The sequence below is a fragment of the Streptomyces sp. MBT65 genome (assembly GCF_016612545.1).
Classification (GTDB): domain Bacteria; phylum Actinomycetota; class Actinomycetes; order Streptomycetales; family Streptomycetaceae; genus Streptomyces.
The window spans coordinates 1-46,533 of record NZ_JAENRY010000103.1; the positions used below are offsets into that span (position 1 = coordinate 1).

The 46,533-nt window shown below is 69.7% G+C and carries 41 protein-coding genes and 1 pseudogene; 20 read left to right on the plus strand and 22 right to left on the minus strand.

The window, feature by feature from the left end; genetic code table 11:
- Positions 1–614 (plus strand): hypothetical protein (locus JHN63_RS23530; RefSeq protein WP_200683605.1); only part of this gene is annotated, 614 nt, incomplete at its 5' end.
- A 20-nt stretch (positions 615–634) separates the two neighbouring features.
- Here JHN63_RS23530 and JHN63_RS23535 read toward each other — a convergent pair.
- The 3 genes from JHN63_RS23535 to JHN63_RS23545 form a co-directional block, all read right to left on the minus strand.
- Entirely contained in the window at positions 635–1,432 is a 798-nt protein-coding gene (locus JHN63_RS23535; protein WP_200683720.1) for a TIGR03943 family protein, read from the minus strand.
- Positions 1,429–2,385, minus strand: coding sequence for a permease (locus tag JHN63_RS23540; protein ID WP_200683718.1), 957 nt, complete (start codon positions 2,383–2,385; stop codon positions 1,429–1,431). The genes JHN63_RS23535 and JHN63_RS23540 overlap by 4 nt, the downstream gene beginning before the upstream one ends.
- Positions 2,386–2,539: 154 nt before the next feature.
- Positions 2,540–3,883 (minus strand): helix-turn-helix transcriptional regulator, encoded by a 1,344-nt coding sequence (locus JHN63_RS23545; RefSeq protein WP_200683607.1) that lies wholly within the window; start codon positions 3,881–3,883, stop codon positions 2,540–2,542.
- Between the two features lie 180 nt (positions 3,884–4,063).
- Between JHN63_RS23545 and JHN63_RS23550 the strand changes: the two genes are divergently transcribed.
- Positions 4,064–4,381: a DUF6401 family natural product biosynthesis protein gene (locus JHN63_RS23550; RefSeq protein ID WP_200683609.1), complete on the plus strand. Its 318-nt coding sequence runs from the start codon at positions 4,064–4,066 to the stop codon at positions 4,379–4,381.
- Positions 4,382–4,625: 244 nt separating this feature from the next.
- On the opposite strand, the gene JHN63_RS23555 is transcribed toward JHN63_RS23550, so the two are convergent.
- Entirely contained in the window at positions 4,626–5,189 is a 564-nt protein-coding gene (locus tag JHN63_RS23555; RefSeq protein ID WP_200683611.1) for a Uma2 family endonuclease, read from the minus strand.
- 44 nt (positions 5,190–5,233) lie between these two features.
- Positions 5,234–6,031 carry a hypothetical protein gene (locus tag JHN63_RS23560; RefSeq protein ID WP_200683613.1) on the minus strand — a complete coding sequence of 266 codons (798 nt, stop codon included), beginning with the start codon at positions 6,029–6,031 and terminating at the stop codon, positions 5,234–5,236.
- Between JHN63_RS23560 and JHN63_RS54005 the strand changes: the two genes are divergently transcribed.
- The 3 genes from JHN63_RS54005 (at position 6,030) to JHN63_RS23570 (ending at position 8,450) form a co-directional block, all read left to right on the plus strand.
- Positions 6,030–6,158 carry a hypothetical protein gene (locus JHN63_RS54005; protein ID WP_267953798.1) on the plus strand — a complete coding sequence of 43 codons (129 nt, stop codon included), beginning with the start codon at positions 6,030–6,032 and terminating at the stop codon, positions 6,156–6,158. The two genes, JHN63_RS23560 and JHN63_RS54005, sit on opposite strands and share 2 nt — an antisense overlap.
- A gap of 148 nt (positions 6,159–6,306) precedes the next feature.
- Positions 6,307–7,071 (plus strand): NPP1 family protein, encoded by a 765-nt coding sequence (locus JHN63_RS23565; RefSeq protein WP_200683615.1) that lies wholly within the window; start codon positions 6,307–6,309, stop codon positions 7,069–7,071.
- A gap of 134 nt (positions 7,072–7,205) precedes the next feature.
- A complete protein-coding gene (locus tag JHN63_RS23570) occupies positions 7,206–8,450 on the plus strand; it encodes an amidohydrolase (RefSeq protein ID WP_200683617.1) in 1,245 nt (414 codons plus the stop codon).
- Here the strand turns inward: JHN63_RS23570 and JHN63_RS23575 are convergent, their stop codons facing one another.
- From JHN63_RS23575 to JHN63_RS23585, 3 genes are all read right to left on the minus strand, one after another.
- On the minus strand, positions 8,451–9,647 hold the full coding sequence (locus JHN63_RS23575) for a hypothetical protein (protein ID WP_200683619.1): 1,197 nt from the start codon (positions 9,645–9,647) through the stop codon (positions 8,451–8,453).
- An 85-nt stretch (positions 9,648–9,732) separates the two neighbouring features.
- A complete protein-coding gene (locus JHN63_RS23580) occupies positions 9,733–10,959 on the minus strand; it encodes a PP2C family protein-serine/threonine phosphatase (RefSeq protein WP_374222942.1) in 1,227 nt (408 codons plus the stop codon).
- 5 nt (positions 10,960–10,964) lie between these two features.
- A complete protein-coding gene (locus JHN63_RS23585) occupies positions 10,965–11,600 on the minus strand; it encodes an NAD(P)-dependent oxidoreductase (RefSeq protein WP_200683621.1) in 636 nt (211 codons plus the stop codon).
- Between the two features lie 133 nt (positions 11,601–11,733).
- On the opposite strand from JHN63_RS23585, the gene JHN63_RS23590 reads away from it, so the two are divergent.
- A complete protein-coding gene (locus tag JHN63_RS23590) occupies positions 11,734–12,180 on the plus strand; it encodes a hypothetical protein (protein ID WP_200683623.1) in 447 nt (148 codons plus the stop codon).
- A 74-nt stretch (positions 12,181–12,254) separates the two neighbouring features.
- On the opposite strand, the gene JHN63_RS23595 is transcribed toward JHN63_RS23590, so the two are convergent.
- Positions 12,255–12,830 carry an SH3 domain-containing protein gene (locus tag JHN63_RS23595; protein ID WP_200683625.1) on the minus strand — a complete coding sequence of 192 codons (576 nt, stop codon included), beginning with the start codon at positions 12,828–12,830 and terminating at the stop codon, positions 12,255–12,257.
- Between the two features lie 211 nt (positions 12,831–13,041).
- On the opposite strand from JHN63_RS23595, the gene JHN63_RS23600 reads away from it, so the two are divergent.
- The gene (locus JHN63_RS23600) at positions 13,042–13,992 is read left to right on the plus strand and encodes a hypothetical protein (protein ID WP_200683627.1); all 951 of its coding nucleotides are present in this window, start codon (positions 13,042–13,044) and stop codon (positions 13,990–13,992) included.
- Here the strand turns inward: JHN63_RS23600 and JHN63_RS52925 are convergent.
- Positions 13,874–15,432 (minus strand): annotated as a pseudogene (locus JHN63_RS52925) (PLP-dependent aminotransferase family protein); the annotation flags it as partial. The gene JHN63_RS23600 and the pseudogene JHN63_RS52925 overlap by 119 nt on opposite strands.
- A gap of 150 nt (positions 15,433–15,582) precedes the next feature.
- Here JHN63_RS52925 and JHN63_RS23615 point away from each other — a divergent pair.
- The 5 genes from JHN63_RS23615 (at position 15,583) to metG (ending at position 23,254) form a co-directional block, all read left to right on the plus strand.
- Complete coding sequence (locus JHN63_RS23615) at positions 15,583–16,335, plus strand: alpha/beta fold hydrolase (protein ID WP_200683635.1); 753 nt, start codon at positions 15,583–15,585, stop codon at positions 16,333–16,335.
- A gap of 36 nt (positions 16,336–16,371) precedes the next feature.
- Positions 16,372–17,370, plus strand: a complete 999-nt coding sequence (locus JHN63_RS23620) for an endonuclease/exonuclease/phosphatase family protein (RefSeq protein ID WP_200683637.1) — start codon at positions 16,372–16,374, stop codon at positions 17,368–17,370.
- Positions 17,371–17,418: 48 nt separating this feature from the next.
- The gene (locus tag JHN63_RS23625; protein WP_200683639.1) at positions 17,419–19,440 is read left to right on the plus strand and encodes an FUSC family protein; all 2,022 of its coding nucleotides are present in this window, start codon (positions 17,419–17,421) and stop codon (positions 19,438–19,440) included.
- 232 nt (positions 19,441–19,672) lie between these two features.
- On the plus strand, positions 19,673–21,409 hold the full coding sequence (locus JHN63_RS23630; RefSeq protein WP_200683647.1) for a VWA domain-containing protein: 1,737 nt from the start codon (positions 19,673–19,675) through the stop codon (positions 21,407–21,409).
- A 123-nt stretch (positions 21,410–21,532) separates the two neighbouring features.
- Positions 21,533–23,254 (plus strand): methionine--tRNA ligase, encoded by a 1,722-nt coding sequence (gene metG / locus JHN63_RS23635; RefSeq protein ID WP_200683649.1) that lies wholly within the window; start codon positions 21,533–21,535, stop codon positions 23,252–23,254.
- Between the two features lie 239 nt (positions 23,255–23,493).
- Here the strand turns inward: metG and JHN63_RS23640 are convergent, their stop codons facing one another.
- On the minus strand, positions 23,494–26,877 hold the full coding sequence (locus JHN63_RS23640) for a hypothetical protein (protein WP_200683651.1): 3,384 nt from the start codon (positions 26,875–26,877) through the stop codon (positions 23,494–23,496).
- Positions 26,878–26,885: 8 nt separating this feature from the next.
- Positions 26,886–27,602, minus strand: a complete 717-nt coding sequence (locus JHN63_RS23645; RefSeq protein ID WP_200683653.1) for a hypothetical protein — start codon at positions 27,600–27,602, stop codon at positions 26,886–26,888.
- 89 nt (positions 27,603–27,691) lie between these two features.
- Between JHN63_RS23645 and JHN63_RS54750 the strand changes: the two genes are divergently transcribed.
- The 3 genes from JHN63_RS54750 to JHN63_RS23660 all read left to right on the plus strand — a co-directional run bounded on the left by JHN63_RS54750 (position 27,692) and on the right by JHN63_RS23660 (position 30,152).
- Positions 27,692–28,090 carry a hypothetical protein gene (locus JHN63_RS54750; RefSeq protein WP_374222943.1) on the plus strand — a complete coding sequence of 133 codons (399 nt, stop codon included), beginning with the start codon at positions 27,692–27,694 and terminating at the stop codon, positions 28,088–28,090.
- 46 nt (positions 28,091–28,136) lie between these two features.
- The gene (locus tag JHN63_RS23655) at positions 28,137–28,613 is read left to right on the plus strand and encodes a hypothetical protein (protein WP_200683655.1); all 477 of its coding nucleotides are present in this window, start codon (positions 28,137–28,139) and stop codon (positions 28,611–28,613) included.
- 102 nt (positions 28,614–28,715) lie between these two features.
- Positions 28,716–30,152 carry an FG-GAP-like repeat-containing protein gene (locus tag JHN63_RS23660; protein WP_200683664.1) on the plus strand — a complete coding sequence of 479 codons (1,437 nt, stop codon included), beginning with the start codon at positions 28,716–28,718 and terminating at the stop codon, positions 30,150–30,152.
- Positions 30,153–30,174: 22 nt separating this feature from the next.
- Here JHN63_RS23660 and JHN63_RS23665 read toward each other — a convergent pair whose 3' ends face one another.
- From JHN63_RS23665 to JHN63_RS23675, 3 genes are all read right to left on the minus strand, one after another.
- Positions 30,175–31,530: a polysaccharide lyase family 1 protein gene (locus tag JHN63_RS23665; protein WP_200683666.1), complete on the minus strand. Its 1,356-nt coding sequence runs from the start codon at positions 31,528–31,530 to the stop codon at positions 30,175–30,177.
- 106 nt (positions 31,531–31,636) lie between these two features.
- The gene (locus tag JHN63_RS23670) at positions 31,637–32,647 is read right to left on the minus strand and encodes an intradiol ring-cleavage dioxygenase (RefSeq protein WP_200683670.1); all 1,011 of its coding nucleotides are present in this window, start codon (positions 32,645–32,647) and stop codon (positions 31,637–31,639) included.
- A 77-nt stretch (positions 32,648–32,724) separates the two neighbouring features.
- Positions 32,725–32,913: a DUF397 domain-containing protein gene (locus JHN63_RS23675; protein WP_200683672.1), complete on the minus strand. Its 189-nt coding sequence runs from the start codon at positions 32,911–32,913 to the stop codon at positions 32,725–32,727.
- Positions 32,914–33,205: 292 nt separating this feature from the next.
- Here JHN63_RS23675 and JHN63_RS23680 point away from each other — a divergent pair, with 292 nt between their 5' ends.
- The gene (locus tag JHN63_RS23680; RefSeq protein ID WP_200683674.1) at positions 33,206–33,673 is read left to right on the plus strand and encodes a hypothetical protein; all 468 of its coding nucleotides are present in this window, start codon (positions 33,206–33,208) and stop codon (positions 33,671–33,673) included.
- A 9-nt stretch (positions 33,674–33,682) separates the two neighbouring features.
- Positions 33,683–36,367, plus strand: coding sequence for an ATP-binding protein (locus tag JHN63_RS23685; RefSeq protein WP_200683683.1), 2,685 nt, complete (start codon positions 33,683–33,685; stop codon positions 36,365–36,367).
- Here the strand turns inward: JHN63_RS23685 and JHN63_RS23690 are convergent.
- Positions 36,340–36,528: a DUF397 domain-containing protein gene (locus JHN63_RS23690; RefSeq protein ID WP_200683685.1), complete on the minus strand. Its 189-nt coding sequence runs from the start codon at positions 36,526–36,528 to the stop codon at positions 36,340–36,342. The genes JHN63_RS23685 and JHN63_RS23690 overlap by 28 nt on opposite strands.
- 2 nt (positions 36,529–36,530) lie before the next feature.
- Positions 36,531–37,382, minus strand: a complete 852-nt coding sequence (locus tag JHN63_RS23695; protein ID WP_200683687.1) for a helix-turn-helix transcriptional regulator — start codon at positions 37,380–37,382, stop codon at positions 36,531–36,533.
- Positions 37,383–37,608: 226 nt separating this feature from the next.
- Between JHN63_RS23695 and JHN63_RS23700 the strand changes: the two genes are divergently transcribed.
- Together JHN63_RS23700 and JHN63_RS23705 are read left to right on the plus strand one after the other, a co-directional pair.
- The gene (locus JHN63_RS23700) at positions 37,609–38,031 is read left to right on the plus strand and encodes an ATP-binding protein (protein WP_200683689.1); all 423 of its coding nucleotides are present in this window, start codon (positions 37,609–37,611) and stop codon (positions 38,029–38,031) included.
- Between the two features lie 80 nt (positions 38,032–38,111).
- The gene (locus JHN63_RS23705; protein ID WP_200683691.1) at positions 38,112–39,023 is read left to right on the plus strand and encodes a hypothetical protein; all 912 of its coding nucleotides are present in this window, start codon (positions 38,112–38,114) and stop codon (positions 39,021–39,023) included.
- A 64-nt stretch (positions 39,024–39,087) separates the two neighbouring features.
- Here JHN63_RS23705 and JHN63_RS23710 read toward each other — a convergent pair whose 3' ends face one another.
- The 3 genes from JHN63_RS23710 to aspS all read right to left on the minus strand — a co-directional run bounded on the left by JHN63_RS23710 (position 39,088) and on the right by aspS (position 42,494).
- Positions 39,088–39,456, minus strand: a complete 369-nt coding sequence (locus tag JHN63_RS23710; protein ID WP_200683693.1) for a hypothetical protein — start codon at positions 39,454–39,456, stop codon at positions 39,088–39,090.
- Between the two features lie 162 nt (positions 39,457–39,618).
- The gene (locus JHN63_RS23715; protein ID WP_200683695.1) at positions 39,619–40,572 is read right to left on the minus strand and encodes an intradiol ring-cleavage dioxygenase; all 954 of its coding nucleotides are present in this window, start codon (positions 40,570–40,572) and stop codon (positions 39,619–39,621) included.
- 158 nt (positions 40,573–40,730) lie between these two features.
- Positions 40,731–42,494 carry an aspartate--tRNA ligase gene (gene aspS / locus JHN63_RS23720; protein WP_200683697.1) on the minus strand — a complete coding sequence of 588 codons (1,764 nt, stop codon included), beginning with the start codon at positions 42,492–42,494 and terminating at the stop codon, positions 40,731–40,733.
- 165 nt (positions 42,495–42,659) lie between these two features.
- Here aspS and JHN63_RS23725 point away from each other — a divergent pair, with 165 nt between their 5' ends.
- A complete protein-coding gene (locus tag JHN63_RS23725) occupies positions 42,660–44,828 on the plus strand; it encodes a SpoIIE family protein phosphatase (protein ID WP_200683705.1) in 2,169 nt (722 codons plus the stop codon).
- Here JHN63_RS23725 and JHN63_RS23730 read toward each other — a convergent pair.
- Together JHN63_RS23730 and JHN63_RS23735 are read right to left on the minus strand one after the other, a co-directional pair.
- The gene (locus JHN63_RS23730) at positions 44,756–45,844 is read right to left on the minus strand and encodes an AI-2E family transporter (RefSeq protein ID WP_200683714.1); all 1,089 of its coding nucleotides are present in this window, start codon (positions 45,842–45,844) and stop codon (positions 44,756–44,758) included. The two genes, JHN63_RS23725 and JHN63_RS23730, sit on opposite strands and share 73 nt — an antisense overlap.
- An 85-nt stretch (positions 45,845–45,929) precedes the next feature.
- A partial coding sequence (locus JHN63_RS23735) for a pirin family protein (RefSeq protein WP_200683716.1) occupies positions 45,930–46,533 on the minus strand: 604 nt, incomplete at its 5' end.

A 46,533-nucleotide genomic window follows, 5' to 3' on the forward strand; every position in this document is an offset into this window, starting at 1 on the left:
CCGTCCTCACCCCGGCCCAGGCACAGGCCGCGCTGATCACGGACGCGGACCTGGGCGCCCCCTGGACCCCGACCCAGGGCACGGCGACCTGGCGGGACGGCCTCCTCAAGGCGCAGACCGCCGTCCCCGACTGCCAACGTCTCCTGGACGCCCTCTACGCCGACGAACTCCTCGGCACCCCCGCCGCCACCCAGGCGGTGACCGCCCTCGACGACACCGACGACACGGCCCAACTCCGTTACCAGGTGGCCGCGTTCCCCCCGGCGGACGTGGACCGGACACTGTCCTGGCTGAAGACGCTCCCGGGGACCTGCGCGACCTTCACGGCGACGACGACCCGCTCCGGCCCCCAGACGGTGACCGTCACGGAGGCGACCCTCCCGAACGTCGGCGACGCCCGCGAGGGCCTCCACCTCACCTTCACCGGCACGACCCCCGAGGGCGACCCCTCAGTCCTCACCCTCGACACCGCCGCCGTCCGCATCGGCGACGACACCATCACCCTCACGAACGGCGGCCTGGCGACCGTCCCCCCGACGGCGACCGGCCAGGCACTGGAGGTCGGCGCGCAGCGGTTGACGGAGGTGCAGAAGCAGGGACGGGTGCAGATCTAGACACCCACAGGGGTCACCGCTCACCGCTTGTCGTACGGATCCGCCGGCTGCCTGACCTGTTTGACCGTGGTCGACTCCAGCACCGGGGGCCAGGCGGCGTCCGTGCCGAGCTTGCCCTTGGGGACCCAGGTGCCGGTGACCGTGACCCAGGTGTCGGTCTGGGGGGCGTCGTCGGACTCGGTGCCTCTGATCTCGACCTTGCTGATCGTCGCGTCGGCCGCGCAGCAGGTGACCAGGAGGCGGGTGAGGTACCAGGTGCCGTTGGAGCCGTGGGTCACGAAGCCGGTCATGCGCAGGGTGCGGCCCTTGAGGGAGTGACCGGTGTCGTAGATCGCGCGGGAGCTGTACTGGGCGACCGAGATGTCCAGCACCTTCCCGGCGGGCAGGGCGGGGAACGTGCCCACGCCCTGCGCCGCCCGCTGCGCCTCCTCGCGGGACGCGCTGTACGAGCCGAGCGCCGGGGGCGGGAAGAGGAGCAGGGCGAGGGCGGGGAGGGTCAGCAGCCAGGCGATGCGGGGGCCGCCGTGCGCGTGACCGTGCGAGTGATCGTGGCCGTGGGCGTGGGCGTGGGCGTGGGAGTGGCCGTCCTCCTCATCCTCCCCGTGTTCCTCGTTCCCCTCGGTCTGCCCGTGCTCCCCGTGCCGCGTGCCCCTGACCGCCGCCACGAGACCCAACACCACCAGCAGTGAACCGGAGATCACCAGATACGGCCGCAACGCCGCCTGTACATACCGCAGATACAGCTCGCTGAAGAGGGAGATCCGCAGGACCGCCCCGCCCGTCAGCAGGAGCAGGACCGCCGAGCCGTAGCGCCTCACAGGAGCCACCACCCGACCAGCGTGCTGCTCGCCACGGCCACCAGCCAGGTCGTCGAGGAGAAGCGGAAGGCGAAGGAACGGCCGAACGTGCCCGCCTGCAACGCGATCAGTTTCAGGTCGACCATCGGGCCCACCACCATGAACGCCAGCTTCGCCGCCGGGGAGAAGCCGCTCAGGGAGGCCGCGACGAACGCGTCCGCCTCGCTGCACACGCACAGCACCACGGCCAGGAGGGCCAGCAGGAGCAGGGACAGCCAGGACGAGCCGGTGAAGATGTCCAGGATCGAGCGCGGTACGGCGATGTTGAAGGTCGCCGCCGCTGCCGCGCCCAGGACCAGGAAGCCGCCCGCGTGCAGGAAGTCGTGTTGCAGGCCGGCCACGAAGGCCTTCACGCCCACCGGCGAGTGGACGGCCGAGGTGCGCTTCGGGAGTCGTAGCCACTCCTCCTTGCCGAAGCGCGCCCACAGCCAGCCCATCACCACCGCCGTCGCGAGGGAGGCGACCAGGCGGCCCAGCACCATCTTCGGCCGGCCGGGGAAGGCGATCGAAGTGGCCACCAGGACAACCGGGTTGATCGCCGGGGCCGAGAGCAGGAACGCGAGGGCCGCTGCCGGGGCGACTCCCCGTCTCATCAGGCTGCTCGCCACCGGTACCGACGCGCACTCACAACCCGGGAGTACGACTCCCGCCGCGCCCGCGATGGGGACGGCGAGGGCCTGGTTGCGGGGGAGGAGCTTGGTGAACACCCGCTCGGGGACGAACGCGCCGATCGCCGCCGACACGACCGTGCCCAGGAGGAGGAAGGGGACGCCCTGGACCGCGACCGCCGTGAAGACCGTCCACCAGGCCGCCACGGCGGGGGTGTAGAGGTCGAGCGCGAGCATGGGGCCGAGGACGGAGACGACCGTCGCGATGGCGATGAGGGCCGCGCCGCCGAGGACCGCGTAGACCATGGCGCGTACGGCCAGGCGCAGGCCGTCGACCACAGTCCGTTCGTTCTGCACGCGCCTGTCTCATCCCGGTTCGTACGACTACGCCTCGTAACTCATCACTCGTCACTCGTACGTCGCACGGTAACCGGCGGTGCTGTGCGCCATCCCCGATTTGTCAAAGAGGAGGCTGTGCGGGGGCCGGGCCGAGGGTGGTCGTGCCGGGAGCCGTACGGTGCCCGAGGCCCGTGCGGTAGGCGTCGAGGGCGGCCTCGACCCGGCCGGTACGGCGCAGCAGATCGCCGAGCATCCGGCACAGGTCGGCCAGGTCGCCGGCCGCGCCCGCCCGCTCCAGCAGGCTGAGGGCGCGGACGTAGTGCTCCTCGGCGGCGTCCGTGTCCCGGGCGTCCTCGGCGATGATGCCGAGCAGGCGGTGGGCGGCGGCGGAGTGCAGGGCGCCGCGTTCGGAGCTGAGGTCGCTGAGGACGTTGTGGAGGAGGGTGGCGGCCTCGTCGGACTGGCCGCGCTTGTGCAGGACGTCGGCGAGTTCGACGGCGACCTGACTGCTGTAGAGGGCCGCGCGCTTCGCCGTCAGCATGTCCAGCGCCTGCCTCAACTCGACCTCGGCGCGCTCCAGTTCGCCGTCCTGGGCGTAGACGTAGCCGCGCATCCAGTGGCAGTTGGCGAGTTCGGTACGGAACTGGAGCTGCCGGTACAGCTCGGCGGCCTTGGCGAGCGAGGCGTCGGCCTCCGCGACCCGGCCCTCCGCTATCAGCGTCCGCGCCACCGAGCGGTGCATGCGTGCCAGCAGCGCCGGGTCGGCGACCTGCGGCGCGAGGGCGAGCGCCAGCTCCGCGGCCTGGGCGGCCCGGGCGTGCGCGCCCATGTCCATGTACGGCCCGATCGCGCTCGCGTAGAGCAGCAGCAGCGCGTCGGGGTCGTGCAGGCCGCCGCGGTTCAGCTCGTCGAGGGTGGACTCCAACAGGTAGACGGCGTACCGGAGTTCACCGGTGAGGTAGTGCGCCACGGCACGGCCGCGCAGGGCGGGTACGCGGGCCGGGAGCGGTTCGTCGGCCAGCCGGCGTTCGGCGCGCTCGAAGTACAGGCGGGCGGCGGTGAGATCACCGGTGTCGAGCCCGCACTCGCCGAGCCCGAGCAGCGCGGTGGCCTCCTCGTCGACCAGCCCGTACGACTCCGCTTCCGCGAGGAGGTCGGCGTACTGCTCGGCGGCCTCCTCCGACTCCCCTGTGGCCAGGGTGCGTTGGGCCTCGGTCAGATGCAGGCGGAGTTCGGTGGCGAGGCGAGCGGGGCGGCCGGTCGCCAACTCGTCGTAGGCGACGCCGAGTCGGTCGGCGAGGTGGCGCAGCGCGTCGTCGGAGGGGCGGACCCGGCCGGCCTCCAGGGTGGAGATGTACGCGGGTGTGTAGGCTGGCTCGGCCAACTGCCGCTGGGTGAGCCCACGTTCGCGCCTCAGCTGCTGCACCCTGCGCCCGATGACTTCCGGGTCGTCCCGTCTCACCATGCGATTAATCATGCCAGTAAGCCGAGTTACGGACTGGTCGGTAACTCACTTACATGGGGGGCGAGTTGTTGAAGACTCCAGCGATCGGTTACGGCCTGTCGCCGAGCGTAATCACCGCGTGGTGTTCCGGTGACGGGTATCACGTGACTCCCGCGCGCCGGCCTGTCGTATGGTGAAGAAATGTCCCCTTTGGCCAAGATCAGCAGCGCGTACGAGCCCCGCTTCGCGGAGTTCGCCTTCGAGCCCGCCTTCACGGCCGCGGTGGACCAGCACGTCGCCGAGCTGCGGGAACGTCTCTCGGCGGGCGGCCCGGACCTGCTGCCCCCGCCGCCGGACCACGCCGATCTCACGGACTACGCGCTCGGTTTCCTGGACGCGCTCGCGGAGCTGGACTGGCGGGAGCCGGTCGGGCACGACTACGCGGTGTGCAGGCTGACCGCCATCAGCTGGCTGGTGCACCGCCACGGACTGCTGCCGGAGCAGCGCCGCGGTGACTGAAAAAGGGTTTCCGATGGCTCAACTCGCCCTGAAGCCCTTCCCGTTGCAGCCTCCAACCCCTTAAGTTAGGCACGCATTAAGCGTGCTTAACTCGTTGCTGTCGTTGCCGCTGTCACTGTCGTTGCGAGGTTGGTATGTCCGCGCGTTACGTCAGAGGATTCTGCGCCGCCGTCATCGCCGTAGCCGCCCTGATCGGAGCAGCAGCGGCAAGCCCGGCCAAGGCGGCGGACCGGCCGCCGGTGTCTCACTCGGGCGCAAGCGTCATGTCCGCGCGCGGGTAGAGCGGCAGTCCGCCGGTCTCGACCTTCCACCTTCCCGCGACGGTGAGGGTATTCCCGTAGGGCAGGCGCAACCGGTTCTCGTACTCCGGGCGCCCGTACCGCCCGCCCACCTGCCACTGGTACGTCCACGTGCCGTCGCGGGGGTCCAGGATCAGGTAGTGCGGGACGCCCATCGCCGGATAGTCGCGGCTCTTGACCTCGTAGTCCATGCCGGGGTTGGCCGGCGAGACGATCTCGACGGCCAGCAGGGGTGTGGCGGCCCCGCCCGTGGTGACCACCAGGTCGGGCACACGGAGCTTGCCGAGGACTTCGCTGCCGATGTCGACGGCCTCGAAGACACCGGCACCGTCCGAAACCTGCGGAGCGAGCTGTTCACGCACATCCGCAGCCGTGACCTGATGCCGGCGACAGGGGCTCCTCGTCATGAGGAACGTCCCGTCGCTGATCTCCGGGTGCGTGAAGCCCGGCGGCGGCGTGAAGCGCTCCCTCAGCTCACACAGCCGGTGGAAAAAGGCCCGCTCGGTCATACCGCTTCCCCCTCCAGGCAGTACGACCGAGCGTAGTCGCCCCGTCACATGTCCGACGGCCCCGGCGTCTCCCGGCCCATGTCCGTCCGCTCGCGCACCGGCTGGTTGGTCATCGCGTCCTCGCGGCCCGCCTGGTACGCGGTGAGGCTGCCCTTCGCGTTGGTGGTCTCGCGCTCCGCCGCCATCAGCACCCGTTCCATGCGCTGCCGCATCGGGGCGATCATGCCGCCGCCGACACCGACGATCAGGATGCCGGCCGCGGTCGCGAGGGCGGCGTAGAGCACCGGCTGGGTGACCGAGGTGGCGATGCCCGCCTGGCCGAGGGCGGCGATCACGCCCAGCGCGACGATGCAGGCCCAGACGATCGTCGCGAGCATCCGGCCGTACGACATCGACGACAGGGCGCTGCCGACGATCCCGCGGACCGCGTTCGCGATGGCCATCGCGACGACGACCAGGACCACCGCGACGATGCCGCGCGGCAGCCAGGCGACGATGCCGTTGATCATCGTGCTGACCGGGTTGGAGCCGAAGACGCCGAGCGCGAGCTGGAGGGTGATCAGCATCAGCGCGTAGTAGACGATCTTGCAGACGATGCCGGTCATGTCGTACTTGGAGTCCCGCAAGTACCGTTCCGTACCGGCCCGTTCGGAGAGCCTCTCCGAGCCGACCTTGCGCAGCACCCGGTCCAGGACCCGGGCGATCATCTTCGACACGAACCAGCCGATGGCCAGGATGACCAGGAACCCGACGAGCTTGGGCACGAACTGCGCGACCTTCGACCAGGCGTCGTTCAGCCCCTGGGTGAAGTTGATGGCGAGGGTGGATTCAGGGACAGCCATGAGCGGCACTTCCTTCGGTGGGTACTACCAGCCCCCTGTCACCACCAAGTGGAGCAGCGTCGCGAAGGCGTGGCCGCGTGAGCTGGGCCGTACGGGTGAGGGGCGTCCGGTCGGCCCCTCTCTGTGAGGACGCGTCCGCCCGTTCGGCGAAATGCCTCCCTCCGTTTGATAGAAAGCCCTTCCATCAGGCGCTCCCCTTCTGCCAATCTCTGTTCGCTCGCCCGGCTGTCATGTTCGGGGCGAGCGTGGACATGGACCGTCGACTGGAGCCCCCGATGTCCCGAACCAGCACCCGCCGCCTCGGCAGAGCCGCCGCCGTCGTCGGCAGCGCGTTCGCCCTCACCCTCACCCTGCCGTTCGTCGCCTCCGCGGGTGTGCTGCAGAACCTCCCCGAGAACGCGACCACGTACGAGAAGAACTTCGAGCCGCTGTACGACTACGACACGGACTCCTGCTACCCCGCCGCCGCCATCGACCCCGACGGCAACCTCAACGGCGGTCTGAAGCCGACCGGTTCCGTCACCGGCAGCTGCCGCACCGGTCACCTCGACCACGCCAACACCTACTCGCGCACCAAGTGCAACAACGGCTGGTGCGGGACCATCTACGCCAGCTACTTCGAGAAGGACGAGGCGTCCCCCGGCATCGGCCACCGCCACGACTGGGAGTGCATCGTCGTCTGGGTCAAGGAGGGCGACTCCACCCCGTCGTACCTGTCCGCCTCCCAGCACGGCGACTTCGAGACCGAGGCCGTCGCCGACGTCCCGATGAGCAGCCAGCGCGTCCAGGTCGTCTACCACAAGGACGGCCTGAGCACCCACGACTTCCGGTTCGCCAAGTGGGGCGAGACCCCGGAGAACGACGACGGCGCCTGGCACCAGGAGAGCCTGCTCACCTGGGAGAACATGGCGTCCAACCTCCGCGGCATCCTGAACGCCTCCGACTGGGGCGACGCCAACTTCCCGCTCCAGGACTCCCGTTTCGACGACCATCTCGACAAGGCCCTGCCGAGCGGCATCACGTTCGACCCGTACGCCTGACCGGTCGCCGGGCCGGACGGCGTTCGACCCCAACCTCGTGCTCCGGCACCGGAGTTGGCGGGACCAGGGCCCCGGCGGGAGGTTCCACCTCTCCCCCGGGGCCAGGGCACGTCCGGCCCGCATACGCTGCCCCCGTGACCCTTTCCCCCGCCGCGCGCACGGCACTCGACCTCACCGCAGACCTCCCGGTCCCCGACCTGGAGGACTTCTACCGGGACCTGCACCGTCACCCCGAGCTGTCCGGACGCGAACACCGCACGGCCGCGAAGCTCGCCGAACGGCTCACCGAGGCGGGATACGACACCGTCGAGGGCATCGGCGGCACCGGCGTCACCGGAGTGCTCCGCAACGGCGACGGCCCGACCGTGCTGCTGCGCGCCGACATGGACGCGCTCCCGGTGCCGGAGGAGACGGGCCTGTCCTACGCGTCCTCCGTCCCCGGTGTGATGCACGCCTGCGGGCACGACCTGCACGTGACCTGGCTGACCGGGGCCGCGCAGGCGCTGGCCGCCGGGCGGGACACCTGGTCGGGGACGCTGGTGCTGGTGGGCCAGCCCGCGGAGGAGACCGGCGAGGGCGCGTCCGCGATGGTGGCCGACGGCCTGTACGACCGCGTCCCGCGCCCGGACGCGCTGCTCGCCCAGCACGCGGCGCCCGGCCCGGCCGGCTTCTACCCGCACTCACCGGGCCTGATCATGTCGGCCACGACGGACATCGAGATCGTCATCCACGGCCGCGGCGGCCACGGCTCCCGCCCCGAGACGACGGTCGACCCGGTCGTCACCGCCGCCTACCTCGTCACCCGGCTGCAGACGGTCGTCTCCCGGGAGATCGCCGCGCGTGAGTCCGCCGTCCTCACCGTGGGCCGTATCGAGGCCGGCACCCGGCACAACATCATCCCGACCACCGCCCGCCTCCTGCTCAACCTGCGCACCCAGTCCACCGACGTACGGGACCGGATGATCGCCGCGATCCGCCGTATCGCGTCCGGCGAGTGCCTCGCCGCCGGCTGCCCGACCGAGCCCGAGGTCACGGTCGGCAACAGCTTCCCCATGACGGTCAACGACGCCGACACCGACCACCGGATCGCCGCCGTCCACACCGAGGTCCTCGGCCAGGGCACGGTCTTCGACCCCGGCCCCGCGATGGGCAGCGAGGACTTCCCTCACCTCGTCCCGGACGGGGTGCCGTACTCCTACTGGTTCGTGACGAGCACCCCGGCGGACGTGTGGGACGCGGCACCCGGCACCGAACTGATGGAGAAGTTCCTCGCCGTCCCCAGCAACCACAGCCCGCAGTTCGCCCCGGACCTGGTGACGGTGACGCCGGGTGTACGGACCCTGGTGTCAGGCGCGTTGGAGATCCTGACGGTGAACTGACTAGCCCAGCAACTGCAGTTGGACCAGGTGCTGCTGTACGTGATCCAGGGCGCCCGCGCGGCGCCCTGGCACCCGGCTCCTCAACTCGGCCAGTTCGGGACCGAGTTCACGAGCGCGGGCCGGTTCGGGGATCTGCCCCCACTGATGATGGGCACGGTCCACGGCCGCCTCGACAGCACCCGCGTCAGCCGCCTGCCCCGCCGCCAGCCGCGCCCCCGCCACCCCGAGCCAGGCCCGACAACTCCGCACCGGATCCCCGGCCAACATCGCGAGATCGGCCCGCACTTCGGCCCAGTGCAGCGCTTCTTCCGACCCCGGCCCGTGCGCCCGCACGGCAGCCTGCTCGTGCTCGGCGGCGAGCGCATCGGCGTCGACGTGACGTCCCGCTTGGACGGCCTCCGTGATGACACCGTGAGGGTCACCGGCTTTCTCACGCAGGTCGGCAATATCCAGCCCGTCTGGGGGTCCCCCCTCTGGGGGAGTTTGAGGACGAGGCCCCTTCAGGGCAGACGGGGGTCTGGGGGCGAAGCCCCCAGGGACGCCGGCACCAACACCGGCGCCCGCACCAACTCCCGGAGCGGACAAAACCACATCCGCATACCCCTCCGCCCCCAGCCTCTCCAACGCCAGCTCATGCAACTGCTCAACCGCCGGACGGCTCCCGCTGCGCAGGATCGTCGCCACCGCCTTCATATACGAAGGCACCCCCACCACCCGCCGCCCGGGCGGCGGCGCGATGCGACCGTAAACCGCGTTCGTACGCCCCGAGTCGAGCGGCCGGTCCCGCAACCACTGCCAGGTCTCCGCGTCGGTGTGCAGATCGAGCACCAACGTGGTCGTCCCCGGCACCCGCAACCGCAACTCCTCACGGACCCAGGCCCACGGAAACCCCGTGTACCGAACGGTCGCCGGCGTCGTACGCGCCAGCGCCAGGTGCGGAAGGCGCTGTTTCCGGTCGAGTTGGAGCTGCCCGGCGACGAACACGGTCAACGGCCCCGACGCCGTGGCGGCGGCCCGCAACCGGGTCAACACGGCCTGCGGCTCCAGCGGATCGGCGAGTTCGACAACGTTGGCGGTGTCGGTGCCGGACAGCACGGCGGGGTCGACGGCCGCGAGCACGGGAAGGACGGACGCCGCGTCCACCAGTCGCCCCTTGCCGACCGGCGAGGCCGCGAGCAGCAACACCGTTCCAGGCATGCGCCCTCCCCCGAACCATCGATCACTGACGTACGTACCCAGCACCGTAACCTCTGCCGAACCTCTGCTGGAGCAAAGGGTGATGTCAGGACCGCCGTACCGCGAAGATCGTGGTGTCGTCGGCGAGATGTCCGCCGCTGTGGCGCAGGGTGCCGTCCCGGACGTGGGCGACGAGCCGGTCCGGTGCGGCGAGGGACGGATCGGCCAGGAGCCCTTCGGCGACACGGGACTTGAGCGGGTAGAAGACGCCCGCCCCGTCCCGCGCCTCCGTCACCCCGTCGGTGACGACGAGGAGGGTCTCACCGGGGGCGAGGGTGATCCGGAGCGTCGGCGGCGGCCCGTCCATGTGCGCCAACTCGCCCAGCCCCAGCGGCAGTCCGTGCCCGGGCGGCAGCGACCGTACGCCAAGTGGGCCGACCACCAAGGGCGGTTCGTGACCGAAGTTGACGACCTCGACCGTGTCCGGCTCGGCGACCGGGAAGCTCAACAGGACGGCCGTGGCGAACCGGTCGATGCGGTCGTCGTCCTCCTCACGGTCGTCGTCCTCACGTTCGAGGGCGGCGAGATGCAGACCGTGCCGATGTATCCGGATCTCCAGCCGGGCCGCGACCGTCGCGAGTTCCCGCTCGTGGTACCCCGCCTCGCGAAACGTGCCGAGCAGCGCGGCCGCCGCCTCCACCGCGCCGAGCCCCTTGCCCTGGACGTCACCGACGAGGGCGCGGGTGCCGTGCGGGCCGGGCTGGATGTCGTAGAAGTCGCCGCCGACGCGGGCGACGGCGTCCGCGGCGAGATAGACGGCCGCGTGGTCGAGGCCGCCCCAGCCCGGCGGCAGCGGGCGCAGCAGGGTGCGGCGGGTGGTCTCGGCGACGTCCCGCATGTGCAGCATGCGGCGTTCGCCGCGGACCCGGACCGCGCAGGCCAGCACGGCGAGCGCGCCGCCGACGCCGACGAGGATGAAGTCGGGCAGGCCGGTCTGGTACAGGCGCGGCCAGGCGTGGTCGGCGAGGACGTAGGTGGCGAGGCCGAGCACCGCGAACACGGCGGTGCCCCGCACCCCGCAGATCGCCGCGGCGATCCCGGGCACCAGCACGATCCAGGAGACGGTCCGGAACTCCCCGCCGGTGTACCAGTCGACCAGCAGGATGGAGACGAGCACCAGCAGCGGCGGCACCCAGGCGACACTGCGCCCGCGCACCCGCAGCAGATGCTGGCGGCGCAGCGCGTCGGGGTCCCGGGCGCGGGGCAGCCCGTCGTCGAGCGGGCGGCGCCGGAAAGCGCCGTAGCGCACGGGTCTGTGTCCGCGGGCGCTCACGACCGTCAGTACGCGGCCGACATCCGGCCGCGCGGGTGGGCGTGCCGCTCCAGTTCGTCGACGAAGGCGACCGCGTAGTCCTCGGCGCTGATGAGGCTGCGGCCCTGGTCGTCGGTCAGGAGCTGGTCCCCGTCGACGCGGAAGCGGCCGGTGCGGGTGCCGGGCGCGATCTCGGCGGCGGGGGAGACATAGGTCCAGTCGAGGTCGTCGAGGGAGCGGTAGTAGGCGAGGACGGCGCGGTGGGCGCGGGCTTCGGGGAGGTAGGCCTCGGGGAAGCCGGGCTGGTCGCTGAGGGCCTGGCCGGGGGCGACCTCCAGACCGCCGGCGCCGCCGACGACGAGGAGCCGCTCGACACCGGCCGCGCGGACGCCCGCGACGAGCGCCTCGTTCAGCGCGAGGAAGGGACCGCTCGGATCGCTGCCGTCGCGGGGCGGCACGCACGCGGAGGCGACCGCGTCGGCGCCGCGCGCGACCTCGGCCACCTTCTCCGGGTCCGAGGCGTCGGCCGCCGTGGCGGTGACCCCGGGGACCGGTGACTGGCCGGAGCGGCTGACCGCGAGGACCTGGTGTCCGCGGGCCGAGGCCTCCGTGGCGATCCGGCTGCCGACCATGCCGGTGGCGCCGAAGAGTACGAGCTTCATGCGCCCCAGCGAAACATGGGGCAACCGAGGCCGCACCCCGACTTGCCACCGCCCGCACCGGGGTGTGCATTGGTAGACGGGGGCGGAAAAATCGGTAGATCGGTACACGGGGGCGAGAGAGAGGAGTGCTCTCATGGCTCACGCGGCACCCACGCCCGGCTCCGGCGGATTCACTGCCCCGAGCGGTCTTCCCGACATCTTCGACACCCGCGTCCACCGCGTCGCGAAGGTGGCGATCCCGGTCGTCCTGGGACTCGTCTACGGCTACTGGGCGGCCGCCAACCGCCGCAGCGGCGGTCCCGTCACCGGCTGGAACATCCTGTTCGGCTTTGTGACGGCGCTCGCGTTCGTCGTGCTGTGCCTGGCGGTCGCGCGGTTCGCGCCGCTGCTGAAGCGCGAACTGCACTCGCTGGTGAAGTCCGGCTTCGCGGGCGCCTCGCTCGGCTTCCTGTACAGCCAGACCGGCGAGAGCGTGCTGCGCTCGGTGGCCATCGGGCTCGCGACCACGGCGGGCGTCTTCCTGGTGTTCTTCTACCGCTACTACACGCGCGAGGACGGAGAGGGCAACCGCATCCGCTGACCCATCCGCCCAAGGGCGTGGGCCCCGGCACCGAGTCGGTGCCGGGGCCCACGCCCTTCCCTCCGATTCCCTTCCTACGGCGCCCAGTTCCAGATGCCGCCGCCGGTCGAGGACCCGGACGCGCTCCAGCTCCACGAGCCCGAGACGCTCCACGACCCGGAGGCCGAGGTGCTCCACGAGGACGAGTTGTCACCCCAGTTGGGGTCGTTGTTCCAACTGGAGTTGTTGTCACCCCGGTTGGAGTTGTCGCCGTCCTTCCAGCCCGGACACGGGTCCGAGCAGGACGGCACGCTCCGGCCGCCGGTGTCGACGAACGCGGCGCTGGCCCAGGCCTGCGCGCCGACGAGCCAGTACCAGTCGGGATTTCCGTTGACGGTCTGTCCCCTGACCACGCATTGGACGCGGTCCTGACTGCCCGGTGAGAGCGAGTCGACGACGGGGGACCGGGTGGTGGGCGACTGCCGCACGTTCAGATCCGTGCGGGAGACGATCGTGCCCCAGATCGGACTGCCGCCACCGCCGTGTCCTTCGGCGTACGTGGACGGTGCTGACGGTGCTGCCGCCGCCGTGGTGCCCGCCGCCGCGACGGCGAGGGTGCCACCGGTCAGCAGGGCCGCGGCGAGAGTCCGCAGGGCCGGAGTGGTGCGCATGTTCGGCCTCCTTCTCCCCAGCTCCAGGAAACACCCGTTCGGGTGAAGCCTCCACCCGAGAGCGGACTCCCCAGTTCCGCCAAGGGTTCCGGGGTTCCGCCGAGAGTCCCGGGCCCGTCCCCCACCCATCCGTGCTGGACCTTTAACCCATATGCAGTCAAAAACCCTCGACCCGCTCGCGTACGACGTCCCCCGGCCCTGTTCTGGAGAAGTGCCCCCACACCTCCGGAGCGCCCTGTCGGCCGTACTCGTCGCCCTCTCCTGCTTTCTGACGCCCTTCGGCGCGCTGGCGGCCTGGGCGGCCTACGACCTGACCGACTCCGGCCGCTACGTCACGGCCATGGCGCCCCTGGCCGCGGACCCGGCCGTACGGGACGTGATCGCGGACACGGTCGGCGCGGGCATCCTGCGCGAGGTCCGGGTGCGCCGGGTGCACGGTGTGACGGACCGGACGCCCGGCACCGCGCCGTTCGTGCACGAGGCGGTGCGCTCGTTCACCGAGACCCAGGCCTTCCGCGTGGCCTGGGACGAGGGCAACCGGGCCACCCACGACGCCGTACTGGCGGCCCTCCAGGACGAGGCACGGGACGGCACCGTCACCGTCGACCTCGCCCCGGTCACCGCCCAGGTCAAACACCAACTCGCCCTGGAACACGTGCCGTTGGCGAGCCGCATCCCGGTCCAGCACACCGAGGTCGCGGTTCTCCAGGCCGGTGAACTGGGCCCGCTCCGACAGGAGTTCCACGTGCTTGAGGTCGCCGGTTTCTGGCTCCCCGTGGCCGCCGCCGTCTTCGCCGTCACCGGCATCGCGGTCGCCGTGCGCCGCCGTCGCGCGATCACCGCGACCGCGCTCGGCACGGCCCTCGGCGGCGCGCTGCTCGGCCTCGCGCTCGCGATCGGCCGCCACTTCACCGTCGCCGACCTCCCGGCCGAGGTCTCGGAAGCGGCGGGCGGCGCGATCTACGACGCCCTGACCTCGACCCTGCGCCAGGTCGCCTGGCTGCTGCTGGGCGTGGGCCTCACGGTGGCCGCGACGGCCTGGCTCACCCGATACGCCCGCCCCGTACGGGAGTTCCTGCTGCTGCGCCTCGCGCGAGAGCGGCGAGCGTCCGCAACGCCCGCCGTAGATCCGGCACAGCAGCCGACGCGAGCCCAAGTCTGACCGCGTCCGGGGTCCGCTTCGGATCTACACCGAAGGCGGTCCCCGGCGTCACGGCGATCCCGTGCGCCGCCGCGGCGGCCGTGAAGGTGTCGGCCCGCCACGGCGCGGGCAACTCCCACCAGGCGTAATAGGCGAGCGGATCGGCCCGTACGGCGAACTCTCCCGACGCCCCCAACTCCTCGGCGACCAGCCGCTGTCGGGCCCCCGCGTCGGCCCGCTTGGCCTCGACCAGCCGCGCCACGGTCCCGTCCGCCATCCACCTCACGCCCGCCTCCAGCGCGAACCGCCCCGCACTCCACCCACCCGACCGGATCGCCGCGCCCACAGCCTCCACCCGCCCCTCCGGCACGACGAGAAAGCCGACGGTGAGCCCCGGCGCGACCCGCTTAGACAGCCCGTCGACAACGTGCACGAGACCGGGGGCGTGGGCGGCGAGCGGCGCGGGGGAGTCCCGGTGGTCCGGGTGATCCGGGCGGTCCGGGCGGTCCGGGCGGTCCGGGCGGTCCGGGTGGTCCGGGTGGTCCGGGTGCAGGAACGACCAGATGCGGTCCTCGACGACGGGCAGCCCCAACTCCCTCACGACTTCGGCGATTTCGTGCCGGCGCGCCTCACCGGTCGTCACCGAGGTCGGGTTGTGGAGCGTCGGCTGGAGATAGAGCGCGGAGAGGGGAGCGGTGCGATGCGCGGCCCGGACCGACTCCGGGCGCAGTCCGCCACCGTCCGCCTCCAACGCGACGAGCGTGACCCCGAGCCGCCCCGCGATCTCCTTGACCAGCGGATACGTCAACGGCTCGACCCCGACCCGACCACCGGGCCGGACCAGGGAGGCGAGGGCGGCGGCGATGGCCTGGCGCGCGTTGCCGGTGAACAGCACGCGGTCGGGGTCGAGCCGTTGACGTATCCGCTGGTCAAGGAGATCGCGGGGCGGCTCGGGGTCACGCTCGTCGCGTTGGAGGCGNGCGGATACGTCAACGGCTCGACCCCGACCCGACCACCGGGCCGGACCAGGGAGGCGAGGGCGGCGGCGATGGCCTGGCGCGCGTTGCCGGTGAACAGCACGCGGTCGGGGTCGGGCCGCCAGGTGGGCGTGGCCAGCAGGTCCGCGGTCGCCTCCCGCGCCGCCGCCGTCCCCGTCGCGGGCGCCGGACGCAGCGCCTCGGTCAGGACGTCGGGCCGGAGCAAGGGCGCGAGAGCCGGCGCCAGCAACTCCGACTGGCCCGGTGCGGAAGGGTAGTTGAGCTCCAGATTCACCGGCGCCGCGGTCGCCGCCTCGACGATCGCCTGCCCGTACGGCCCCGCCGCCGCGGCCCGCACGAAGGTGCCGCGGCCGACCTCCCCCACCACCAGCCCCCGGCGCACGAGTTCGGCGTACACCCGCCCGGCCGTCGACCCGGCGATCCCACGCCGCCGCGCGAACACCCGTTGCGGAGGCAGCCGTTGACCGGGCCGCAGCCGCCCGGAGGCGATGTCACCCGCGATGCGGTCGGCGATCAGCCGGTAGTCACTCATCAAACGCCTCCGTCGCCGGGATTGCACCGAGGGCAAAGATCTTATTGCACCGAGGAGTTGAGCCGACCTAGGGTCGAGGGCATGCCACCCCTTACGAACCCATACATCCCCCTTGTCCTCATCCACGGCCACCCCTTCGACCACACGATGTGGACCCCGCAGATCGAGGCGTTCTCCCCCGCCCGCCGGGTCCTCGCCCCCGACCTGCGCGGCTACGGCCGCTCCCCCTCGACCCCCGCCGTCACCCGTTTCTCGGACTTCGCCGCGGACCTGGAGGCGCTGCTGGACGAGGCGGGGGTGGAGACGTTCGTGCTGGCCGGGCTGTCCATGGGCGGCCAGATCGCGATGGAGTGCTACGGCCGGTTCCCGGGCCGCGTCCGGGGTCTGGTCCTCGCCGACACCTTCCCGGCGGCGGACACCCCGGAGGCGGCCCGCACCCGGAACACCACGGCGGACCGTCTCCTGCGGGAGGGCATGGGCGGTTACGCGGACGAGGTCCTGGAGCGGATGGTGGCGCCGTACGCGGACCCCGAGGTCAAGGCCCACGTCCACCGCATGATGACGACCACCGATCCCACGGGGGCCGCGGCCGCCCTGCGCGCCCGTGCCCAACGCCCCGACTACCGCGACCTGTTGACCCGGGTGTCCGTCCCGGCCCTGGTGGTCGTGGGCGCCGACGACACCTACACCCCGGTCGCCGACGCCGAGGCGATGCACGCCGTACTCCCCGACTCCACGCTCCGGGTCATCGAGGGCGCGGCGCATCTGCCGAATCTCGAACGCCCCGAGGAGTTCAACGGGATCCTGGGGGAGTTCCTGGCACACGTGGGATGATTCGGGCATCTGCGCCTACGAGCGGAAGGCTGTCACTTGGGTACCGCGACCTCCGAGTGGACCGCCGCCGACTTCGTGCCCGAACGCCATCGCGCGCGTCGCTTCACACGTTGGTGCGCGGGACTCCTCTTCGCCGTCGTGAGCGTGGTCGTCGGCTGTCGTACGGCCGACACGGACGCGATCACGCCCGTCCCCCAACTCCTCGCGTTCTTCCCGTGGTTGCTCGCCCCCACCGGCGTCGGGCTGTTCCTCTGCCTCTTCTCCCGCTGGCGGCTCGGGCTGGTGTGGGGTGTCGCGCTGCTGGGCCTGCTGGCGTGGTTCATCGAGCCGTACGGGAAGAGCAACGACCCGAGCGGGCCGCCGATCGCCGAGTTCCGGGTGCTGACCTCGAACGTCGAGTTCGGGCAGGGGACCGGCTCCCTGGTGCCGGTGATCCGGCGGGAGCGGCCGGACGTGGTGTTCGTGGAGGAGTGCGAGTACACCTGCCAGGCCACGCTGGAACAGGACTTCGGCACCGAGTTCCCGTATCGGCAGGCGGTGGCGGCGGCCGGTTCGCACGGCTCGGTGATCCTGAGCCGCTTCCCGCTCAAGGGCACGCGGGGCGTCACCGGCACGATGGGCATGCCCGGCGCGGTGGCCGACGTGGACGGTCATGCCGTACGGCTCCAACTGGCGCACCCCATGCCCCCGTTGCCGAACCAGGTCGCCCTGTGGCACCGCGAACTGGCCAGGCTGCGCGCCTTCGCGGCGGCCGACCCCACCACCCCCACCGTCCTGGCCGGCGACTTCAACTCCTCCCAGGACCATGCCGCGTTCCGCCGCATCCTGGACACGGGTCTCCGCGACGCGGCCCGCCTCGCCGGCCACCCCCGCACCCCGAGCTGGCCGGAGCGGCTGCTGCCCACCTTCGGCACCCAGATCGACCACGTCCTCCTCTCCCCGGACTTCTCCGCGAACAGCGCCCGCTTCCTCGACCTCGCCGACACCGACCACCGCGCCCTGCTGGTCGACATCACGCTCCACCAGCGCAAATAGCCCGGGCACGGTCCTTTCTCCGCCGGACGCGCCGCCCATAATGGGCGCATGTCCCGCGAGTTCCCCATCGGCCTCACACCCCCCGACTGGCTGGTGAGGAACCTCCAACCCCAGCAGGCCCCCCTCAACCGGCCGGCCATCGCCCGCGCCGCCGTCGCGATGACCCTCCCCCTCGCCGTCGGCCTGGCCACCGGACACACCGCCTACGGCGCGCTCGCCTCCATGGGCGCCCTCTCCGGCGTCATCGGCGACACCGCCGACGCCTACCGCATGCGCATCCTCAACATCGCGATCCCCCAGCTCTTCGGCGCGGTCGGCGTCACGCTGGGCGCAGCGGTCTACGACCAGGGCTGGCTCGCGGTCATCACCCTCACCGCCGTCGCGCTCGTCTCCGGGATGATCTCGACGATCGGCGCGGTGGCCTCCGTATCGGGCCTGCTGCTGCTCCTCAACTCGGTGATCGGCGCGGGACTTCCGCTCCCCGGCGCGTGGTGGCTGGCTCCCGTCCTGATGTCCGGCGGCGGCCTCCTGGTCCTCCTCCTCGCCCTGCTGGCCTGGCCGTTGCGCTCCGGCGTCCCGGAACGGGCGGCGGTCGCGAACACCTACCGCACCGTCGCCGACCTCCTGTCCACCTGCGGCGACGACCCGACGGCGGCCTACGACGCGGCCCGCCAGGCCGTCACCCAGTCCCTGAACCAGTCGTACGACCTCGTCCTCGCCCGGCGCGCCCGCCACCACGGCCGCAGCCCCGAACTGACCCGCCTGCTGGCCCAGTTGAACGCAATCACGCCGGTGGTCGAGGCGGCCCCGGCGGTCCACCAGTCCGGCAAGCCCCTCCCCCCACAGATCCGCGACACGGTCCGCCACCTCGCACACGCCGTGGAGACGGGCTACACCGGCCCGATAGGGCTCGACCTCCCCGCCCCCACCGGCGAGACGACCCGCGCGATCGACCACGCCCTGCGCCACGCGGCCGAGGTCGTCACCGCCCCGGACGTGGACCCTCCCCCACTCTCGGCTTCGCTCGAGCGGGGGGACCCCCATGGCATCGACGACCGCCTCGGCCGTCCGGCGGCCCTCGGCATCCGGGCGGCGCGGGCGGCCCGCAACGTCGTCCTGTCCGCCGGCTCCTGGCGCTACGGCCTGCGCCTGGCCCTCTGCATCGGCCTCGCGCAGGTGCTGGTGTCGACGGTCCCCGTACCGCGCTCGTACTGGATCGCCCTGACGATCACCTTCGTCCTGAAGCCCGACTTCGGCTCGGTCTTCTCCCGGGCACTGCTGCGCGCGCTGGGCACGGTGGCCGGGCTGGTGATCGCGGCGGCGGTGCTGTCGGCGGTGCCGAGGGGGTGGTGGGACGTACTGGTCCTACTCCTCCTGGCCCCTCTGATCCCGGCCCTCACCCCGCGCGGCTACGGCTACCAGACGATGGCGATCACCCCGGTGATCCTGCTCCTCTCCGACGTCCTGAACCACCAGGGCACGGCGCTGCTGCTGCCCCGCCTGGTGGACTCGCTGATCGGCTGCGGAATCGCGCTGGTGGCGGGGTATCTGCTGTGGCCGGAGAGCTGGCACACGAGGGTGGGGGACCGGTTGGCGGAGGCGGTGGCGGACACGGCGACGTATGTGGAGTCGGCGTTCGGTGCGGCTGCGGCTGCCGGGGCCAGGGCCGAGGGCGGTGCCGGGGTGGAGGTCGACCCGGCCGTCCGCGCCCGGATGCGGCGCCGTCTGTACCGCGACCTGTCCGTCATCCGTACGGAGTTCCAGCGCGCCCTCACCGAACCGCCGCCCACCGGTCGCCTCGCCGCGGGCTGGCTCCCGCTGGTCGTCGCCGTGGAACGGATCGTCGACGCGACGACGGCGGCGCGGGTGCGGGTGAAGCACGGGGCGCCGTCTCCGTCCTCCGCCGAGGTGTCCCAAGTGGTGCGTCAGCTACGGGAGTTGTCGGAGGGCGTACGGGAGTCGGAGGTCCTGGTGGAGGTCCGTACGGATCTGACGGGCCCGGCGGAGAGCGTCCTGGAGCCGCTGCGGCAGGAGGTCGCGGCGGCGCGGGCGATCGCTTCGCCGCACTGAGGACGCGATTTCATGTGAACGGCGGGTGAAACGGTCGGCGGGTGGGTCCGGGAGCCGGCCGGTGAGTCCGCAGGTGAACGGGCGAGCGAAGTGGTGGCTGAAACAGGGGGTGTTGACAGAACGCGTACCACGCGCGTTGCCCCTGCCTAAGATCGCCATCCGAGGCCGCTAACCTTACGTGTCCGTCCTGGCCAGGGATTGACGGCTTCAACTCACGCGAAGGGTTGCGCACATGGGCATTCTCACTCTCCTGCGGAATGCATTCGGCAGGTCACGCAAGGAGCGTGCCACCGAAGCAGAGGGTGCGGAACGCACTCCTTCGCAAGAGCAGCCGACCGCGGTGGAACCGGACGCGAAGGTCCCGTCCCCGTCCACCGAACCCGACCTCACCTCGACGCCGGCCCCGTCACCTGCGGCAACGACCCAGGTACCGGAACCGCGCCCGTCCTCGACCCTTGAGGAAGACGAGCACGATCTCGTGGCACTGGCCTTCGACAACGTGACGGTGCCCAAGCCGGCGACGTCGGAAGAGGGGTCGGAGGGTACCGGGGCGGTCGGCGGGTCGGCGGCTGCGGATGCGCCTTCGGCGGAGGTCGTTGCCGAGCCGGTGGCCGAGGTGGCGGCAGAGCCGGTGGCCGAGGTTGCCGTCGAGCCGACGACCGAGGTGGCCGCAGAGCCGGTCGCCGACGTCGTGGTCGAGCCGGTGGCTGAGACTGTCGCCGAGGCGGCGGTGGAGACGGAGCCGGTCGGTGAGGTGAAGGCGGACGCGGTCGTTGAGGCGGAAGCGGAAGCCGAGCCTTCAGCTGAGGTGACGCCGGAGGCTGAGGTCGAGCCGGTCGCTGCGGTTGAGGCGGAAACCGAGCCTGCGGCCGAGGTGACGCCGGAGGTCGAGGCCGAGCCGGTCGCCGAGCCCGCGGCCGAGGTGACGTCCGAGGCTGAAGCCGAGCCCGTCGCGGAAGCCGCGCCCGAGGCCGAGCAAGCCGTAGAGCCCGAGACTGAGCCCGAGGCAAAGGCGGAAGCCGAGCCGGTCGTCGAGCCCGAGTCCGTGGTGGAGCCGGTCGTCGAGCCTGCTGGTGACGCTGACTCTGCCCCCGAGGCGGAGCCCACCGTCGAGCCGGTGGCCGAGAGCACGTCCGAGCCGGAGGCCGAGGCGGAGCCCGTAGCCGCAGAGGTCGCTGAGCCGGTGGTGGACGAGATGGCCGAGCCCGTCGCCGCCGAGGTGACCGCCGTACCCGAGCCTGTCGCGGCCGAGGTCCCCGAACCTGTGGCGGAGCCCATCGCCGCAGTCGCCGCCGACGGCGAGACCGTCACGGGCGATGGGGGTGACGAAGACTTGACGGCCGAGGTCGTGGGGACCGGTTCCGCCGCCGTCGCGATCGGCAAGGCCGGTCTCACCGGTACCACGGCGAAGCTCTACCTCGTCCTCGACCGCTCCGCGAGCATGCGCCCGTACTACAAGGACGGTTCCGCGCAGGCCCTCGCCGACCAGACCCTCGCCCTCGCGACGCACCTGGACCCGGACCCCACCCCCACGGTCCACGTCGTCTTCTTCTCCACGGAGGTCGACGGCACCACCGACCTGACCGCCGCCTCCCCCGAGAACGCGATCGACGAGGCCCACGCCGGCCTCGGCCGCATGGGCCGCACCAGCTACCACGCCGCCGTGGAAGCCGTACTCGCGCACTACGACGCGAACGCCACCCCCGGCACCCCCGCCCTGGTCGTCTTCCAGACGGACGGCGCCCCGGACGCGAAGACCCCGGCCACCCAGTCCCTCACGGACGCGGCCAAGTCGCACGCCTCGGTCTTCTTCTCGTTCGTCGCGTTCGGCGACCACGAGAACAAGGCGTTCGACTACCTCCGCAAGCTGAAGACCGACAACACGGCCTTCTTCCACGCGGGCCCGACCCCCCTGGAGCTCACGGACGCGGAGCTCTACGACGGCGTGCTGATCGACTGGCGCCCGTAGCACCGAACCCCCGTGCCGCCCGCTTCCCACCCCGTAAAACGGGAGGCGGGCGGCACACCCGTGTCGGCTACGATTTCAAGGTTCGCGACAACGGCAACACACCGACCTGGGAGCAGCCCCCCAATGGCTCGACACCTCATCACCAGCGCCCTTCCGTACATCAACGGGATCAAGCACCTGGGCAACATGGTGGGGTCCATGCTCCCGGCGGACGTGTACTCCCGCTATCTCCGCCAGCGCGGCCACGACGTCCTGTACATCTGCGCGACGGACGAACACGGCACCCCGGCCGAGCTGGCCGCGAAGGAACAGGGCATCCCCGTAGCGGAGTTCTGCGCGCAGGCGCACGACGCGCAGAAGGCGGTCTACGACGGCTTCGCGCTGGCCTTCGACTACTTCGGCCGCAGTTCCTCCCCGCAGAACCTGGAGATCACCCAGCACTTCGCCCGCCGCCTGAACGAGAACGGCTTCATCGAAGAGCGTGCGATCCGCCAGGTGTACTCGCCCGCAGACGGCCGCTTCCTCCCGGACCGCTACGTCGAGGGCACGTGCCCGCACTGCGGCTACGACAAGGCCCGCGGCGACCAGTGCGAGAACTGCACCCGCGTCCTGGACCCGACCGACCTGATCAACCCGCGCTCGGCGATCTCCGGCTCCACCGACCTGGAGGTGCGGGAGACCAAGCACCTCTTCCTCCTCCAGTCGAAGCTCCAGCACGAGGTCGAGGAGTGGGTCGCCGCCCACGAGGAGGAGTGGCCGCAGCTCGCCTCCTCCATCGCCCGCAAGTGGCTCACCGAGGGCCTGCACGACCGCGCGATCACCCGCGACCTGGACTGGGGCATCCCGGTCCCCGCCGACACCTGGCCCGAGCTGGCGGCGGAGGGCAAGGTCTTCTACGTCTGGTTCGACGCCCCGATCGAGTACATCGGTGCGACGAAGGAGTGGTCGGACGCGGCCCCCGAGGGCGAGATCCGCGACTGGAAGTCCTGGTGGTACGAGGCGGACGCGACCGTCCGCTACACGGAGTTCATGGCGAAGGACAACGTCCCGTTCCACACGGTGATGTTCCCGGCCACCCAGCTCGGCGTCCGCGAGCCGTGGAAGAAGGTCGACTACGTCAAGGCCTTCAACTGGCTGACGTACTACGGCGGGAAGTTCTCCACGTCCCAGAAGCGGGGCGTCTTCACCGACCAGGCCCTGAGCATCCTGCCGGCGGACTACTGGCGCTACTTCCTGATCGCCAACGCCCCCGAGTCCGACGACTCGTCCTTCACGTGGGAGCACTTCACGGCCACGGTGAACAAGGATCTGGCCGACACCCTCGGCAACTTCGTCAACCGCGTCCTGTCCTTCTCGAAGAAGCGCTTCGGCGACGAGGTCCCGGCGGGCGCGGCGGCGGGCGAGCCGGAGACGAGGCTGGGCGAGCAGACCGCCGAGCTGCTCGCCGAGTACGAGAGCCAGATGGAGGCCCTCCAGTTCCGCAAGGCCGCGGCGGCGCTGCGCGCCCTGTGGTCGGCGGGCAACTCCTACCTGGAGGAGAAGGCCCCCTGGCTGGAGATCAAGACCGACCCGGAGGCCGCGGCCCTCACGCTGCGCACCGCGATGAACCTGATCCACCTCTACGCGGTGGTCTCCGAGCCCTTCATCCCGTCCTCGTCGGCGGCGATGCGGGCAGCCTTCGCCCTGCCCGACGACACCGCGACGTGGATCTCGGCCGAAGAGGCGAAGTCGCTGACCGCCGTCCCCGCGGGCACCCCCTTCACGGTCCCCCCGGTCCTCTTCGCGAAGCTCACGGACGAGGACCTGGAGACGTACAAGGAGCGCTTCGGCGGGGCACCGGAGTAATAACCGCACGCAACCGAAGAGGGACGGCCGGACGCCGTAGTCACGTACGGTGTCCGGCCGCCCCATCGCGTTGGCGAAGCTAGCTCAACGCGCGGCATCAGGACCCACCGCTCTGCATCCGGCTCCGCCCGGTCATGGGCCACGGTCCCTGCGCGCCAACACGCCGGTGCGGTGAGTACGCACGGACTCGGTCCCACGCGGAGCCGCCTCAGGACCAACGCCCGTGTCGTCGTAGTTCGCTACAACGGAATCCCCCTACTTCGCTCCAACAACCGGTTCAGTTGCGGTTCGAACTCGTCCGCGATGAGCATGAACTGGTAGTTGTCCCTGCAGAACCGTCGACCGTGTCCAAGGACGACGAGTATGCGGCGGACGATGTCGTCGACTTGATCCGCCGAAAGTGATGCCTCGCACGCTTCTAGCCATTCGGTGCCGCGCTTGGCGATCACCGCGAACGAATGGGGAGACGCGCCGCCATGACGACGTGTCACTTCCTCCAGCCGGTGGATGGCCTCCAGCGCACGGTCAAGCAGGTTGCCGTCTCCCGGAGTGATCGTCGACCGCCGTAGCCGTATGGCGCTCCACGCGGTCAGAACGAAGTGATCAGTGCCGCCGCCCTCACAGCCCTGCGCAGTCTCCAGATGGTTCTCGGCGATTCCGAGATCACCTCTCTCCAGTTCAAACTCGCCACGCTGGAGCCAGTAGTGGAAGTTGTCGCACAGCAATTCGTGCACCGTGTCATAAATGGCCCGAACCCGCCCGACATCAAGCGGTAGAGACACCATCAGGGAGTGGTTCAGCAGTCTGACCATGATCCGGCGGTATGGGTCGTCGTTGTCCCGAATCTCAGCCGAGTACTGGGCATAAAATTTCAGCAGGAACTCAATTACGGCGCCCAAGCGGCCCGGGTCTTTCTTGAGTACCGTGTCGACCACGGTGTCTGCGATGGTCCGTTGCCGACAACGGACCGTTCCGTCCGGGGCCCGGTTCAAGATTCGTTTGTCTACCAGCCGGTTGATCGCAGTCTGAAATGCCGGGTCGGGCGCGACGGGCCCCGAGACTATTTGAAGCAGATCCGCCTGCTCGATGCCGCGCTTTTTGAAGACGATGGCGGACTCGAAGACACAGACCGTCGAGTACACCGCGGCCTGGCGCGTATTCAGTTGATGGTACTCGCTGACGACCTTGTCCTCGAATCGCTTGCCCGTGACCACCTGAATCATCGCCGCGAGCAGACCCCGGTCGCATAGTTCACGAAGTTTATTGATCTTCTGGTGCTGCAGCTTGTGCTGTTTGAGTATTCCCGGCAGGCCATGCTGATGCAGCACGTCGACGATGTGCCCAAGGTCCTCATCCTTCAGAGGCTCATCCGCCGATACCTTCGCGGGCCGGAACGACGCGTCCAGCTCATCAGCACGGGTCGTACGGATAGCTGCGACGACCAGTTTCTTCCCTCCATTGCTCAGTTCCTGCAGCAATGAGGCTCCTAGGCGGCCGAAGATGTCGACATCGTCGACGAAGACGGCCTCGGCAGACAGGTTCTGGGCCTGAGCCTTCAGATTCGGTATCGGGTCCATCGTCTCCCGGTCGATCCAGGCCACCGTCCGTCCGGCCTTGTGCAGCTCGTATGCGTACTGCATGAGAGCGCTGGTCTTGCCTGAGCCCGCCCGGCCCTCCACCAGGACCAGCGCGTGCTTTCCGCTCTCCGCGGGCTGCGCGGCGGCTCGGATACGTTCAGTGATCGAGAGCTTCGCGGCATACCCGTCCTTGACATCGCCCCAGGTGGGGTCCTGTCCCTTGAGGAACTCGACGCTGCCGGCCGGCGCGCTGTCGACAAGAGCGGAGACAAGTTTGATGCCCAAGCCCTTACGCGTACCGACATGGACATCTGCGAGCCGTCTTTTGCCCTGTTTCAGCGGTTCCAGGCCCGCCTGGAACCGCTGGGTCGCAAACTCATGTGGCAGTGCCTGGATGTGCACCATGCCGGTTTGTCGAATCCGTGCACGGTCCGCGGCGCTGCCCGGCCCGGTGACGACGAAACGGGGAAAACTCTCCGAGTCGGCTTGTGGCTGCGCCAGAGCGAGGGCTTGCCAGAGGGAACGACTGCTTGGCGAGGCTGCCATGAAGACGCTCGGGCGGCACAGCAGTTCGGCCTTCAGCTTGCGGAACCACAGAGCCCGTGAGGCGATGTCGTCGTCCGTGGGAACACCGAAGGCCAGAGTTCTGGCAGTACTGGGGTCCCCATGCATGGCGACAGCTTCAACCGTGGCGATCCGTGCCAAGGGCTTGCGGAGCATCGCGTTGACGAATGTGCTGGTCTCCGCGACCTTCGGATCGTGCCGAAGGACCGAGGAAAGAATGTCAGTGGCGGTGAGGTCGTAGATGCGCCACCAGGGGGCGTTCAGTATGCGGTGCGCGCCCTGCGCGAAATGCGTCTCGTCCATGCGTAGTTCAGCAACGTGTTCTTCCATCTGTCGCGAACTCAGCTGGCCGCGCGCGGTTTCCCAGATCTCCTGGGTGGTGGGCTGCGGTTCGAGCACCTCGCCATAGACGGTTTGGGTCAGCCTCTGCGTAAGCACGTCCGTGTCGATCGGCCCGCCTTCGGGGTGGATACCCGAGACGGCGACCAGAATCATCCGGCCCGTGCCGATCTGCTGGTAGAACGCGTCGAGTGCGGCCTGCTCGTCATAACCGACCGAGGCGCCCTGCTCTCTCTGAGCAGAGCCCGCTGAGCCGCGCCTCGACCGCCGCGCGCTGGGCAGCGGAATGGACCGCTCGGCCGAAGGGGCCGCCAGGTCCCGGACCTTGGGGGCCGCTGCGCCAACTGTCTCCATACGCAGGAGCCGGTGCTGCCGGGTCACACCGCGGGCAGGTACGAGCCACCGTTCACCCAGCACGCTTCCGGTGGGCTCACCCTCGGGAGCCAGTAGCAGGGCTCGCGGCACTATGGAGGCGAGCGAGGCAGGCAGTGCGGCAGTGTGCCCTGCCAGTACGACAGACAGGTCGTTCGCGCCTGCCCACTCCGCGAAGTCCCCGTCGACCGCGCTGTTCAGCTGATCGGCCGTGCAAGTCGCCAGATCAGACGTGCCTCCAGGGGTCGCCATGCGGAAGACGGTGTTCGCCACGACGATACCCAGCGAGCGTCCGTCCGCCTCGATCCGCACAGCCCCTTCGGCTGGCAGCACGCCCGACTGCCATCCAGGGAAATCTGTGCGGGTGTCTGCCCAGGCGAGGAAATCCTTGAAGGGCATGTCGCGCAGTGCCGCGACGACATCGTCCTCGTCGCCACGCCACAGCCCCTTCTCGGTGTCACTCCAATAGCGGGTGAGCGCCTTCACCAGCATGCCCTGACCGGGGCCTAGGGCCTTGACGTCATGCCGCCACGGCACGCAGATGACCGGAGGCAACTGGTAGTCGCCGGTGTCCAGGCACTCCACCATCACTCGGTCGAGGAAGTCCCCGGTCTCGGACGGGCTGACCTGTCGTGGCGCCACAGCACTCGTACCGAGCGCGAATATGCCGTCGAGTCGATGGCCCGATGCGTGCAGTGTCCGCATGCTTTCCAACGCGGCGTCCTGCCGTACAAGTGGGCTGAAGGACAGAAAGTGAAACGGTGCACTCATGCTGGTGATCAGTTCCCTTCCATGGTGATGGCCCGGATGGCAGCCTTGGGAACCACCAACTCCGTGGTGCCGGTCGCACGCCCGCACTGCGACGCCTTGACCGTGATATGTACGAACTGAGCGGTGAGAGAGCCCGTGTCGATCCGGCCGGCGACCTTGTCTTTCGTCAGGTCGCACAACGTCCGTACGCTCTTCGCGTATGAGGGGGAGAGGAGAACTGAACCAGCCGCCGTCTCCTCTTCCGGGCCGAGGACGGTGGCAAGCACGACGGTGACGAGACTTGCGATCAGCGCAGCCACTACCACCCAGTTCGCACACCGCTGTCGTCGGTCGATCTGAGCTGCCTCGTCGTCGGCCCGCTTCAGCACCGCGTTGAGCAGGTCGAGGCGGTCTTTTGCGTGACTGGGTCCTGCCAGCGCCGATACCGGCAGGGCCACAGCACGCAGATACAGGACAGCCGCCCCAAGCCAGAGTGCCATTGCTACGACACCAGCCCAGCGCGTGATCTCCGGCCGGTTGTCGAGCTGGGTGAACGTCAGCGCCGCGACGATACCGCCCGCGAACAGCGTGACGGTGGACTGGGCTGCCTGTGCTCGTAGTCTCGCGCCACTGCCCGATCGAACCCGCTCGGCGTAGTAGGCCTCACTCGCGGGTCCCAAGACCGCTTCGAGTACGAGCTCGCGTTCGTCGGCTAAGTGCTGGTTCGCAGAAGATTGCGCTGTCATCGGCCCCCCGTTGCGCATATCGGAGGAGCATCATAGGAGCTGAAGTGACTATGTTTCAGCTATGTGGTGACATTTGAAACGAGGCGGCGCTGGCGGCCCCGGACGCCTGGGACGGGTTCGTCGGGTTCGTCGAGGGGCTGTTCGCGCTGCAGGCCGAGGACCGGGGACTCAACGACGCGCTGGCGCAGCGGTTCCGGGCGGCGGGGGAGGTCGAGAAGGCCTGTCACCGCGGCTTCCGGCACGCGGAGCTGATCATCCAACGGGCAAGGGACAGCGGGCAGTTGCGCCCCGATTTCGAGCCGGCGGACCTCGTCACCCTGATCTGGGCGATGTCCCAGGTGATCCGGGAATCGATGGCGACGGCACCCGACACCTGGCGCCGCTGCCTGGCGTTCTTCCTCGACGGTCTGCGGGCCGGTGCGGCCCACCCGATCGAGGTGCCACCCTTGACCCAGGGGCAACTCGGCGAGGTCGCACGGTCTCGCTGACCGACCCCGAAGTAGACGTCTTCGCGCCAACCCGTAAGGTTCCGCCATGGCAGTCCCCGAGGTCATTCCGATCGCCTACGAGCCGAATCAACGCAGCGGCGCCGTCGGCCGCTACGCGGACGGCCAGTTCCTGGCGTCGGTCACCTACGCGTTCCCCCAAGGCTTCCGTCCCTCCGACGGCTGGGAAGAGCAGAAACGTCTCTACACGGTGCTCCACACCTTCGATGCCGCGGGCCGGTACCGCGACTCGGAGATCTGGTGCGCCGGCACCTGGGCCGAGCAGCAGCGCGCCCCGCACGGCGACGACTCGGTCCTCTCGCAGGCCCGCATCCACCTGGCGAAACTGCTCCGCGCCCTGCCCCGCCGCAGCTACACCGACATCGCGGTCCGTCCCTTCCAACGCACCGTCGACGGCGTCCTGTTCGGCCTGCTGATCGAGCAGGACGAGGACGGCAGCTGGGCCGAGCTGTACCCGGACCGGCACGCCTTCGGGCCACCGTGGGACGGGACGTACGACAGCTGAGTTCCCGGCCCGGCGCGTCCAACTCCCGTACACCTACCGGCTTTACACTGCGCGCCTGATGTCGGCGCACAGGGGGTGCGCCAGGGGTGGGAGGGGACGCGCATGGGCAACTCACGGACGGCCAGAGGGAGATGGAGAGCCGCGGCGGTGGTCGCCGCGGCGCTGGTCGGCGGCACCCTGCTGCCCGCCGCTCCCGCGCTGGCCGTGCACGGCGCGGTTCCCGGCGACTTCAACGGCGACGGCTACCGGGACGCCGTACTCCCGGCGCCGGGCGCGACCGTCGCCGGGAAGGAGATGGCGGGGGCCGTGGTCGTCCTCTACGGATCGTCGTCGGGCCTGTCGGCGACCCGGCGCAGGACCATCACGCAGAACACACCCGGAGTGCCGAGTTCGAGCGAGGCGTGGGACCAGTTCGGCGCGGCCACCGCGACGGCCGACCTCAACCGGGACGGCTACGCGGACCTCGTGGTCTCGGCGCCGTACGAGGACACGGCGGACGGCAAGGACGCGGGCCTGGTCACCGTGCTGTGGGGCAGCAGGAACGGGCTGACGACGGCGACGGACCTGCCGTCCCCGGTGCGGGCGGCCTCGGAGGAGTTCGGCCTCGACCTGGCCGCGGTGAGCACCGGCGGCGGGCCCAAGGAGGAGGTCATGGTCGGCGCACTGGACGCCTCCGCGACCTTCAGGGGACCGTTCAGCCGCACCGGCACCTACGGCGGGCGCACCTCGCTCCAGGGCCTCCCCTCCACGGCGAGCGTGGCACTCGGCGACTTCGACGGCAACGCCCTGCCGGACGAAGCCCTCGTCACCGTGGGCATGAGCGGTCTGAGCGGTGGCGAGGTCTACGTCGATCCCAACGGCCGCGCGGAACCGAAGCGGGGCAACGGGCTCATCGACGCCACGGGAGACATCAACGGCGACGGGTACGCCGACCTCGTGGTCGGCGACCCCTTCGAACCCGAAGTCGCGGGCGTGGACGGCGCGTTGGGCGGACGGGTGCTGGTCTACTACGGCTCGGCGAGCGGCATCGCGGAGGATGCCGAGCCGGTGCAGCTCACCCAGAACACCGCGGGGGTGCCCGGCACCAGCGAGAAGGGCGACGCGTTCGGCGGCGCCCTGGCCGTGGCCGACCTGAACCGGGACGGCCTCGCGGACATCGTCGTCGGCGCCCCGTTCGAAGGCGTCGCGTGCCAGAACGAGGCCGGCGCGGTGACCGTGATCCCCGGCCGCCGCACCGGCGCGCTGGGCGCCGGCGCGTACTCCTTCTCGCAGTTCACCGCGGGCGTCCCGGGCGGCAACGAGTTCGGCGACCTCTTCGGTACGACCGTCTCCGTCGGGGACGTCAACAAGGACGGCAAGCCGGAGCTGTTCGTGAGCGCGGCGCAGGAGAACATCGGCACGGGCGCCGTCTGGGTCTTCCCGGGCGGCGCCTCGGGCCCCGTGGCCAGGGGCAGCCATGTCTTCACGGCGGCCTCGGTCAACCTCACCCAGCGGACCGACACGACCCTGGGCGGGTACGGGCTGCTCTGGCTGATCTGAGTCGACTGCCGCTCACTGGGGGCTACTTGAGGACGCCGGCCCCGGTCGTGCCGGCGAGCTCCGTCGGCAGGTTCTTGGCGGAGGTCTCCAGCCCGGCCGTGAGGGTCGGCGTCCAGTTCACGGTGGTCTTCAGCTTCTTGGAGTTGGCGGCGTTGTAGGCGGCGACGAGGTCGGTGGCGGTGCCGTTGACGAGGTTGCCGCTGCCCGCGATGGACCCGGTGCCGTCACCGCTGAACAGCTTGCCGACCTTCTGACTCGCGGAGATCTTCCAGTAGTTGTTCTGGACGACGACCTGCGCCTTGGCCCGCGAGTTGACGCTGTACTGGAGCACGTACCCGTTGAGGGTCGTGGTGTCGAAGTAGTTGTTGTAGATGTGGATCTGCCCGATCCGGGCCAGCGGCGCCCGCTGCACGATGCCCTTCCACACGTTGTGGTGGATGGAGACGCGCAGCTTGCCGACGCTGTCGGTGTCGCTGCTGCCGATGAGCATCGTCTTGTCGTGGTTGGTGAACTGGTTGCGCTCGACGGTCACCAGGTCCGAGCCCTTGGTGATGTCGAGGTCGCCGTCGTGGATCTGGTACTGGCGGCCGTAGTACGTCGGGTCGGAGGTGTCGAGGCCGGGCGCGTCGGTGAACGTGTTGTGGTCCGCCCAGACGTGCGTGGCACCGCGCAGCGTCACGGCGTCGTACTGCGAGTTCCAGTTCCCGCTGTCCCCGTCCGTCGGGTCCCACTGCGGGAAGCAGTCCTGGGTGGCGGCGAAGGTCAGGTTCCGCACGATGACGTTGTCGACGCTCTGGATCTGGAGCATGCCGCCGGTGATCCCGGCGTTGGTGCCGGGCACGCCCACGACGGTGGTGTTGGCGGGCACCCGGAAGATGATGTTCTTCCCCTGCTTGGTCTGCGCGGCGGCCCGCGCCTTCTCCTGCGTACCGGAGGGCAGCTTGGAGGTGCCGTAGGTGGAGGGGGCGAAGGCCTTGAGGTAGGCGGACAGCGAGTAGCCGGTCCCGGCCGAGTAGTCGGCGCAGCTCAGCTTCTTCCCGCTGTCGTCGGTGTTGGCGTCGATGGTCCCCTTGATCTTCACGATCCGGGGCGTGGTGTCACTGGCGGACCCGAGCGCCTTCACGAGCTGGGCGCGGGTGCTCACGGTGAAGGTGTGCGCGGCATCGGCCTTGGCCCCGCCGGTGGTCCCGGTCCCGGACGAGGCCCAGCCGTCCTTGGCGGCGAGCGTCTGGTGGTAGAGGTCGACGGTCGCGGTGGTACTGGCGGCGTTCGCGTTCAGCACGAGGAACCCGGCGCCCGCGCCCGCGACGGCCACGGCGGCGGTGACGACGATCGTGCGGCGCTTGCGGAGGGAGCGGCGGTGGGAAGGAGTGACCACGGGAAGTCCTTTGGTGCGGCGAGGGGTTACGACTCCTCAGTGGCCGTCAGGATCAAGAAGGTTGCCGCGGCTCGCCAACTTTCTTGATCCTGACCACAGTTACGACTTACGAGGTCGTGGATGCGGAGACCGACGCCGATGCCGACGCACTTGGCTGGGTGTCCGTACTGTCATGCGTCTCGTCCGGGGCGACGCTCATCGTGAGGTGGGCGCGAACCCCCTTGGCGATGCCGGCGCTGCGCTTCTTGTCGTACTCGAGGAAGAGCAGGCCGCCCTCGTGCCCGTTCTGCGGGTAGATCGTGTCCTCGGTGAGGGTCGTACGGGTGGTGGTGTTGGTGGAGTACGGCTCGACCGTCGCCGACGCCAGCACCGACTTCTCGTCGAAGAACAACTGGCCGGTGTGGCAGGTGTGCCCGCCCTCATAACCGGCGTCCGTCCACTCCCCGTCGACATGCACCTTGACGTGGATGTGCACGCAACGCCCCTGGTACCAGCCGGGGAAGACCGACTTGAAGGTGACCTGGCCACGCCTGTCGGTCTTCCAGGTCCCGCGCAGATAGCGCTCGTCGTCGGTCGGCTCGGAGTGCGCACCACCGGTACCGCCGGAGGGGGCACCGGACGGGGGCTCACCGGTCGGCGTCCCCGAGGGCGAGTCGGTAGGCGGAGCACCGCCGCCTCCGGCACCGCCGCTGCCCATCGCCTCGTACCCGGAGTAGATGCCGAGGGCGCTGCAGTGCCAGATGTCGACGGCCGCGTCCCTGACCGGCTTGCAGGTCTCGGCGTCGATCACCTTGAGGGTGAGGGTGAGGGGAATGCCCTCCTCGTCCTCGGTGATGTCCTGCCGGATCTTGTCGGCGTCGATGTAGTACGGCCCCTCGGTGGTCTCCGAGGTGAGCGCGTAACACGCCTCGGCACCACTCGCCGTGCCCTTCGGCGACCCGGGGGAGGCCGCCCCGTCCGCGAACGCACTCGCGGCAAGCCCTCCCCCCACACCCACGGCGGCGACAGCGGCCCCACCCGCGACGACGACCTTGCGCCGGGTCAAGTCCCTTTTGTGCGCGGGGGATTGGTTACGCGGTTGTTCCGGCGACTGGTTGGTTGTTTCGTTTCCCGTCATGCCCGGACGTTAGGTAAGAGTCCTGTAAGAAGCATGAGAGCAAGCTGTGCTTTCCCATGAAACCTGAAGGAGTTTCCTCAGCTTGAGCGGATGCGGTGGTCGCGGGTGCGCTGGAGGAGGGCGGCGAGGGTGGTGGGGGTGAGGGGGAGTATTCGCGCGGGGTCGTCGCTCTCGCGGAGCAGCAGCTCGCCTTCGGAGATGGCCACTTCCACGCAGTTGGCCCCGTCACTTCCGCTGGAGAAGGTCGACCTCTGCCACTGGATCATGTCTACAGCTCCTTCGCCAGACGATGGAGGAAGTCCCTGGACCGGGACAGGCCCAGAGAGACTGCTTCCACCTTACGAAAGCGCGTTCGCATGGCGAGGAGATGCGACTGCGCACCCAGGAACGCCGTGTCATGGGCGGTATCGCCCTACCTCGTGTCCAGCACCAGCACGCGACCGCCCATGTACAGCAACTCCACGCATGAGCTGAGCAACAGCGGGTGCCAAGCGGAGCCGCGTTACCTATGCTGATGAGGGCTCAGACGGGTGGGGGGCGATGGCGGCACCAGGGGAGATGAGGCCGGAAACGGCTTCGGTCCGCAACGAGTTCGCGCTGGAACGATATCGGTACATCCTTCAGCAGATACACGCGGTCAACGAGAATGCCCACCGCTTCCTGGCCCTCTACCAGACACTCGCCACGGCACTGGTCAGCGCTGCTCTCGCCCTCTTCGTCGGCTACCGCAAGTGGAACGTGCCGCCCTCCACCGCCCGAGGCGGAGTCATAGGGCTACTGACCCTCGTCACCGTGGTCGCTGCGTTCACCAGCACACTCATCGTGGTAGGCGCCCTGGCCTGGCTCGACTTCCGTAACGAAGAATGCGACATCACCGACGAGATGGTCGGCCCCGGCTTCCGCAAACGCCCGCGCCCCGGCAACTTCCTTCGCTGGTACGAGACTTACGTGCTGCTCTTCATCCTCGTCTCGGTGATCACTATGTGGGTGCTCGCCGCGTTCCTCCTCCTGCCGGCAATGAGGTGATCGTCCCCGGTGTCAGAGCACGACTACACGAGTACGCCCCTGTGGCAGGACACTCTCGCACCCCGCCCAGGCGGGGACGCCCAGGCAGAACAGCGCGAACGACTCCGGGCGTCGTACGTCGAACTGCGCCGGAAGGCAGCCGTACTCCTCAAGGAGAACGAGCGCAGCATGCCCGACTACACGGTGCACGACATCAGCCATGTCGACGCATTGTGGGAGACGGCTGATCTCGTGTGCGGGCGCCAGGTGACGTTGAATCCTGCCGAGGCGTACGTGCTGGGCTGTGCGTTCGTACTGCACGACGCGGCGATGGGCGCGGCAGCGTACGGGACGAGTGTGCGTGACGCGCTGGGGGAGAAGCGATGGCGCGATCTGGTGTCGGTGGCCTACTACCACCGGGTGGGATGTTGGCCGGACCAGGAGACGCTGAACGCGCCGCCCAAGGAGATCGCCGATGTTTGCCGGGCGACAGCAATCCGTGAAACCCACGCGGAGCAGGCACGGCGACTGGTGGACCAGCCCTGGAGATCAAGTGCGGGGAACGAGATCTACCTCATCGAGGAAGTCCAACTACGCGAGGTGTACGGCCCGCTGATCGGCGATCTTGCGGCCAGCCATTGGTGGCCGGTGAGCCGACTCGCGGGCGAATTCCAGCACACGATCGGGTCATTGCCCTGGCAGCCGAGCGAGTGGACCATCGAGCCGCTGAAGCTGGCCTGTGTTCTCCGACTGGCCGACGCAACCCAGATCGACAGCCGACGGGCTCCGACACTGCTTTTCTCGCTGCGTGATCCGCGTGGCACTGCGCGTGAACACTGGCGGTTCCAGGAACACATCAGTCGCCCGCATCTGAAGGGCGACCGGGTTCGGTACACCTCGCTTCGGCCCTTTTCCTCGCAGGATGCGGGCTCCTGGTGGCTGGCTCTCGACTATCTGCGCGATATCGACGAGGAGTTGAAGTCGGTCGACTCACTCCTGCACGACCTCGGCCACGATCGTCTGGCCGCCCGCGCGGTCGCCGGAGTTGACTCCCCCGAGCGCTTCGCCGAGCTCTTCCGTGTGCAGGGCTGGCGCCCCATCGACGCGACCGTCAAGGTCACCGACGTCCCCGCCCTGGTCAAGAGCCTGGGCGGGGAACAGCTGTACGGCGACGAGCCCGAGGTCGCCGTCCGGGAACTGATTCAGAACGCCCAGGACGCAGTGCAGGCCCGCCGCGCTCTGCAACCGGGCTTCGCGGAGGGACGCATCGAGGTACGGCTGACTCGGACCGACGACGGCTGGTGCCTGGAGATCCGCGACAACGGCATCGGCATGGACGAGGAGACCCTCGTACACGGTCTGCTGGACTTCGGCACGAGCGGCTGGAGTTCTCCGGGCATCCGCAACGGGCTTCCCGGACTGGCCGACGGCGGTTTCCAGCCCAGCGGTCGGTTCGGAATCGGCTTCTTCTCGGTCTTCCTGCTTGGCGACCGGGTAGAGCTCGTCACCCGGCGCTACGACGCTGCCACCCAGGACGCCCGTCGCCTCACGTTCGACGGTCCCGCCCTTCGCCCCCTGCTCACGCCGCTGCCCACCCTGGACTGGGTTCCCGAGGGCACGACCGTGCGTATTGCGCTCAAGCGGAGCCCCAATGACGTAAAGGGTCTGCTCTACAAGACAGACGACGATCGGCTCACCCAGTTGGTCCGGCGGCTGGCGCTGGAGAACGCGGTTCCCATCCACACCTGGGAGCCTGGCACCACCGCACCCGACATCCTGGCCCCGTTCTCACTCGCCACCGGATCACCGGACGAGGTCTTCGACCGCCTCTACCCGCCTGAGCCCGACAGCCGGCGAGTCGGGGAGGAGAAGCAACGCCTCCAGATGCGCGACGAGTTCATCGGGCGGGCCACCGAGTTGCTGGATGACAACGGACGACGGATCGGGCTCGCAACGCTCTGGAACGACATGTACTACCTGTCCCGGCGCAACTTCCGGGGGATCGTCACGGTGAACGGTCTGCTCGCCGACGAGTCGATCTCCTTCTCGGGATACCTCGCCGGTCAGCCCAGCCGAGCGTCCCGAGACCGAGCGGGCCTCGTCGCAAACCAGGACCAGGTCCGGCTCTGGATGCACCGTCAGGAACAACAACTGCGCGGGAACGGGCAGTTCGGAGACCCGGTCCAACTGGAGCTGGCTCACACTCTCAACAATGCGTTCGGCGAGCTCGCCAGCGACATCGCCTTCGCTCTAACGGCAGATGGCGTCCTGCGCCCTGCCGACGTGGCCCACTGGGCCGAACACAAGAGCAAGGTCTTCATGGCCACAGGTGTACCGCTGACCTGGCGAAGCAGGCCTCCGGCGGTCTACCACTACCTGTCCGGGCAGACGGTGCATCTGCCGGACAACTGGATTGTCATCACCCCCTGGGTCCTCAACCCACCACTGAGCGAGGTCTTCCCGGACGTCGCGAACCGTGACCCCGCATACGAATACGCGCGTAACGACACCGCTCTGACCTGGCAGAAGGAGTGGTGGCGCTTGTCCGGTGGCCTCTACGGACTCTTCCTGCGAACGCTGTGCCAGACATGGTCGTGCACGGTCGAGTCCCTGCTCGCCCCCGTCGAACAACGCAACTGGGCAGACGCCCGCCACCTAAACGAGGAGATCCCCGCCCCCATCTCAGGCTACCTCCTCACCCGTCCCCCGGCCTGAACACACTGAAGGAGGGCTGCGAGGCTGGTGGGGGCGAGGGGGAGTATTCGGGCGGGAGAGTCGCTTTCTCTGAGGAGCAACTCGCCTTCAGCGTAGGCAAGTTCCACACATTCGTTGCCCGCCGCGCCGCCGGAGTACGTGGACTTCTGCCACTGAATCACGCCTACAGCTCCTTCGACAGACGGTGGATGAAGTCCCGCGACCGGATGGGGTCAAGAGACGCTTGTTCAACCTTACGGAAGAGCGTTCGCATGTCGTGGAGTTGGGCAGCGACATCCAGGAAGGCGGAGCCGTACGGAGTGTCCCGCTGCACGGTGTCCAACGCCGGCACCCGGCCACCCGCGTACATCAACGACGAACTCGCCCCGGCAAAGCCGTCGACGTCGAAGGGGATCACGCGCACCGAGACACCGGGATCCTCCGACTGACGTACCAGCCCGTCGAGTTGGGCACGAGCCACCTGCCGGTCCGCGACACGGGTACGCAGTACCGACTCGTGCAGGACCGCCTCGTACGGAACCGCGCTGCCTCGCGAGAGGATCTGTTGGCGACGCATGCGGTACGCGACCCAAAGCTCCAGCTCGCTGTCCGGGAGCGGCGGAACCCAGTATCCGAACACCGCTCGTGCGTACTCTTCGGTCTGGAGCAGTCCCGGCACATGCGCGGTCGCGATCACCTGAATGAAACGCGCGTGGTTCTCCAGCTCCGCCAGATCGAGGAACTCGGGCGGGAGGACGTCCCGATACTCCTCCCACCAGCCACGCGTACGATCCGTTGCCACCTCCACCAGAGCCTCGATCAACGCCCGGTCTCCACACCCGTAGAGTGCCGCGAGCTTGCGCAGTCGCTCCTCGCTGACCCCCGACAGGCCAGCCTCCACCTGGCTCATCTGCGCTGAGGTCGACGACAGGATCCCCACCACCTCGCGGGCCGACATTCCTGCGGAGACCCGCAACTTGCGCAGCTCAGTCCCGAGTCGCACCTGCCGGGCGGTGGGCTGACTTCTCGGCGCCATCCTGCTCATCCCCTCAACCGCACTGCCCACAGGCACTGTTGGAGCCCTCGTTCGGGTGCCAGGTTACGTGAACAGCTTGCGCGAGGAGAAATCTCTCCTCTACCGTCAGTGACGCACCGCACACCCTGCGGAACGCCGGGACCCCGGAAGCGCCCCGCCCCGCCATGCCGGCCGCGACAAGCCACCGCCGACCCGCCAACTCCCCCTCCCTGACCAGGAGTCACGCATGCCCGAATCCAAAGAGCCGCCCGCCCCCTGGGAATACACCCTCACCATCCCCCACGACCTCCGCGCCGTCACCATCAGCCGCCGCACCCTCCGCCTGATCCTGACGATGCACGGCCTGATCAACCTGGTCGACACCGCCGAACTCCTGGCAACGGAGCTGGTGGGCAACGCCGTACGCCACACGAAAGGCCCGGTCATCCTCCGGGTCTCCTGGAAACCCGGCACCCTCCGCATCGGCGCCTGGGACGCCAACCCCGAACCCCCGCAACCACCAAGGGAGTTGGCCCAGCTCCTGGACCTGGAGGAGGGCCGCGGCCTGGCCCTGGTCAAAGCATGCGCCGACCTGTGGGGCTGGCAACCGCTGTCCAGGAACGGCAGCAAGGGCAAGTACGTCTGGTGCGAACTGACCACGGCCGCCTGAACGTTCCTCCGCCCCTCGAAAGAGTGAACGCCACCCATTCGGCCAGACATCCCCGTCCTTGATCCACCTAGGTTGCGCACATGGTCACATCAACCCACGAGGCGACCCACCGGCTCTTCCAGGAGCATCCGGAGGCCCTCACCCTCGTCTTCGAATCACTGGGCATCCCACCGCCCGCGAAGTCGAACTTCGGCTCGATCACACCCGACGCCACCGAAATCCGGCCCATGGAGCGCCGAGTGGACACGGTGCTCAAGTTCGAACCCGCCATGGGAGAGAGCTTCCTGCTCGCCATCGAGTCCCAGACCAAGAAGGACCCAGACAAGGCGAAGAGCTGGGCCTATTACGTGGCCCACCTCAGCGCGAAGTACGACATGCCGGTGCTGTTGGTGGCCGTATGCCGAGACCGGTCGACGGCAAAGTGGGCCGCCGGTCCCTTCGAGTGCGCCGTCGGTCCGTGGACGACCCAGGTCACACACCCGTTCGTACTGGGACCGGGTACCGTCCCGGTGATCACCGACGAGTCGACCGTGACCCGCCAGCCGGCCCTGGCGGTGCTCTCTGCCATCGTCCATAGCGATGACTGGCGAGCGCCCGCCATACTGGAGACGCTGGCCCGCGGACTCCTCTCATTCGACCCTGGCACCACGGCGTATTGGTTCGAGGTAACGGAAGTCGGCTTGGAGAACACTCCGGCCAAGGAGAAATGGAGAGAGCTGATGTCGAACGTCATCACCCACTTCCCGGGCCACGGGACGCTCTTCGAGGAGAAGTACCTAGAGGGCAAGACCGAGGATCGAGCCTCGCTGATCCTGCGGGTGCTGGAGAAGCACGGTATCGACGTCCCTGAGGACATCCGTGAACGCATCACCTCTTGCTCCGACTTCGACACCCTCACCCTCTGGTTCGACCGTTCCCTGACCGCGTCCACGGCGGAGGACCTGTTCGTCGAGAGCCCCGAGGCACCCCAGGCGGACACCGACCAGGCCTGACGCCTCAAGGCTGACCGGGCCGCGCACGTAAGACCCCGCAGATGGCAGCGCCGTAGCTGAACTCTCAGGCCGCTACGGCGACCCCCAGCGCCGCCCGCGCCGTGGCGATGTGGGCCAGGCCCTCGCGGGCGAGGCCCGTCGCCCGGGCGTATTCGTCCGCGGTGTGCGCCGCGGAGAGCTGGGTGCCGGCCGCCCGATGGCATTCCGCGGCCGCCGTCAGCGCCCGGGTCGCCGTTTCGTCGGCGCCCGCCCAGATCCTCGCCTCGGGGACCGACAGACTCGCGCCGAGGCGGAGTACCCAGCCGCTGGCCTCGACCTCCGCGTCCAGGTCGGACAGGTCGGACCCGTCCCGCGCCCCGTGCGCGCGCCGCAGGAGGACGACGGCGAACGCCGCCCCGGCGATCAACAGCAGTGCGAGCACGATGTATCCCATCGCTTCCTCCCGGCGTTCACGTGGTGCGCGGCCGGGCGGTTCCGACCTCGTACGTCCATGACACGCCCTGCCTCTGTGCAGGCACATCGATATTCCTGTGTGTCCGCTGCGAGGTTTCCATGGTGGGGGCGGATGGGACGTACGAGGTCGGTGCGTTGTTCGTCAGCCCGTCGTGGCCGACGGCGATGCCGATGCCGAAGGCGATGGGCCGGGGCCACCCCCGCCCTCCCCGTCGTTCGTCTCGTCCGGTGCCACCGCCAGCGTCAGCCGCCCCCGTACGCCCCGCGCGATCCGCCGCCTGTCGTACTTGAGGTACAGCAGGCCGCCCTCGTGGCCGTTCTGGGGATAGATCCCGTCCTCGGTGAGCGTCGTGCGGGTCGCCGTGTTCGAGACGTACGGCTCCAGGACCGCCGTCGCCAGGACCGACTTCTCGTCGAAGAACAGCTGGCCCGTGTGGCAGGTGTGGCCGCCCTCGTAGCCCGCGTCCGTCCACTCGCCGTCGACGTGCACCTTGACGTGGATGTGGACGCAGCGGCCCTGGTACCAGCCGGGGAACACCGTCCTGAAGGTGACCTGGCCGTGCCGGTCCGTGTGCCAGGTGCCTCGGAGGAAGCGGTCGTCGTCGGTGGGTTCCTGGTGGCCGCCACCGCCGCCGGGCGGAGGACCACCCGTGGGGGTGCCGGTCGGGGTGCCGGAGGGCGGCGCGCCCGTCGGAGCCGGGCCGCCGCCCCCGCCCGCCTCGTAGCCGGAGTAGACGCCGGTCGCGTTGCAGTGCCAGATGTCCACGGCCGCGTTCCGCAGCGGTCTGCACGTGTCGGCGTCGATCACCTTGAGGTCCAGGGTGAGCGGGATGCCCTCCTGGTCCTCCGTCACATCGCGGCGGATCTTGTCGGCGTCGATGTAGTACGGGCCCTCGGTCAGCTCGGAGGTGAGCGTGTAGCACGCCTCCCCCGAGGCGGTCCCTTTCGGCGGATGTGGATACGGAGCGTTCTCCTGTGCCGAGGCGCTCACCGACAGTGCTCCGGCCGCGCCCACCGCCGTCACCGCCACGCCGCCGGCCACCAGGACCGTACGGCGCGCCAACTGCCCCTTTTCCTCGGGGACTTCAGAATCCATGGGGGGTACTCGGGAATCCGTCATGCCGGGGACGCTAGGGGCGCCCGACATGACATGAACATGAGAATGCGCTGTGAATCCTGTGCGTACGCGAAAGGGCTCGAAACCGATGCCGGTTCCGAGCCCCAACTCCCGCGGGTCGCCTACTGCTTCGCCTACTACTTCGGCTGCGGCTTCCGCACCGACAGATGCAGCTCCCGCAGCCGCGTCTCGTCCAGCTCCGTCGGCGCGCCCATCATCAGGTCCTGGGCGTTGCCGTTGAGCGGGAACGCGATCGTCTCGCGGATGTTCGGCTCCTCCGCGAGCAGCATGACGATGCGGTCGACGCCGGGGGCGATCCCGCCGTGCGGCGGGGCGCCGAAGCGGAACGCGCGCAGCATGCCGGCGAACTGCTCCTCGACGGTGTCACGGTCGTAGCCCGCGATCTCGAAGGCCTTGAGCATGATGTCGGGCTCGTGGTTCCGGATCGCGCCGGAGGACAGCTCCACGCCGTTGCAGACGATGTCGTACTGCCAGCCCAGGATGTCCAGCGGGTCCTGGGTCTCCAGGGCCTCCAGACCGCCCTGGGGCATCGAGAACGGGTTGTGCGAGAAGTCGATCTTCCCGGTCTCCTCGTCCTTCTCGTACATCGGGAAGTCGACGATCCAGCAGAAGCGGAAGACGCCTTCCTCGAAGTGGCCTGCGCGCTTCGCGGCTTCCACCCGCACCGCGCCCATGATCTTCGAGACCTCTTCGAACTCGCCCGCACCGAAGAACACCGCGTGGCCGGGGGCCAGCGACAGGCGCTTCGTCAGCTCCGCGATGTTCTCCTCCGTGAGGAACTTCGCGATCGGGCCCGTCAGCGAGCCGTCCTCGGCCACGCGGACCCAGGCCAGGCCCTTCGCACCGAGGGTGACCGCGAAGTCGCCGAGCTGGTCGAAGAACTTGCGGGACTGCGACGCCACGTCCGGCACCGGCAGCGCGCGCACGTGCTTGCCGGCGAACGCCTTGAACTCCGAGCCCTCGAACACGTCCGTGATGTCGGTGAGTTCGAGCTTCGCGCGCAGGTCCGGCTTGTCGGAGCCGTACTTCACCATCGACTCGCGGAACGGGATGCGCGGGAAGGGGGAGGTGACCGGCTGGCCACCGCCGAACTCCTCGAACAGCTCCGTCATGAGCTTCTCGATCGGCTGGAAGACGTCTTCCTGCTCTACGAAGCTCATCTCCACGTCGAGCTGGTAGAACTCGCCCGGCGAGCGGTCCGCGCGGGCGTCCTCGTCGCGGAAGCAGGGCGCGATCTGGAAGTAGCGGTCGAAGCCGGAGATCATCAGCAGCTGCTTGAACTGCTGCGGCGCCTGCGGAAGGGCGTAGAACTTGCCCGGGTTCAGCCGGGAGGGGACCACGAAGTCGCGCGCGCCCTCGGGGGAGGTCGCGGAGAGGATCGGGGTGGCCATCTCGTTGAAGCCGAGGGCGACCATCTTCGAGCGGATCGAGGCGATCACCGAGGAGCGCAGCATGATGTTGCGGTGCATGCGCTCGCGGCGCAGGTCCAGGAAGCGGTACTCCAGGCGCCGCTCCTCGTTGACCCCGTCCTCGGTGTTGATCGTGAAGGGGAGCGGGGCGGCGGCACCGAGCAGCTCGACCTCGCCGACCTCGACCTCGACCTCACCGGTCGGCAGATCCGGGTTCACGTTGTCCGTGCCCCGGGAGACGACCTTGCCGTCGACGCGGACCGTCGACTCCTTGGTGACCTTGTCGAGGGCCTCGTACGCGGGCGTGCCGGGGCGGGCGACGAGCTGCGTGATGCCGTAGTGATCGCGCAGATCGATGAAGAGGATGCCGCCCAGGTCGCGCCGATTGTGCAGCCAGCCACTCAGCCGGACGTCGGTGCCGACGTCAGAGGCGCGGAGCTCGCCGCAGGTGTGGGACCTGTACCGATGCATCGTCGTTCATCCAGCCTTCGCGGATCGGGGAGTGTTTCACGTGAAACGTCCGGGGCCGGAGCCCGGACGTCCCAAGGGTACCGGCCACCCATACATCGCCTCCCCACCATTAACCACAGGCTCCCTCGGTGGCAGAGTTCGATCTCCTCTTCTTACAGTGGGGCAATGCGCACTGGTGAGCCCCTGCCCGCCGTGGGGGAGGTACTCGCCGCCCTCGCGACCGGCCTGTGGCATTGGGACACCGCTACGGAGCTGGTCACGGTGGACGCCGAGGCCGCACGGCTGCTCGGGCTGCCCGCCGAGCCGACCACCCTCACGGAGGCCCAGACCCGGGCCCGACTCCACCCCGTCGACTGGAACGAGATCGCCGGGGTCGTCGGGCTTGCCGTCGCCGAGGACACCCTCGCCGAGGTCCGCATCCGGATCATGGACGAGCGGGGCCGGGTGATCCGCACCGTCCGCAGCCGTTCCAAGCCGTCCTACGACCCCGAGACCCGGTCGTTCGAGCTGATCGGCACCCTCCAGGAGGTCGTCGAGCCCACGCCGGGCACACCGGCCGGGCGGACGGCGGTCACCGGTGACTGGCGGCGCTCCCGCGAGGCGTTCCTGCTGGACGCGGGCCGCGCGCTGGCGGAGGCGCGGTCCACGGCCGAGGTGCTGCGGGTCGCGGCGGGCCTGTCGATGCCGGGCTTCTCACCGGACGGCCTCGCCGTGTTCGGCGTATCGGGCGACCGCCTCACGATCGTCGGCCATCACGGGCATCAGCCGGGCGACGAGGACCCGTTCTCGCACATGTCCACGGTGACCGACTACCCGGCCGCCGAGGTCGTACGGACGGGCCGTGCCGTCTATCTGTCCACGCCCGAGCAGTACAAGGAGCGCTACCCGGTCACCTGGCCGCTCGCCCAGCACTTCCACCGGCAGTCCTGGGCGTTCCTGCCGCTGACCGTCGCCGGGCGCACGATGGGCGCCTGGATGGCCGCCTTCACCCACCCGGTGGCCTTCACGCCCGACGAGCGGTCCGTCCTCACCACGGTCGCCCGGATGCTCGCGCAGGCCCTGTCCCGCGCCGGGGTCGCCGAGTCGGAGCGCGAGCTGACCGACGGACTCCAGCGCTCGATGCTGCCCACGCTGGGCCCGGAGATCCCGGGCATGAGCGTCGCCGCCCGCTACATACCGACCGGCGGCGGGCTCCAGGTCGGCGGCGACTGGTACGACATGATTCCGCTGCCCACCGGGCGCATCGCGCTGGTCATCGGGGACGTACAGGGGCACGACGTGCGCGCCGCCGGGCTGATGGGCCAGCTCCGGATCGCCCTGCGTGCCTACGCCTCCGAGGGGCACCGGCCCGACGCGGTACTGTCCCGCGCCTCCCGTTTCCTGCACGGCATCACCAACGGCGACGCGGAGAAGACCGACCCGCGCTTCGCGACCTGCCTGTACGTCGAGGCCGATCCGGCGACCGGCGTTCTGGAGATCGCCCGGGCCGGCCATCCCGACCCGGCGATACGCATGGCGGACGGGACGGTGCTGACGCGGCCCACGGCGGGCGGTCTGCCGCTCGGCATAGACCCGGACGCCGACTATCCGACGACGACGCTCGCCCTGGAGCCCGGCGAGACCATGCTGATCTGCACCGACGGGCTGATCGAGACCGGCGGCCACGACCTGGAGACGGGCTGGCAGCGCATCCGGACGATCCTGGAGGAACACAAGGGCGACTTGGAGGAACTCGCCGACGCGCTCGTGCAGGCCGTCCACGGGCCCTCCTCGCACCACACCACCGGCCCGCTCGTGGACCGCCGCGAGGACGACATCGCCGTACTGCTGCTGTCCCGGGAGGGCGAGAGCTGCGGCTGCGGCGACACCGTGACCGTCCCGCCGACGGTCCGCCGTACGGTGCTCACGGTCGCGCAGGCCGAGCCCGAGCGGATCGCGGTGGCCCGGCAGCAACTGCGCGAACTCCTCCACGACTGGACGACCGCCGACCAGGTCGACTCGGCGGTCCTGCTCGTCTCCGAGATGCTCACCAACGTCCTCGTGCACACCGACGCCGACGCCCTGCTGACGGCCGAGGTGACCGGCGAGAGCGGTGGGCGGCGGATGCGGGTCGAGGTCACGGACGCCGGCGACGACCTCCCGCACAAGCGGCACCCCGGCGAACTGGCGTCCTCCGGGCGCGGGTTGCTGCTGATCGAGCTGCTCGCCGAGACCTGGGGCGTGGACCCGAGGGGCGAGGGCAAGAGCATCTGGTTCGAGCTCTACGAGTCCGACGGGGACGGCTCGGGGAACGGCTCGGGCGGACTCTCGGAGTTCGGGTCCTGGGACGCGTAGCGCTCCCGTAGTTCGTGGACGACCCCGAAGACGGCGGCGGTCAGCGGGACCGCGAGCAGCATGCCGAGGATGCCGGCCACGGACGCCCCCGCGGTGATCGCGATCATCACGACCGCCGGGTGCATCTGCACGGTCCGGCTCTGGATCATCGGCTGGAGGACGTGCCCCTCCAGGACCTGCACGGCGAGCACGACCCCCAGGGCCCACAGGGCGATGACGACACCCCGGTCGGCGAGCGCGACCAGCACGGCGACGGCGCCGGAGAGGAAGGCGCCGAGGTAGGGGATGTAGGCGCCGACGAAGACGAGCGCGGCCAGGCCGAAAGCCCCCGGCACGTCCAGGACGAGCAGGCCGACGCCGATGCAGAGGGCGTCGATGAGGGCGATGACGGTGGTCCCGCGCATGAAGCCCTCGACGCCCTCGAAGGCCCGGCGGGCCATGGCCTCGACGAGGTCGGCGGTGCCGTGCGGGGCGAACGAGCGCAGCAGTCCGGTGGCGAGGTGGGAGTCGCGGAGGAAGAAGAAGACCAGCAGCAGCGCCAGGACGGCCATGGCGATGGTCTCGCCGACCACACTGACCCCGCTGATGACGTTCGAGGCGGCCGTCCCGCCGAACTTGGTGAGCAGTTCCTTGGCGTTCGAGGCGAGGTCGTCCAACGAGGTCCCGGCGGCCCCGAAGTGGTCGGAGACGGAGTTCGCCGCGTCCTTGAGCGAGGACACGATCTGGTCCCCGGTGTCGATCAGCGCGGCCACCACGATGTACACGGCCCCGCCGACGACGGCGACGACCGCGACACAGGTGATCCCGGCGGCCACCGACCGGTTCACATGGGCCGCCACCAGCCGCCGGTACAACGGCCCGAGCAACGCGGTGCCGAGCAGCGCGAGCAGCACGGGCGTCACGGCGGTCCGCAGTTCGGAACAGAGCCGGATCCCGACGTAGCCGACCCCGCAGACCAGCAGCACGACAACACACCAGGCGGCGAGCCGCCGCACGGGAACGGGGAGGAGCTGCACGCTCCCAGCCGACCACGCATCGGGCGGGCCGTCCTGTGGGGACGGCCCGCCCGGGTGACGGCGAGTCAGGCCTGAGGCCTTTGGATTACAGGCCCTCGCCCATACCGTGCACGGCGGGGATGGTGCCCAGCCGCCCCTTCTGGAAGTCCTCGAAGGCCTGCTGGAGTTCCTCGCGGGTGTTCATGACGAACGGGCCGTAGTGGGCCATCGGCTCGCGGATGGGCTGGCCGCCCAGGATGGCGACCTCGAGGTCGGGGGTGTTGCCGTCCTGCTGCTCGTCCGCGCGGACGGTCAGGGACGAACCCGCGCCGAAGACGGCGGTCTGGCCCATGTGGATCGGGCGGCGGTCCGGGCCGACGCTGCCCTTGCCCGCCAGGACGTACGCGACGCCGTTGAAGTCCTCGCGCCAGGGCAGGGTGACTTCCGCACCCGGTGCCACCGTCGCGTGGATCATCGTGATCGGGGTGTGGGTGATGCCGGGGCCCTGGTGGCCGTCCAGCTCGCCGGCGATGACCCGCAGGAGCGCGCCGCCGTCGGGGGTGGTGAGGAGCTGGACCTGGCCGCCTCGGATGTCCTGGTAGCGCGGGGCCATCATCTTGTCCTTGGCCGGGAGGTTCACCCACAGCTGGAGGCCGTGGAAGAGACCGCCGGACACGACCAGCGACTCCGGCGGTCTCTTCCACGGCCTC

Coding starts and splice junctions, on each gene's coding strand:
- JHN63_RS23655 (WP_200683655.1), top strand. CDS start 28,137: ATGGCAGTCCCCGAGGTCATTCCGATCGCCTACGAGCCGAATCAACGC.
- JHN63_RS23545 (WP_200683607.1), bottom strand. CDS start 3,883: ATGGTGAGACGGGACGACCCGGAAGTCATCGGGCGCAGGGTGCAGCAG.
- JHN63_RS23725 (WP_200683705.1), top strand. CDS start 42,660: ATGCGCACTGGTGAGCCCCTGCCCGCCGTGGGGGAGGTACTCGCCGCC.
- JHN63_RS23595 (WP_200683625.1), bottom strand. CDS start 12,830: ATGCGCACCACTCCGGCCCTGCGGACTCTCGCCGCGGCCCTGCTGACC.
- JHN63_RS23715 (WP_200683695.1), bottom strand. CDS start 40,572: ATGGATTCTGAAGTCCCCGAGGAAAAGGGGCAGTTGGCGCGCCGTACG.
- JHN63_RS23585 (WP_200683621.1), bottom strand. CDS start 11,600: ATGAAGCTCGTACTCTTCGGCGCCACCGGCATGGTCGGCAGCCGGATC.
- JHN63_RS23560 (WP_200683613.1), bottom strand. CDS start 6,031: ATGGCTGTCCCTGAATCCACCCTCGCCATCAACTTCACCCAGGGGCTG.
- JHN63_RS23710 (WP_200683693.1), bottom strand. CDS start 39,456: ATGGGATACATCGTGCTCGCACTGCTGTTGATCGCCGGGGCGGCGTTC.
- JHN63_RS23670 (WP_200683670.1), bottom strand. CDS start 32,647: ATGACGGGAAACGAAACAACCAACCAGTCGCCGGAACAACCGCGTAAC.
- JHN63_RS23700 (WP_200683689.1), top strand. CDS start 37,609: ATGCCCGAATCCAAAGAGCCGCCCGCCCCCTGGGAATACACCCTCACC.
- JHN63_RS23590 (WP_200683623.1), top strand. CDS start 11,734: ATGGCTCACGCGGCACCCACGCCCGGCTCCGGCGGATTCACTGCCCCG.
- JHN63_RS23555 (WP_200683611.1), bottom strand. CDS start 5,189: ATGACCGAGCGGGCCTTTTTCCACCGGCTGTGTGAGCTGAGGGAGCGC.
- JHN63_RS23640 (WP_200683651.1), bottom strand. CDS start 26,877: ATGAGTGCACCGTTTCACTTTCTGTCCTTCAGCCCACTTGTACGGCAG.
- metG (WP_200683649.1), top strand. CDS start 21,533: ATGGCTCGACACCTCATCACCAGCGCCCTTCCGTACATCAACGGGATC.
- aspS (WP_200683697.1), bottom strand. CDS start 42,494: ATGCATCGGTACAGGTCCCACACCTGCGGCGAGCTCCGCGCCTCTGAC.
- JHN63_RS23680 (WP_200683674.1), top strand. CDS start 33,206: ATGAGGCCGGAAACGGCTTCGGTCCGCAACGAGTTCGCGCTGGAACGA.
- JHN63_RS23550 (WP_200683609.1), top strand. CDS start 4,064: ATGTCCCCTTTGGCCAAGATCAGCAGCGCGTACGAGCCCCGCTTCGCG.
- JHN63_RS23675 (WP_200683672.1), bottom strand. CDS start 32,913: ATGATCCAGTGGCAGAGGTCGACCTTCTCCAGCGGAAGTGACGGGGCC.
- JHN63_RS23645 (WP_200683653.1), bottom strand. CDS start 27,602: ATGACAGCGCAATCTTCTGCGAACCAGCACTTAGCCGACGAACGCGAG.
- JHN63_RS23630 (WP_200683647.1), top strand. CDS start 19,673: ATGGGCATTCTCACTCTCCTGCGGAATGCATTCGGCAGGTCACGCAAG.
- JHN63_RS23625 (WP_200683639.1), top strand. CDS start 17,419: ATGTCCCGCGAGTTCCCCATCGGCCTCACACCCCCCGACTGGCTGGTG.
- JHN63_RS23540 (WP_200683718.1), bottom strand. CDS start 2,385: ATGGTCTACGCGGTCCTCGGCGGCGCGGCCCTCATCGCCATCGCGACG.
- JHN63_RS23695 (WP_200683687.1), bottom strand. CDS start 37,382: ATGGCGCCGAGAAGTCAGCCCACCGCCCGGCAGGTGCGACTCGGGACT.
- JHN63_RS23660 (WP_200683664.1), top strand. CDS start 28,716: ATGGGCAACTCACGGACGGCCAGAGGGAGATGGAGAGCCGCGGCGGTG.
- JHN63_RS23705 (WP_200683691.1), top strand. CDS start 38,112: ATGGTCACATCAACCCACGAGGCGACCCACCGGCTCTTCCAGGAGCAT.
- JHN63_RS23565 (WP_200683615.1), top strand. CDS start 6,307: ATGTCCCGAACCAGCACCCGCCGCCTCGGCAGAGCCGCCGCCGTCGTC.
- JHN63_RS54005 (WP_267953798.1), top strand. CDS start 6,030: ATGAGCGGCACTTCCTTCGGTGGGTACTACCAGCCCCCTGTCACCACC.
- JHN63_RS23615 (WP_200683635.1), top strand. CDS start 15,583: ATGCCACCCCTTACGAACCCATACATCCCCCTTGTCCTCATCCACGGC.
- JHN63_RS23575 (WP_200683619.1), bottom strand. CDS start 9,647: ATGCCTGGAACGGTGTTGCTGCTCGCGGCCTCGCCGGTCGGCAAGGGG.